Origin of the sequence: Bacteroides sp. Ga6A2 (assembly GCF_000702225.1) — a bacterium.
In the GTDB taxonomy this organism is placed as follows: domain Bacteria; phylum Bacteroidota; class Bacteroidia; order Bacteroidales; family Bacteroidaceae; genus Ga6A1.
Genome location: NZ_KL370872.1, coordinates 1 through 57,671, shown reverse-complemented (window position 1 = coordinate 57,671; position 57,671 = coordinate 1). Strand labels below are relative to the sequence as shown.

The following is a 57,671-nucleotide window of genomic DNA, read 5'->3' as shown; positions in this document are numbered from 1 at the left end:
TAGCCGCCAACAAGATGCGCTCGTTCCTCACGGCTCTGGGCATCATCATCGGCGTGGCTGCGGTAATCGCCATGCTCGCCATTGGTCAGGGCTCAAAGCGAAGCATCAAGGCGAACATCTCGGAGATGGGTTCAAACATGATTATGATTCAGCCGGGAGCAGACAACGGTCCGGGCGGTGTACGACAGGATGCCAGCGCGATGCAGTCGCTCAAAATAGCCGACTACGAGGCAATTGCCGAACAAGCCAAATACATTTCTGCCGTAAGCCCTACGGTAAACACATCAGGACAGTTTGTCTACGGCAACAACAATACACCTTCGAGCGTGTACGGAGTAAGTCCCGACTATCTCACAATCAGACAGTTGAAGATTGAGGACGGCGAGATGTTCACCGAGCAGGACATCAAGACATCTGCCAAGGTCTGCGTTCTCGGCAAGACCATCGTCGATTATCTCTTTCCCGACGGAAGTTCGCCAATCGGACGAATCATCAGAATAAAGAACATTCCGTTCAGGGTTGTGGGCGTTCTGAAATCGAAGGGAACAAACTCGATGGGAATGGACCAAGACAACCTCGCTCTTGCACCATACACCACCGTCATGAAGCGTGTGAATGCGCAGACATATCTGGGCGGAATAAACTGCTCGGCTCTTACCGAAGAGATTACGCAGCAGGCTATTTCCGACATCACCGACATTCTTCGCAGAACGCACAAACTTAAAGACGGAACTGAGGAAACCGAAGGCGACGACAACGACTTCACCATCCGCTCGCAAGAGGAGATTTCGAGAATGATGAGCACCACGATGGACAGCATAACGATGCTTCTCGGAATCGTGGCAGGCATCTCGCTTTTGGTCGGCGGCATCGGAATCATGAACATCATGTATGTATCGGTTACCGAGCGAACAAAGGAAATCGGTCTGCGAATGTCGGTCGGCGCTCGCGGCAAGGACATTCTGAATCAGTTCCTTATCGAGGCAGCAATGCTCAGTATTTCGGGCGGCGTGATAGGCATCTTGCTTGGCGTAGGAATAGCAACGCTCGTATGCAACGTTCTGCACATGCAAACCTACATCGAGCCGTGGAGCGTTATAATGAGCTTCGGAGTATGTACGTTCATCGGCATATTCTTCGGATTCCTTCCGGCGAAGAAAGCCGCCAACATGGACCCGATAGAGGCTATCAGATACGAATAAAAGGCAAAAGTGATACAATCTGTAACGAATTGTATCACTTTTTTCCATAAAAAACTAAGTTCGTCTAATCAAAAATCGGTTATTTCCATAAAAATAGCCAAATTAACATACAAAACAGGCAAGAAAATCTACAACATGTGCCATTCATCATTAAAACAATATAATTTGGCGAATTTCCACATACATTAGTAGATAATTCTTTGCCGACTGAATAAAAATTCTTTTCTTTGCTACATAAATTTCATTTTCCTGCAAAGAAAGAAAAGAGATTACAGAAAAAGCAATGAGCAAGATTGTAGAAAATACAAAAAGCCACAAGAGCGAAATCATCTACCACATCATTGGATGGGTGATAGTTTTTGGCAACCCTCTGTTCACTATCAATACCAATGAAGGTATCGACTGGGGCACATTGCTGAAGCAGTTCATTATGCCGATATGTCTCTTCGTCATTTTCTATTGCAATTACTTCTACCTCGTTCCAAGGTTGTACATAAGCGGCAAGCGCCACATTTTCTATGCCATAAACGTGGTTCTGATAACAAGTTGCACGCTCTTCAACGTAAACATGTTCAAGTACATGATGAGGCTTGAGCGCAGACAACAAATGCGCATCGAAAAGGCCGAGGCTGCACAAGGCAACAAAAACACAAAGCCAAAGAAACATTGGAAACCGATGCCGGCACTCTTCTTCCACGCGCGCGACGTGCTCACATTCTCGTTCCCTATCGGACTTACGGTTGCCATCTTTACAAACCGCCGACTGAAGAAATCGGAACAAGAGCGAAAAGAAGCCGAGCTGAGGCAGAAGGAAGCCGAACTGCGAAATCTGCGAAGCCAGATAAATCCACACTTCTTGCTGAATACACTGAACAACATCTACGCACTCATCGCATTCAACACGGGCAAGGCGCAGACATCGGTGCTCGAACTAAGCCGACTGCTAAGGCATGTCCTATACGACAACCAGCAGGAATATACCACTGTCAGCAAGGAGTTGGAGTTTCTTGAAAGCTACGTTGAACTGATGAAGATAAGGGTGGCATCGAACATATCGGTAAGTTTTAAAAGCGAAGTATCAGACAGTCAAAGACTTATCGCCCCGTTAATTTTCATCTCGCTGATAGAGAATGCTTTCAAGCACGGCATCAGCCCGATAGAAAGCAGTTTCATCAATATTCACATCACAGACAACAACAACTCGATAACGTGCTGCGTAACAAACACAAACTTCCCGAAGAATAACCACACCGACAAAAGTGGCAGCGGAATAGGTCTGGAACAAATCAGAAAAAGGCTCGAACTGACCTACCCCGGAAAATACACTTGGGAGAAGGGCGTTAGCGACGACAACAAAACATACTATTCAAGAATAACTATAAATACATTATAAATATGATACTCAATTGTGCAATTGTAGATGATGAGCCTTTGGCTCTGGAACTTTTGGAAGCGTATGTGCAGAAAACCGACTTTCTGAACCTTGTGGGAAAATACACAAGCGCGCTCGCAGCGATGAAGGATGTGGTAAGCAAGAACATCGACATCCTTTTCCTCGACATCCAAATGCCAGACCTCAACGGTCTTGATTTTGCCAATATGGTCGACTCGCACACGCGAATTGTCTTCACCTCTGCATTCAACCAGTATGCAGCCGATGCCTTCCGCGTAAATGCCCTCGACTACATCATGAAACCTATCAGCTACAAGGATTTCCTCGAAAGCGCAAACAAGGGCTTAAAGTGGTTCGAACTTGTGGCACGCGCCAACAACTCAGGCTCTGAAAGCACTCAACCAAGCATCGACGAGATTGACAGCGACGGACTCTTCATCAAGAGCGACTACAAACTGATGCATATAAAATACGACGACATCATCTACATCGAAGGACTGAAAGACTACATTAAGATATACACAGAAACAAGTCAGAAACCTATCCTGTCGCTCCGCAGCATGAAGGTTATGGAAGAGAAGCTTCCAACATCCAAGTTCATACGCATACACCGCTCTTACATCATTAACAAGAGTAAGATTACGGTGATTGACCGCGGCCGCGTTGCCTTTGGCGACAAGTTCCTGCCAATATCAGAGAGTTACAAGCCAATGCTTCAGAACTATTTCAGCAAGTATTCTATTTAAGAATAAAAATACAAATACAAAAACTATATACCTTCTACACGCAGAAAGTAAGCCGATTACTCGCGCTTACTTTCTGTTTTTTTATAAGATTATGCCTAAAACAAAAACAGCCCGATGAAATCTGAAATCCATCGAGCCGTACAAATATTAACCTTCAATTCTTAATTTACCAAATCCTTTACCGAGCCTTTTGCCTTGGCTGTACCCTTCTTCAAACCGTTTGACACACGCTTTGTCTTGCGGGTAATCTGCAACTTCTTGCAAGAGTCCTTATACATATTTATCTTGCGAACATCACTCTGTGTAAGGTGTGCCTTGTCGGCGATATCGTATTCTGCCACCAGCAGATTGTATTGCTTCTTGTAATGTACCCACTGGTCGCTCGTAGCAGTACTTACCTTTGCATTCATCGTATCAACCATAGCCTCGAAACGAGCCACCCAATCAACCTTGCCAGCCTTATTGTTAGCATCTTGTGCGCAAACTGAGATGCTCATCAGCATGCCCACAACTATCAGTTTTACTGTCTTCATATACTATATTTATTAAAATCATTGCAAATTTAAAACAACGTAGGCTAACAACCAAATACATATACATACTTTAAGATTTTTTTAGATAAATTAGGGTTTTTCCTATTCATTTTAGGACTAATCTCTTTGTTCTGTATAAAATCCCAACTATATTTGCAGCATAAACAACAAGTAATAACTTTTAAAATACAACAAGTATGAAAAGATTTACCTTATCAATAATTGCTATCCTGATGATTGCTTTACAGGCTAATGCAATGTCACTGAGTCAGGCAAGAAACGAGGCTCGGTTTCTAACAGACAAGATGTACTACGAACTCGATCTCACCGAAGCACAATACAATTATGTCTACGAAATAAACTTCGACTATTTCTACGACCTCAACCATTACCGCGATGCCTACGGCTATCTGTGGAATCGCCGAAACGAGGATTTGGGATACGTTCTTGACCGCTGGCAGTACAACCACTACATCGCCATAGAGTATTTCTACCGCCCTGTTGCATGGGTTGCAAATGCATGGAGTTTCGTAATATACAGACATTATCGCAATGATCTTTTCTTTTATGGCACTCCGCACCACTACACAACTTACATAGGCAGTCACGGTTGGAGAACAAACGGTGGCAGAAGTTACTTCCGCACTCATCGTTATCACATGCCTGTCAATCACCGCCACATTGCCGCTCCACGCCGTCCAGAGGCTGGTCACGCATCACGAGTTGTAGTCGGAGCAGGTCACGGAGGTCACCACAATATAGACCATCGCCGCGAGGAGGCTTTGAGACGTGAGAACAATAGGATTCGTGAAGAAGCACGTCGCCGTGAAGAGGCTCAGAGACGTGAAAACGAAAGAATCCGTGAAGAGGCACGTCGCCGTGAGGAGGCTCAGAGACGTGAAAATGAGAGAATCCGCGAAGAGGCACGCCGTCGAGAGGAGGCTCAGAGACGTGAAAATGAGAGAATCCGTGAAGAGAACCGCAGACGCGAAGAAGCGCAGAGACGAGAGAACGAAAGACGTCGCGAGGAAGCACAGCGTCAGGAAAACAGAAGACGTGAAGAGGCTCAGCGTCGCGAAGAAAACCGCCGTCGTGAGGAAGCACAAAGACGCGAGGAGAACAGACGCCGTGAAGAAGCACAGCGTCAGGAAAACAGAAGACGAGAGGAGGCTCAAAGACAGGAGAACCGTCGTCGCGAAGAGGTGCAGAGAAGAGAGAACGAAAGAAGACAGTCTGACAATAATCGCACAACTCGCAGTTCTCACACAGGAGGAAGAAGATAATCAGAACAATAATGACAGATATTAAGACAAACAGTTTTAGGGCGTGGATTCTTGCATCGCGCCCTAAAACTCTTACTGGCTGCATAACGCCAGTAATCATCGGTTCAACATTGGCATATTCATACATCACACAGCATCCGGAAAGCGGACAGGTTTTCAAAATTATACCTTTCGTTCTCTGTTTGCTGTTTGCCATGTTTATGCAGATTGATGCAAATCTTATAAACGACTACTACGACTTTGTGAAAGGCACAGACCGCGAAGACCGCCTCGGTCCAGAACGTGCCTGCGCTCAAGGATGGGTTACTCTGCCTGCCATGCGCATGGCGATAGGTATAACAACCGTGCTCAGTTGCATTGCCGGACTCCCACTAATCCTTTACGGAGTTTGGTGGAAACTGATTCTGGTTGGCGTGGCTTGCGTAATCTTCTGTTTTCTATACACTTACGGATTGTCGTACATCGGCATGGGCGATGTGCTTGTGCTTGTGTTCTTCGGACTTGTTCCGGTGTGCGTAACCTTCTATCTGCAAACCGGAACGTGCGATTTGACGACGATTCTTATTTCCGTAGCCACAGGTTTGGTTATCGACAATCTGCTGATGATTAACAACTTCCGCGACTATGAGCAGGACAAGATAAGCGGCAAGCGCACGCTTGTAGTAAAACTCGGCAAGCGCACAGGCGGTTATCTGTACCTCATCATCGGACTGGCGGCATACGCTACATGCGTCGTTGCGCTTGGCATCGAGCACATTGCCACCTTCCTCCTGCTGTCGTACATCTCGCTGCACTACAAGGCTTGGAAAAAGATGATGTCTATTTACGAGGGCAAACAGTTAAACGGAATATTGGGAATGACGGCGCGCAACATCTTCCTGTTCGGACTCATCCTATCGCTGAGCATCATTTTTCAGAAATACATCGAGAATATCGCCATTCTGCAATAACATGATGATAAAAAGTAAGTTATTCACCCCCATAATCGGAATAATTCTGCTGATACCCATCGGGCTGATTTCCAGACGCATCGGTTGGATTCCGACTGAAACGGGCGACGCTCTTTGGGCAATGATGGTTTTCTGTCTGTGGAGAATCGTGCTGCATAACAAGAAACTCCCGACTGTGGCAATAGTAAGTTTAGTACACTGCTACCTTGTGGAATTTTCGCAGATGATAACTTGGAAGTGGCTCGTTTCGTTCCGACAGACTTTCATTGGGCACATGATGCTTGGACAAGGGTTTCTGTGGATTGACTTGCTCGCCTACTCCATCGGGATTATCGTTATTTACATGATATTCAGCAAAATCGAGGAACAATGAACAAAAAAAAAGACATCGGAATCTTGAGAATTCGATGTCTTTTTTTTATTCTTCAGAAAAACTGACTGTTACTCAGTCATTTCGCCTTCGATATAAAGTCTGACCATGTCAGTTACAGCGTTTGTGCGAAGAGTTATCGTCTTTTTAAAAACTCCCGGGAACTTGCCTGCACCCTTGTAAGTAACCTTAATCTCGCCAGTTGCTCCCGGTGCTATAGGCTGCTTGGGATAAACAGGAGTAGTGCATCCGCAACTTGCAACCGCCTGTTCGATAACAAGGGGCGCATCGCCTGTATTTGTAAACTTGAACGTACAAGTAACATTTGAATCTGCTTCCTTGAATGTTCCAAAGTTATGTGTTGTCTTGTCAAACTTTATCTCGGCCTTGCCCTGTGCCAAAACAGGCATCGAAAAGGCAGCTACGGCCATAAACACCATTAACAAAAATCTTCTCATGCTTCTCTTAAATAAATATTTCGTAGGCAAAAATAAGAATTTTTTGAATCATAACAATAAAAAAGCGATAAATTATTAACTTTGCAGCAATTTTATAACAAAAAAATATGTTGGTATTCAATACAACTTTTCAGACTGATGTAAACGAGGCGCGCAATTTTGTGATATGGGCACACGAGGTGTACATTCCGCGCGCACTGAAATGCGAGGGAATTAAGAACGCACGACTAAACCGCATACTTAGCCACAAGGACGAAAAGACCGAATGTTTCTCGCTGCAATTCGATGTCGAGAGCATGGCTAACCTGCACAAATTCCATATAAGCGAAGGCAAATCACTGTCTAACGACCTTGAGAAGATTTTCAACGAGAAAGTTGTAGGATTCTCAACAATAATGGAAGTCATCGAAGAATGCTGAATCCGGTAAAGGAAAAGATAATTCTGGGCATAGACCCCGGCACAAACGTGATGGGCTACGGATTGCTGAGCGTAAAAGGCACGAAGCCCGAGATGATGTGCATGGGCATTATAGACCTGCGCAGATACAGCGATGCATACCTCAAACTCGGACATATATTCGAGCGAGTGGTTGGCATCATCGACAGCTATCACCCCGATGAACTTGCCATCGAGGCTCCGTTCTTCGGAAAGAACGTGCAGAGTATGCTAAAACTCGGAAGAGCGCAGGGAGTGGCAATAGCCGCCGCCCGACAGCGCGACCTTCCGATAACTGAATATGCGCCGCTGAAAATAAAGATGGCGATAACAGGCAACGGCTCGGCAAGCAAGGAACAGGTGGCAGCAATGCTTCAGCGGCTACTGCACATCGACAAAGAGGCTATGGGCAAGTTCATGGACTCTACCGATGCCCTCGGAGCAGCCTACTGCCATTACTTGCAGATGGGCAAGCCCGAAGTATCGAAAAGTTATCACGGCTGGAAAGATTTCATAGCCAAAAATCCCGACAAAGTTTCAAAATAATACAATAAAAATGCAAAAGGTAATAGAGATTGTCAACGGAGTGGCCCGCCACCCTCTTTACAGAATGAAAGAGGCAGTGAATATTGAAATGAACGACGGCGAGCAGATAGCCATCGTTGGTCCTAATGGTGCAGGAAAGTCGATGCTTGTAGACATCATAACAGCCAAGCATCCGCTTTTGCTAAACGAGCCTCACTACGACTTTGCGCCATCGCTGGCAAAACTGGCAAGCGACAACATAAAGTACATAACCTTCCGCGACTCGTATGGCGACACTGCCGACGGCAACTATTACTATCAGCAGCGTTGGAATCAGCACGACATCGACGAAGCGCCTATCGTACAAGACATTCTGAACGATGTGTGGAACATAACAACAAGGGATAACACACCCGAACAAATTGCTCAGAAAGAACAACTCCGCGACCAACTTTATTCGATGTTTCATCTTGATATTCTGCTCGACAAACAGATAATTCTTCTTTCAAGCGGAGAGTTGCGCAAATTTCAGTTAACCAAGACTTTGCTTACCAATCCGCGAGTCGTGATTATGGATAATCCGTTCATCGGACTCGATGCGCAAACTCGCGAGCAACTCACGGAACTGCTTACAAACTTGGCGGCAAACGTCAAGATAATGTTCATCCTTGTTCTGTCAAAGACCGACAACATTCCGCCGTTCATCACGCATGTCATTCCTGTTGAGCCGGGAAGAGACGTTCGCGAAAAGATAAGTCGCGACGAATATTATGCCACTTATAATCAGAAGTTTGAAAATCTTCTCTCTGACGAAAAGAAAGAGGCGATAAAGAACTATCCTTACAAGGACAGCACAAGCATCGCCCACCTCGACGAGGTTGTGAACTTCAACAACGTGTGCATAAAGTACGGCGAGCGCACCATTCTGAAAGACCTTAACTGGGTTGTAAAGCGCGGTGAGAAATGGGCTTTGAGCGGCGAGAACGGAGCAGGAAAAAGTACGCTTCTGTCGCTTGTATGCGCCGATAATCCGCAGAGCTACGCATGCAACATAACGCTTTTCGGTCATAAGAGAGGAACGGGCGAAAGCATCTGGGACATCAAGAAGTACATCGGATATGTTTCGCCGGAGATGCACCGCGCCTATCTGAAAGATGTGCCGGCAATCGAGATTGTGGCATCTGGCATGAGCGATTTCTCATCGCTTTACCGAAAGCCGAAAGCCGAAGACTTGCCAACGTGCGATTTCTGGATGGACATCTTCGGAATAAAGCATCTGAAAGATACAACATTCCTTAAACTGTCAAGCGGCGAACAGCGTCTTGTCCTTCTGGCACGCGCCTTTGTAAGAGACCCAGAACTTTTGATTCTGGACGAACCACTACATGGCTTGGATATGCGCAACCGTCGACTGGTAAAGGAGATTATAAACGAATTCTGCAAGCGTTCGGACAAGACGATGATAATGGTAACGCATTACAAGTCAGAATATCCCGAATGTATCACGAACGAAATTTTCTTACGCAAAAACAGATAGAAAGCGAAAAAAAAGAGAAGCCTTCCGACTTCTCTTTTTTTCGTTTATCTCTCAACAATTCCGACCTTAATCCATTCTTCGGCAATCTCCTCGGCATCTGCCTTTGCAACGCTTTCCTCAACCTCGTAGTTGTCGATAAGAACCTTTGCAAGGTCGTCTGCCGTAAACTCCTTGTCTACCACACTCTTCCAAAGCAGGGCAGCAGAAGAGTTCATGCTTATAATCTTGCTGAAATCTATATTCTCAACTCCCTGACCAACAATTACTTGTTCGCCACATAGTTCTCTCAATTCGAATCCTTTCTTTGTTCTCATATCATTAAATATTTTTGTTCTGTTTGTCAATCTCGTCCATGTATTTCACCGTGAGTTTTATTGAAGGAAGCCTTCGGTAGACGGCAAGAAACCATCTGCGCCAGCGAACCATTCTTACCCACATAGTATATCGGCGTATGTACTTTTTGTCCTCGTCGCAGAAAAGCGTTCTCGAATCGCTGAAATCGAGGCGATAGCGCACCTCGCCGCTGTCGAGCGTTACCTTGCATACTTTTCCGTACTTAAACTCTATTGCCTTGCCAAGCACATCTTGTGTTCTGCAATATTCCTTTCCGTACAGATTGCCGTCGCCCATTAGCACAAGGTTATTGCCATCCTTCACGATAACACGATGCAACACATATCTCAACGGCGCAATCTGCGCCAGAACCACATCTCCTACCTTCACGCTGTCAACCGCCTTTATCGTAACCATATCTCTTCGGTCTTCGAGAAAAGGACGCATGCTGTAGCCTTTGACCCTAATGGAGAAAGTCTTGCCCTTTGACAAGAGCTCTCTCTGCATAGACTCAAACAACTGTGCATTAGGCTTTTCGATAACCTTCAGGCTAAAATTGTCGACATTGCTATGTTCAACATTTTCGGGCCACAAGTTACTTACGAACCAGTTATACAGATTTCGGAGAACAGCCCTCATTTAGCAATTGTGTTGTAACTTAACTGAGCCGCAGCCTCGTCGGGAAGACAACCCATGAAATACATCTTGCTCGTTGTAAGCACTCTCGACACGATATCGCAAACGCCGTTGAACACAGGGCGATCCCACTTCATTGTTGAGCACGACGGCATAAGCACGGCAAAAGCCTCAAGTCCCTTTAACTGATGGATGTTGTTCGTCGGCTCCTGATTAAGACGGACGAATGCACCGACTTCAGCCTTCACTTTACGGTAGCAAGGTGTCTTGCCGCTCCAAGGCGAGCCGTAGACGTATGTCTTGCCGTCGATATAGCGCACAACGGGATTGTCGTCGTTCATCAAATCGGTATCGCTTATATACTTGAGCCACAACTGAGTATGTGTACTCTTGCCTGTTCCGCTCTTGCCAAGGAAAAGATAGCCCTTGCCGTCCTTGCGCACAACAGAGGAATGGAACATCAGCGTATTTACAGAAGAACCGGCGAAGGCGTAAAGCATCATCATGCAGTTATTCAGACCGAAGTTGCGATCGCTCCACTCGCCAGCCAAGGCTACGGTTGCCGACTTGAAATCGACGGCGCACTCCATCAGACTACACTGGAATCCGAGGTAGTTGCTCACCACAAACTGATAGCGACCATCCTCGCGGCGATACACTCCGTGATTGTTTCCGCCACAGTCGAACTGCCCCACTTCATTGCCCTTCGCTTCGGGAAAGAAATTATCGTCAACTGTTACCTGAAACAGAAGAGGGATATTCTTGCTCTCCTCCTCGCTTATCTCGAATACACGGAACGACGGAAGCAGTTCGTCGCTGTTCACTCCGTCGACAAAGTGTATCACAACAAGCCATTCGGCAATGTTATAATATTTTGTAGTCTTCTCCATATTGTGAATTAGATTTTTTAGTTCCACCATTTCACTCCGCCCCAAGCGGCCTTGTACCACTCGTTCTGTTCGTACCACTTGTTTAGCGTTGCGTGTATGTCTTTTGGGAAATACATGCTTACATATCCGCAGTTTTCCGTATCATTGATTTGTGCAATGCCACCAAAGCCAATAAAAGCCGAATACCACTGAGTTCCGCCGGTGTACACAACAGCCTTGTTGTATGCCGCAAGCCACTGCTGGTAGATATCCTCATCGGTACACCACGAACGTATTATCTCCCTAAAATCGTAGAATCGCGGATTTGTTGCAGACTCATTCTGGAAATTGTAATAATCAGCAACACCGCTGATGTCATTCTTGCCAAACTGCGATATGACCACAGCCGTTGCAGATGCCAGATTTTCAAGCTGAGAACAATCTACAACCGAAAGTATAACGCCATCGCGATAATATTCCTCAACCTCGTAATCGTAATAGTTATTATATGCTTTTGCAATATCTGCCGAACTGAACGAAGTAGAAAATATTACAGGAATAATCTTGTGATAAGGCGCACCAGTACCCGGAATCTCACCGGGACAGGCAATTATGTAATCTGCGCACTTACGCAAAGCATAATCGCACTCTATGCACTGCATCAGGCAGGCATCGAACATTATGAACTTGTTTTTAGGGAATGACTGCAAGACAGACGCCATCGTCTCGATACTCATCTGCGAATTTTCGGTACTTCTGCCATTAGACCTGTCGTTTCTGCCATTGTCGATGCCAAACGAACGCGTTTTTGACATGGCTGTAATTTCAGGAAGCCAGCCGTCGGCATGCGACCAGAACACTATTCCGTAGTTATCAGCCTTGTAGTTACTGTGAACAAAAGTCATGACATTGCTCAAAGCCTCGGCTGATGTAGACATCCAATCTGTGCTGTAAGTCTTTACTGGAGTAAGATATTTGTACTGAGTAGTATCGCGCAGCTCGTAGATTCGCGGACTATTGATGTCATCTACATACACAATAACGCGGTCGCGCTTGCTCATCTTCCTTGCGCCCACGCACATCTCGTAGATATCGCCATCGGCATAGCTGCACAGGCTGTTTTCGGCAGCCATGTAGACAAGCACAACGTTATCTACCTCGGCATAAGCATCCACCTCATGTTTCTTACAAGACGCAAACAAGATACATGCAAACACTAATGTCAGCATGTATCTTGTTGCTCTGTACACAGATTTTGTATGATTATTCATCTTCAGTCTTCACTGCATTAAAAACGAACTGTTCGGGAGTAAGTTCCTTAACCGTCTTTATTTCCTTGTCGAGTTGGTTTCTTCGTCTGATGCGAAGATAGATGCTCTTCAGCGTTGCGTGGTTCTTCGAGAAGAATACCGTGCATGTGCGGTCGGGAGCCGCAGGTTCGCCCTTTTCAAGGTATCTCTTCAACTGGTCGCTGTACATCTGTCTGTTTTCGAGAAACTTGGTCTTTTTCTGTAGCTTTGCCTCAGGAAGTTCCAAGATTTCGGTGAAGTAGACAGTAGAGTCTGTTATCGAAAAACTGTAGCCGAAGCCATATACCGGCTTTGTTTTGCCTTTCTTTTTTTCTTCTGCATTTCCGGCAAATACGTTTACGGCTGCAACCAAAAGTACGAGCAGGAAAGCGAATCTGTTTATTCTCATATAAAATTTAAATTATCAGAATGCAAAATTAGCAAATTGTAACGTTCTGCCCAAATAAATGTTCACAAAAAAACTTAAAAATTCTGCAATCGGGCAGTTTACGGCACATTCGGAGTGGAAGTCCGTCTGTGTCCAAAAGAAAGGCTCCGTACCAATCTTTGTTCAGAGAGAAGCACGGAGCCAGCACAATTTATTAAATATCCAATCAGTTTACCAATTACTCTTCAGACAAGTCTACGGCATAGTTGCCCTTCTTTCCGCTTGGGTAGATGCCCGAGATGAACATCACCTGATCGGCCGAGCGGCTTGCGCTCTTGAAGGCATTCTCCATATCCTCGTTTGAGTTTACTGCCTGACCGTTAACCTTGAGGATGATGAAGCCCTTTGTGATGCCGGCTTCCTTCATCTTGCCGCCAGTTACGCCAGATACCTGCAAGCCTCCGCTAAGGTTAAGCTGCTTTTTGAGGTCTGAACTCAAAGGACGGAATGCTGCGCCGAGAAGGTCCATATCAACATTCTTCATAACCTTGGTGTTGCCCTGAGAGTTCTTCAGAGTTACGGTAAACTCCTTCGGCTTCTTGTCGCGAATAACCTTTACTGTCAGTTTGTCGCCCGGCTTGTGCTTAGCGATTGTCTCCTGAAGTTCAGCCATGCTCTTAATCTTTCTGCCGTCGGCAGCCACGATGATATCGCCAGCCTTGATGCCTGCGCTGTGAGCCGCGCCAGTCTCAGGAACTTCATTTACATAAACACCGTCGTTGCAGCCCGAATCCTTAACCTTCTCTTTCAGTTTCTCGTCCTGAAGGAAGTTTGCAACATCACCGCCAACAACGCCGAGAAGCGCACGCTGAACAGTTCCGAATTCCTTAAGGTCTGAAACGACCTTCTTCATGATTGTTGTCGGAATAGCAAATCCGTAGCCGGCAAAAGAGCCTGTCGGAGAAGAAAGAACGGCGTTGATACCAACGAGTTCGCCCTTTACATTAACCAGCGCACCGCCCGAGTTGCCCGGGTTGATTGCCGCATCGGTCTGGATGAACGACTCGATTCCGTTGTTCTTGCCTGTGTTGTAAACACCGAGCGAACGAGCCTTTGCACTTACGATTCCGGCAGTTACTGTTGAGTTGAGGTTGAACGGATTACCAACTGCGAGAACCCACTCGCCCACCTTCAGCGCATCGCTGTCGCCAACCGGAATAGTTGGGAAGTTGTCGCCCTGAATCTTCAGAAGAGCAAGGTCGGTAGAAGCATCCGTACCAATCAGGCGAGCCTTGAACTCGCGGTTGTCGTTAAGAGTAACGTCGATTTCGTCTGCTCCCTCTACAACGTGGTTGTTTGTAACGATGTATCCGTCTTTCGAAAGAATCACTCCCGAACCGTAGCCTACGCGAGGCTGGCTCTGCATCTGCTGGCGACCTCTGTTGCCGCCCTGAGGGCCGAAGAAGTACTCAAAGATGTCGGGCATGTCGCCCTGACTCATCGTCTGCACCTTACTGTTCTGCGTACACTTGATGTGTACCACGGCGTGAAGCGAACTCTCAGCAGCCTGAGTGAAGTCAACAGGCTGAACACCTGCACCCGATGTGCGGACGGCAGGCTGTGATGTATTTTGCTTGAAAAGTGTTTCAAATGAACGACTCTCGCCTTCCAGCTGACGCTTGGAAATAGAATAGGTTGTTACTGCGGTCAGACCTGATGTCACCATTGAGATTGCAACCACACCCAGAAGTTTTTTAGTTGTCTGTCTCATAATCCAACATAGTTTAAGTTAAAGTATTTCTCTTTGTTAAAAATTATTTTTTTCATTTTCTAAAGTGATGACAAACGAAAGCATGGTTTTGTGACATCACATTTCCGTTTTTAACATTCGTTAACATTACAAATCCTTCAAAAGACAACCGCCCTTATCTGCTAACATCTTGGTTCTTACGTCATTAACCAAGAGCCAATATTTCTGAAAATTTTTCACGTCAATCTTAAAATTTTCACTTCCGTTCATGTCTATCTTGTTAAAAAGACTCTCCACGCTCAGCCTGTTCACACTAACGGCAGGCATATACGTCGGAGTCTCAGCTTTCTCGTCGCCGCTATTCTCAACCAGCACGCCGATGTCGACAAGCATGTACAGAATCTCGTTCACAAGGCGGATTGGTATCTTGTGTTCCGAAGCCAAATCTACCGAAGAGTAAGGCTTTCCACCCTCCTCGAACCTCTTGCATATAAGCGATGCGATGATGAGCGTAAGGAAATCGCGGTATCGGCGGCTGATGTGAACCGTCTCGTTCTCAAAATTATAATACTGAAGATTCTGCGCCGCATAGTTCATCTCTGCGCCGAAAAGACAGATTGTCCACGAGAACTGCGCCATGAGCATAAACAGCGGAATGGCGGCGAAACTTCCGTAGATGGCATTATAGCTGCTCACCCAAATCTGCGAGTCGATATAGATATACTGAAGAATCTGCAAGCCTGCCCCTGCCAAGAATCCCGGAATTACGGCGTAGCGCAACTTAACCTTGGTGTTTGGCATGAACATATAGAGAACCGAAACGATTGTGCCCGAAAGCAGGAACGGCATAGCCTCGAACGTGAAGCGCAACACCGGACCGAGCAAAAGAAAATCGGGAAGAGTCTTCATAACCGTGGTGGCGAAGATAGACAGACCGCCCATGACGATTACCAGCAACGGCATGAGCAAGAGCAGCGAACAATAATCGGTAAACGTGCGGAACATGCTTCGTTCCTTGTTTACCTGCCATATATTGTTGAACATGTGCTCTATGTTGTTGGTAAGGTTAAGTACCGTCCATAGCAGCAGAATGATACCGAAGCCGAGGAACATACCGTTGCGCGTATGTTCGAGATACGAGTTTACAAAGTCGATGAGGATATCGATGGTACTGTCGGAATTTCCGAAATACTTGCGAATCTGCATTTCGAGCATCTTGTTGTAGCCGAAACCGCGTCCGATGGCAAAGACAACGGCAAACACCGGAACGACAGCCATGATGGTGCTGTAAGTCAGGGCCGAAGCCTTGCTTGTTACGTTATCGCGCGAGAAGCGGCGTATTGTAAGAACCATCACCTTCAGGATGTCGTACCACATTCTTTGCAAACGTCCCAATTCATCATCGGTTGTTCTCCAAATCTCATCAGTCAGGAAAATGGTAATTCTGTTTATTCTCTCTCGTATATTCATAGTAGATAAAAATAAAAAAAAGAAACAGAGAATCTATAAGCCGGGTTCTGTAGTCTTTGCAGACCGTCTGCCATTTATCCACTGACGGTGTCGCCACCGCCCTCTAGCATTCTACCCTCCAGATTAGACGGGCCGCCCTCAAACTCTGGTATACATGAACTTGCAACTCCTGAGGCGCACAGCACAAGGTGTCGCCACCTGTCTGGTGGGCTCTTGCCCCACCTTCTCACCCTTACCACACCTCAGGCGTGGCGGTTATTTTCTTCTGCGCTACTTTACCCTCACGGATAACTTCCACATTAAGAAGCAGGATGCCCTGTGTTGCCCGGACTTTCCTCTCGCGCCCGAAAGCGCCAGCGGCAGACCGATTCTCTGTTTCTATTATATCTTTTTCTATGCCAACTTTACAAATCCGAACAGAACAGAAGTTCGTTGAACGTAAACTCGTCGGGGATTCTGTTCATGTCAACTGCACCGGCAATGCCCTTCACCCTTCCTTTCGAGGTGTACTGCCACAAAACGTACTGGCGGTCGTCTATCAGCGTAGGAGCCTCGAGATGATACCTTGCGATGAAGAGCTTGTAATCGTCGAAGCGGCCAGCCATATACTTATTGTAGAAATTGCTCGACGTGTAAATCATCGGCTTTGTTCCACAAGCCTTCGTAACCATCACGAGGAACGAATCGAGTTCGGCGCAGAACGTATCGTGGCTTTTCTTTCCCCTTACCTCAACATCGACAATAGGCACAAGGTCTTGGTCGTATTGCTTCAGGGCAGCCGAGAAGTTCTCTATCTGCTGAGAGATAGGAATAGTGGTGCTGTAGAAATGATAGCTACCAACCTTCAGTCCCACGCGCTTTGCCTCGGTGAAGTTGAAATCGTATGTGTTGTCTACCAGCGTTGCGCCCTCCGTTGCCTTCAGGTAGACGAAGCCGACCCGCTTGTCCTCAACGAGGTCGTCCCAGTTTATCTTTCCCTGATAGTGGCTCACGTCAATGCCGCATCTGTATCTTTCTTCCCAGTCGCGTCCGAGAAACGCCTCATCGACCTGTCTCTGAAACCTTTCGCAGCTTGTTTCCTTTGGCATCGGGTCTGGCTCAGTCTGGTCGAGTCCCCTTTCGTGCCTGTAGGTCGTTTTGCTTTTTTTTATCACCCTGTCTTTTTTCAAGCCGTCGTTGCTCGCGAAAGCCGACAGACAGAGCGTACTGATTATAGTTAGAATTACGTATTTGTTGGTTTTAAACATTTTTGCATTTTTGAGATTGCAAAATTAAAAATATTTGACGAAAATATCAAATAGTTTAAAATAAAATTCATACTTTTGCGCTGCAATTTTTTATACAACACTATAAATTATGACAAAAATAAGAGCAGCCATCGTTGGTTATGGCAATATTGGAAAGTACACTCTTGAGGCACTTCAGGAGAGTGAGGATTTTGAAATTGCAGGTGTAGTGCGCCGTAACGGTGCAGAGAACAAGCCTAAGGAGCTTGCCGACTATGCCGTTGTTAAGGACATCAAAGAACTTGGCAAAGTTGATGTTGCCATTCTTGCCACTCCAACCCGTAGCGTTGAGAAATATGCTAAGGAATTTTTGGCAATGGGTATCAACACAGTTGACAGTTTCGATATACACACACAGATTGTAGACCTTCGCCGTTCACTCGACAAGGCAGCAAAGGACGGCAATGCCGTTTCTATCATCTCAGCAGGATGGGATCCGGGTTCAGACTCAGTTGTTCGTACTCTGATGGAGAGCCTTGCACCAAAGGGCGTAAGTTACACTAACTTCGGTCCGGGCCGAAGCATGGGTCACTCTGTAGCTGTTCGCGCTATCGAGGGCGTTAGAGATGCTCTTTCTGTAACTATCCCACTCGGCACAGGCATTCACCGCCGCATGGTTTACGTTGAACTTGAGGACGGCGCAGACTTCAACAAGGTTGAGGCTGCTATCAAGGCTGACCCTTACTTTGTAAACGACGAGACTCACGTTAATCAGGTTAAGTGCGTTAAGGACCTGAACGATGTTGGTCATGGTGTGAACCTTGTACGCAAGGGTGTTTCAGGCAAGACTCACAACCAGTTGTTCGAGTACAACATGAAGATTAACAACCCTGCGCTTACTGCTCAGGTTCTTGTAAATGTTGCTCGCGCATCTATGAAGCAGAAGCCGGGTTGCTACACTATGATTGAGATTCCTGTCATCGACTATCTTCCGGGCGACAGAGAGGAACTTATCAGACACTTGGTATAATCCTGAATAGTCAGAAAAAAAACAGAACATACGGGCAGCCTTGAAAAACGGTTGCCCTTTTTTAAACCCTAAAAATCAATTCTTATATGCGCGAAACAATAGCTAAATCGGCATACACATACACCAGCGAGCTGTTCAAGATGATGGGGCTCGACGGAGAGAACGCAAGCACAACGCAGCGCATCATCATGGTTGCCGTGATGTTTGCATTGGCATACATCACTCAGCTGATATTCAGAAAGATAATATCTCCTATCACTCTGAAAATCGTGGCTAAGACAAAGGCTAAGTGGGACGACTACATCTTTAGCGACAAGATGCAGCAGAGCGTAAGCCGCACAATGCCTTCGCTCGTAATCTACGCCATGCTGCCGCTCGTGCTCTACGGCGAGGATATCCTGCTGATATTCTGTATGAAGGCGAGCAAGATTTACATCGTCATCTCGCTTCTGAGCATCTTCTCAACCTTCCTCGACGGCGTGAAGGATGCCACCGAGGAGCACAACAAGTACAAAGACCGCTCCATGTCGAGCGTATTCCAGTTGTTCAAGCTCGTGGCTTACTTCATAGGCGCAATAATCATCGTGAGCATAATCATAAACCGCTCTCCGCTATCGCTCATAGCCGGACTGGGTGCTGCTGCAACAATCCTGATGCTGGTATTCAAGGATACAATCGTGGGATTCGTGTCGGGCATTCAGCTTACAGCCAACGACATGCTGCGCAAGGGCGACTGGATTCAGATGGACAAGAACGGCGCAAACGGTATTGTTCAGGATGTGAACATCACAACCGTTAAGGTGAAGAACTGGGACAACACCATTACAACAATCTCGCCTTTCACGCTGATGAACGACAGTTTCCGCAACTGGCGCGGAATGCAGAACAGCGCAGGCCGTCTGGCTACTCCTACCCTGACCATCGACATGAACAGCATGGCTCTGGTATCCGACGAGCAGAAGGCTGAATATCTGGCAAACAACCTCATAAGCGAGAGCGAGATGCAGAAGCCGATTGTAAATCTGACTGTATATCAGCGCGCCATGCTGAAATATCTGCAAAGCGACGAGCGCATAAACACGCAATACAACCACATGGTAAGGCAGATTCCATCGCCAACACAGGGCATGGGTCTGACAATACAACTCTATTTCTTCCTGAAGGACAAGAAATGGGAGAACTATGAGCGCAACAAGGACGAGATTCTGTCGTACGCAATAGTGGCCCTGAAGCACTACGGTCTGGAGATTTACCAATTGCAGAAACTCGCTTAAAATGACAGAGATGAAGACAAGACTCGTAATTTTCGATTTCGACGGCACTCTGTGCGACACGCGCCGCTGCATCGTCACAACCATGCAGCAAACCCAGAAAGCATGCCGTCTGCCCGTGGCAAGCGAGGATGTGTGCGCCTCAACCATCGGGCTGCCGCTGAAGAACTGCTTCATGCACATCTACCCCGACCTTTCGGATGCCGAGGCAACGAAATGCGCCGACACCTACCACGTGATATTCGAGGCAAACAAAGAGAGGCTTCAGCCAACGCTCTTTCCCAACGTGCGCGAGACGCTGAAATGGCTGAAGGACAACGGTATAGTCATATCGATAGCCTCATCGCGCTCGTCAAAGTCTATACGCGATTTTCTTTCGGGCTTGGGCATAATAGGCGACATAGCCTATATTCTTGGGGCTGAAGATGTTACAAAGCCGAAGCCCGATGCCGAACCGGTTCTGAAAACGCTCGGCGCGCTGCACTACTCTGCCGACGAGGCTCTTGTGGTTGGCGACATGCCGTTCGATATAATGATGGGCAGGAACGCCGGCACTCGCACCTGCGGAGTAACATACGGCAACGCATCCCGAAGGCAACTCGAAGACTCAGGCACAAATTTCGTTATCGATGATATGTGGAAACTGACTGAGATTATACAGAATAACTAAAGAATTGCGGGCGAATCAAGGATGATGATTCGTCCGCTGTTTTTTACTACTAAGAAAAAACCGCAGAATGTAATAGTTTTTATATCTTTGTAACTCAAAGATTCATTCCTCATAAAAAGGCAAGCAATTATGGCTCAGTGGAAAAAAGACAAGATACAGCGAGAAAATGGCGAAACGGTCGACGCACAGTTTCCGGTTATTGTTTCGGCAAGCCGAAGCACGGACATCCCGGCATTCTATGCCGACTGGTTCTTCCACCGTCTGAAGATTGGCTATTCGGCATGGCGAAACCCGTTTAATGGCGTGAACAGTTATGTGGCTTACAAGGATACCCGATTTATTGTGTTTTGGTCTAAGTACCCGAAACCGCTGTTGCAGCATCTCGATTATCTGAAAGAGCAAGATATAAACTGTTACATCCAGTACACTCTTAACGACTATGTTGCCGAGGGACTGGAGCGTGGCGTGCCGAGCGTTGAGGAACGTATCGAGACATTCAAGACGCTGGTAGAAAGACTTGGAAAAGGTCGCGTGGTGTGGCGTTTCGACCCTCTTATCCTTACCGACAAGATTTCTATCGACGACCTTTTGCGAAAAATCGAAAATATTGGCAATCAATTGGTTGGCTACACTGAAAAACTTGTATTCAGTTTTGCCGACATCATTACATACAAGAAAGTAAAATCGAACTTAGAAAAGAATAAAATAAACTATTCTGATTGGACAAGCGAACAGATGACCGAGTTTGCCAGACGATTGGTTGAACTAAACAAAACCAAAGGCTGGAACTACGTCTTGGCAACATGCGGCGAGGCTGCCAACCTCGATGGCATAGAGCATAACCATTGCGTTGACGACACGCTGATGATACGCTTTGCCTACAAGGACAAGAAACTGATGGATTTTCTGGGCGTAGAGATTCACAATATCGAGAATTCACTATTTGGAGCAGAGCCGATACCTGCCGATGCCATTATGCTGAACGCACACCAATATGCCATAAAAAAGAAGAACAATGCCGACAAAGGGCAGCGCATTGCCTGCGGCTGCATGGTTAGCAAGGACATTGGCGAATACAATACATGTCCGCACCTATGCGAATATTGCTATGCCAACACAAGCAAGGAAGCCGCCGTGCGCAACTGGAAAAACCATAAGGAAAATGCCTTATCTGAGAATATAACGGGGAAATAAGACAAAAGAGGTTGTTTGCAAGAGAACTCTAAACAAACAACCTCTTTTATTTTGAGTTTTACCTATTACAAGTAAATCTAACAAACTGCCAATTCTAAAATGGGATTGATTTCTAAGCAGATACAGAACCAAAAAACTAAGGTAAATCAGAGGAATCAGATTCCTCAATATCAACAGCTTTTTTAAGATAATAAAGTTTATCCCACAAGCTATTTGGTAGCATTTTTTTAAATTGTTCAACGCTATTCTCTGGAATGATTATTGATTTCAATGAACTGCAACCAGAAAATGCAGACCACCCTATACTTGTAACCGAAGAAGGGATAGTGACTGTTTCCAATGAACTACAGCACTCAAAAGCATGTCCTCCTATGCCCGTAACGGAAGAAGGAATAGATATTGATTTCAATGAATTACACCCCTCAAAAGCACTTTTTCCTATACTCGTAACGGAAGAAGGAATGGTGATGGATTCCAATGAACTACAACCCCAAAAAGCACAATCCCCTATGCTCGTAACGGAAGAAGGAATGATGATGGATTCCAACGAACTACAACCAGAAAAAGCACTTTTTCCTATGCTCGTAACGGAAGAAGGGATAGTGGCATGACTTTTTGTACCAAAATATGCCAACAATTTTGCATTCATAAAGTCTATCAACATATCATTTTCAACAACAAAAAAAGGATTGTCTATTATTTTTATTTCACGCAATAACTTACAACCAGAAAAAGCACGATCCCCTATGCTCGTAACGGAAGAAGGAAGCACGATGGACTCCAATGAACTACAAAACCTAAAAGCATTATTTCCTATACTCGTAACGGAAGAAGAAAGCACGATGGACTCCAACGAACTGCAATGCTCAAAAGCACATTCCCCTATGCTCGTAACGGAAGAAGGAAGCACGATGGACTCCAATGAACTACAAAACCTAAAAGCATTATTTCCTATACTCGTAACGGAAGAAGAAAGCACGATGGACTCCAACGAACTGCAATAATAAAATGCACTATCTCCAATGCTCGTAACGGAAGAAGGAATTACTATTGATTTCAACGAATCGCAATGCTCAAAAGCACATTCCCCTATGCTCGTAACAGATGAAGGAATGGTGATGGATTTCAATGAAATACAATACCCAAAAGCATTATTTCCTAAACTCGTAACAGAAGAAGGAATACTGATGGATTCCAATGAAAAACAAGCACAAAAAGCACGATCTCCTATGCTCGTAACGGAAGAAGGAATTACTATTGATTTCAACGAATCGCAATGCTCAAAAGCACATTCCCCTATACTCGTAACGGAAGAAGGGATTACTATTGATTTCAATGAACTACAAGCATAAAAAGCACGATCCCCTATGCTCGTAACGGAAGAAGGAATGGTGACATCATTTTTTGTACCAAAATACGCCAATAGTTCCATATTCTTCTGGTCTATTAACATATCACTATCAACCACAAACAAAGGATTGTCTACTATTTTTATTTCACGCAATAACTTACAACGAGAAAAAACTCTATATCCTATACTCGTAACGGAAGAAGGAATGGTTATTGATTCCAATGATTTTTTACACCTTTCAAAAGCAGAATCGCAAATAACCTTTGTCCCTTTCTTTATTTCATAGTTCCATAAATACCAATTTTCACATTTAAGCAATCTTTTACCATCTCTGCTATATACAACTCCATATTCATCGGTTATGCCATTTTGTATTTCCTCATCCGTTACTTTAGTAGACAATTCTTCCTCCAACTCGCCAACAGAGAGAATAACAGTCTGGCAAGTCCAGTTTTTATCGGGATTAAGTTCGCCTTTTTCCAAAATCTTTGAGAATGATACGTTTCCGCCAATAAGGTTGGCAAACTTATTCATTCTTTGGTCTTTGTCGCTATAGCCGAAATACGGGTCAACACATACGAACTGGTTATAACCAACCAATTTGCTCTTTATCAACTCCGAGAACTTCTGCAAATCGAAATCCAAATCCAGCACATTAGACAGAATGTGCAAGGTTGGAGTATCCTCGCTGGTAGAAATATCGTTGCCGTCAAGTTCGTCGAATTTCTTGTTAATTGTTGTAATCTCAGCATCAGGGAAGAACACAGACGCATGTAGCGCAGCACGCTTCAAACAGATTTCAGACGGTTCTATAAGAGTTATACTCTTGATTTTCTGTTTATTGCCGCATGCTTTCAGATAATCGGCATAACACATTGTACCAATGGCTTGTCCGCAACCATAGTCGATGATGTTTATTTCTGACTGCTCCATAAATCCATCGGGGATTTTACTGAAAGCATAATTCAGCTTTGCTTGGTGCATTTTCCCGAACGAGAACAAATAAACAAGCATTGACGGCTCAGAATCGAGGAGGTCTGTTCCACGGTTAAGACTGTCGTAGAGTTCGTCTCTCAACTCACTTGGCAATTCGTTGATAAAAGTATTGGCAGAAGCACGAATTCTGTCGAACGTCGGATTTTCAAGATATTTTAGTTTATAAGCGTACGTTGTTGTCTGTTCCTTCAGCATAATAACAAGATTTTCGGCAAATTTAACATTTTTTTTTACATCGAACGCAAGCACAAATGGCAAAGATTATGCGAGTTCGGTATTAAAAACAATACATCTACTACCTTTGCGACGTATAACCCATTGATACACGAATTCGGGATAAATTATTCATTTTTACCTATGCAATGCAAAGTTTGTTGTTTCTGTAAGACATCACAGAGCTTATTATCTGTGCATTATCCTCATTACAGACGCTGAAGGCGTCTCCGCTTAGTAACCCGACCTGCGGGATAAAACGCCATCAACGACAATTACCCGCAGTTCAAATGTAACTGACAAAAAACTACCAAAAGAATAAATGATGTCGCATTTGTAAATATTTAATGTGAGAATTTGACAGAAGCAGAACATATTTATTATATTTGCAACTGAAATATTACGAAATACAGACATCATCATGTTAGTATCAGCCAAATTCGAAAATATATACTCGTTCAACGAGGAGACGCGCATCTTGTTTACAGCCAGCAAGAGTGACCAATTGCCGTTACAAGTATCACGTGCGGAGAAACGGGATGATATATCCGTGCTACGCATGGGCTTGATTTATGGTGCCAATGCTTCGGGTAAGTCAAACATCATAAAGTGCTTGGCTATCATCAAGGACTTTGCACTTGATGGTTGGAGTAATCGTAAGTACAATTACTTCAAGATGACAGACACTCCACAAGAACGTTCGAGCATTGAATTGGAGTTCAAGGTGGACGGCCAATTCTTTGCGTACGGCATCGCTTTCTCGAAGGGCGGCTTGTTGGAAGAATGGCTGTATAAGACTGGCAGTCGTACTGATGCTTTGATATTCGAGCGCAAGCGTAATGGTGACGTTTGGGAGAATACCATTGCACCACAGTTTATGAAGGGCGAAGACGGACAGTTCTTGAAGTTCTTGATTGATGGCACACCAACGAAAGGCACTTTCCTGAGTGAGTATATCAAGCGTAACGGAAAGGGAATCGATGCCATCAAGTCGGCGCGAAAGTGGTTTGAGAATTTGAATATCATCTTCCCCGATACGCATAGGACGGATTTTCCGTTCCGAGTAGTGAATGACTCCCAGTTCAAGAACGTGATGCGTGATTTGCTCAGCTACTTTGGCACAGGCATATCCGACCTTCGTCGCATTGAGTCGAAATCCGAAGAGTTGGGCATTCCCGATGAAATCCGACAGAAGATTGAGGAAAGCCTTGACGGCAAAGATGAAAAGACTGGTGTAGTGATTCACAATGAGAGCCGCTTCATCTTTGCTGAGAAAGACGAGTCGAAGAACCTAAAGTGGTACGAGTTGAAAACTATCCACAAGACAGAAGGTAACAACTCAGACTATATATTTGAAATGTTTGAGGAGTCTGACGGAACGTCTCGTTTGTTCGATTTCATTCCTATGCTCATTGATATGCGTGCCAATGATGCCGTCTATTTGATTGACGAGGTCGATAGGAGTCTGCATCCGATGCTGACATTGAAACTGTTGGAGATGTATAACAGCCTGCTCAGAAGCGACTCGCAAATGCAGTTGATATGCACCACACACGAGTCCAATCTGCTTTCCTCTGCACCTATCCGTCAGGATGAAGTATGGTTTGTAGAGAAAGACAAGAAGGGTGAAAGCCATTTGTCTTCACTTTGCGAGTACAAGCCGAGGGAAAATGTGCAGAAGGGTTATCTGAATGGCCGATACGGAGCGATTCCATTCTTTGGTGAACTGAATAATATTCATTGGGACGATGCGAAGCAGGAATAGTTTGATGCGAGAGCGTCAAGAGGCATTCCGTGACGCTCGTCTAATAGTCATAGCCTCTGAGGGCAAGGACACGGAACGGATATATTTCAAGGCATTGGCCAAAGAATATACCAATCCCCGTGTGCATGTGCATATCTTGGAACGAAGTGAAGCCGAGCAAAACAACTCCAGTCCAGAACACGTGTTGAAGCAACTGAACGACTACAAAGAACAGTATGCATTGGAAGCGGACGATGAACTTTGGCTTGTCGTTGATAAAGACCGCTGGACAGAGGCTATGCTGTCTCGTGTTGCTACGGAATGTGCACAGGATGACTATATGCACATGGCATTGAGTAATCCGTGTATCGAACTCTGGTTGCTATTACATCTGGTGGATGTTACATTGCTGACACCTGAAGAACAGCAGCAATGGCTGGAAAACCGTCGAAATTCGAGGAGGACAGACCCATATCTAAAGATACGATTGCGTCAAGAAATGGGTTCTTACCATGAAGCTGCATACGATGCTCAAATGCTGATAGCTCATGTCGAGAAGGCAATTGCACGAGCAAAGGTATTGGACAAGAATCCTGCTGACCGTTGGCCGCAGACACTCGGTACACGAGTGTATCTGTTGGCTGAAAGTGTGATGAATAGGAAGTAATCTATTGTTTAGCAACAAAAGATTACAGAGCCATAAGAGACGATTAAAACATAATGACAATATATGCGACCATAAATATTACCAACAAAAACAATATAAGTATGAAACATCTTTATATTATTGGCAATGGTTTTGACCGCCATCATGGGATGAAAACAAGCTATACTCAGTTTAGAGATTGGCTTGAAGAAAAGGAACCATCCATCCTCTATACAATTGATGATCTATTCGGTTACTGTGATGATGACTGGTGGCGAAATTTTGAAAGTAGCCTTGCCACTGCTGTTACATCAGAGATAGTACAAAACGAGGTTCAAGAGAATTATCCAGATTTTGGAAGTGATGATTTTCGTGATAGAGATTGGTATGCTGCAGAATATGCAGTTGAAAACAGACTATCTGAAGCATACGGTGAAATTCGAGAAGCCTTTCATCAATGGGTAGATGAGTTGGAAATGGGCGACGAGAGCAAAAAAATAGAGTTAATAAACGATGATGTTGCATTCCTCACATTCAATTATACCTCAACGTTAGAAGATCTTTACAACATAGATGAAAAGAAAATTCTTCATATTCACGGAAAGGCAGGAACAGACGACGAATTAGTATTAGGTCATGGCGTATCAGAAGATGTAATTGAAGAAATGCTTGAAGAATACTACCCCGTTGATGAAGAAGGGGATGATTACGTTACCCAAAGAGCCAAAGGTGCGGCAATTAGTGGTGTATATAGTCAACGCAAGAAAGTTGATGAGATAATAAAGAAACATGAAGAGTGGTTTGTTTCACTCAAAGACGTTACGTTTTTGTATTTCTATGGGCACTCATTTGGAGAAGTCGACCTTCCTTATTTTAGGAAGATACTCTCGATAGTAGATAAAAAAAATGTTCGAATTGAAGTGAATGACTTTAATGGTGAGAACAAAGACTCAATAGATGCGTTTATGCGAAATGAAGGTATTGCTGCTGAACAATACTCTATTATCAACCTTAACGACAAACTACTTAATAAGGCTTGAATATGAAAACATTGAATTCGAACAAGGCGAACCTGTTGCTACTTTTCACTAGAGATCCTTTTGTAAAACTTGTAAACAAGGAGTTAGAGTACTATTGCTCAGACGATAATGCATTGATAGGCTTTGTTTCTCTTGACAAAGAAGACGATACATTTCATGCGATGCTTTTCGATAGAGATTCGAGGAACAAGTATTGTTTAGTATCAATGAAATTGGATTATTGTTCAATAGAAGAAGCAAGATTAGGGCTTGAAAAACTAATGGATACATATACGAAAAACGAGGAAGCCTTAAGAAGGGAACAACCTGCGAACGATTTTTTCACACCTATTACTAAGTCTGAGCAACGACATCCGTTCTTTGAATTACTCTTGGATAAGAACGGATTCTTTTGTGCTGCTAAATCTGTCATTGAGGAATTGTCCTACCACTTTGAAGATAGGGATGGAAATTTTGTCAATCAGTTTCAATCTAAAAATGGCTTTGATGCTCGAATATGGGAATTGTATCTATGGTGTTATTTTAGAGAGGAAAACTTCCATTTCAATTATGATTATGATGCACCAGACTTCATAATTGAGAAAATGGGGTTTGAGGTAGCAATAGAAGCAGTTCATGTAAATCGAAAACAAAGTTTTGCAGACCCAGTTGTCTAAGTTTCTCCCCGAATTGCCATTTATGAATTTTGAATTATGAATTACCTATCATACCCGTACCTTCCCCCTTGCTATCCCCTTGCTATCCCCTTGCTACCCCCTTACTACCGGCTTGCTTCAAAGCCTCTGCCCATCATCTTCCTTCTATCTTCCCTCTTCCTTCCCTCTATCTTCCCTCTTCCGTCCCTCTTTCTACCTTCTTCCTACCTTCTTCCTACCTTCTTCCTACCCACTATTTTATATATACCAAAAGACAAATATGCCTACTTTTTCTGCATATTCGTATCATGGCTCTGTAAAAAAACAAATAAATCGTTTGCGATATAAGATATTTTTCGTAGTTTTGCATCGTAAACGATAGAATATATGTAAGATTATGAAGAAAATTTATGATTTCAAGGCACTGACAAGCAAGGGTAAAGAGCTTGACTTTGCACAGTTCGAAGGTAAGGTTCTGCTAATTGTAAACACAGCAAGCAAGTGCGGATTCACTCCGCAGTTTGCAGGACTTGAGGCACTTAACCAAAAGTACAAGGACAAGGGGCTGGTAGTTATCGGCTTCCCATGCAACCAGTTCAAGGAACAAGACCCGGGCACAGACAGCCAGATTGAGGAGTTCTGCCAAATAAACTATGGCGTAAGCTTCCAGATTATGAAGAAGATTGACGTGAACGGCTCTTCTGCCGACCCAATCTTTGAGTATCTGAAAGAACAAGCTCCTACCGAAGCATACAACGGTCTGAAGGCTAAGGCAGCAAAGGCTCTCTTCAAGACCATAAGCAACAGCGTGGAAAAGGACAGCGATATTAAGTGGAATTTCACTAAATTCCTAATCTCGAAAGATGGCAACACCATCAAGCGCTACTCTCCTACCACAGAGCCGGAGAAAATGGAGAACGACATCGAGACGATGCTTGCATAATCCGTAAAAACAAATTAAGATATGCCACACAATGAACTAAAACTCGAAAATCAGCTCTGCTTCAGACTGTACACGGCATCGCGCCTGATAATTCAGGCATACACGCCGCTACTGAGCAAGCTGGGCATAACCTATCCGCAATACTTGGTAATGATGGTGTTGTGGGAGAAAGAAACGCAGTTCGTAAACGAGATTGCAATGAAACTGCAGCTCGAGACAAACACCATCACACCACTTTTGCAACGAATGGAGAAGATGGGACTGATTGAGCGCAAGCGAAGCGTCATTGACCGCCGACAGACGAACGTGACGCTTACGCAGAAGGGCAAGGACTTGGAAGAAAAGGCATTCGGCATCGTTCCGTCGGGAATGATGGAACAACTTAACACCTGTCCGCTAAAGTTTGACGATTACGTTAATCTTGCCGCCGAATTGGACTCAATCATCGACACACTGAAGAATAAAGTCAACGAATAGGCATCTCGCGACCTAAATTTTTGTTTCAAACCCAGAAATATCCCTATTTATGAGGAGATAATATAACATTTTATCCTTATAATTAGGGATTGTTTCGTATAATAATACATGGTAATTTTGCAGTCGAAAAGAGGTTAGAAAAAAAGATGCGACAAGATATAATCAACAAATACAACATTCCAGTACCGCGATATACAAGCTATCCGCCGGCAAACTATTTCGGCTCTTTGGGACAGGCTGAGTATATCGATGCAGTAAGACTCTCGAACAAAGACGAAAACCGCAACCTGTCGTTCTATCTGCACATGCCGTTCTGCAAGCATATGTGCCACTACTGCGCGTGCAACTCGTATGCCATGGGCAACGGAGCGAAGGTTGAAAAATATATCGACGCACTTCACAAGGAAATAGACCTTCTGTTGCCGTATATCGACAAAGACCGTCGCATCTCGCAGATTCACTACGGCGGCGGAAGTCCGACGGCAATGCCTGCAAAGGCGATAAAGGAACTTAACGAACACCTTACAAGCACGTTCGGCACAATAGAGAAGCCCGAAATTGCCATAGAATGTCACCCCGGATACTTGACGCTTAACGACTGGAGCAATTTGGTTGATGCAGGATTCACACGGTTCAGCATCGGCGTGCAAGACTTTGACGAAAAGGTTCTGAAGACGGTGAACCGCCGTCCGTCGCTCGAACCGATGGAAGAGATATTCGCTTTGCTGCGCGATGCCAAGGCCAACATCAACCTTGATTTTCTGTACGGACTGCCCTACCAGACAGTCGAAAGTTTCGGACAAACAATAGAGCGCGCCATTGCCCTCCAACCCGACAGATTGGTGACATTCAGTTATGCTCATGTGCCATGGCTAAAGAAGCAGCAACTCATTCTGGAGAAGCACGGTCTGCCATCGGTTCAGACAAAAGAGACGATGTTCGAGACATCGGCACAACTTCTGCAAAAAGCCGGATATGTGAGAGTGGGAATGGACCATTTCGTACAGCCGCACGACGAACTGTACACCGCGCTGAACAAAGGTCAGCTGCACCGCAACTTTCAGGGCTACTGCACGCTGCGCACCACGGCTCAGGTGTATGCCTTCGGAGTTACAGGCATCAGTCAGCTTGCCATGGCATACGCACAGAATACAAAAGACATTGACGAATACATCCAGAGCATTTCCGACGGCATTCTGCCAATAAAGAAGGGCTACATTCTGACACCGCAACAGCAGTTGATACGCACGGCTATAGATAACCTGATGTGCAACTATGCCGTAACTCTCAGCCCCGAACAGAAAGAGGCGGTGAACTTCGACACAGAACGCCTTGCGGAGATGCAGAACGACGGGATAATAAACATAAAAGAAAACACGATAAAGATGACGGAGGCGAGTTCGCCGCTCGTGCGCAACGTGGCGGCGCTGCTCGACCCTCTGATGCAGAACACAGACAAAACATTCTCAAAACCAATATAAAAGACATGACAACCGACATAGTAGTAATCGGAGCAGGACTAACAGGACTAACGACAGCCTACACCCTTGCGCGCAAAGGCCGCGAGGTGACGGTGCTTGAGCGCATGGACAAGGCTGGCGGACAGATTCAGACACACGCTGAAAACGGATTCGTATTTGAGAGCGGACCGAACACCGGCGTTGTATCGGTGCCCGAAGTGGCAGAACTGATGCGCGACCTTCAGGAGACATCGGGCAGCAAATGCCAGTTGGAGATAGCCCCGGCATCGTCTAAACGCCGTCTGATATGGAAAGGATCTAAATTCCGCGCCCTTCCGTCGGGACTGTTCAGCGCAATTACTACACCACTCTTCACCACCGCCGACAAGCTAAGAATCCTTGGCGAGCCGTGGCGAAAGAAGGGCACAAATCCCGACGAGTCGGTTGGCTCGCTGGCAAGACGAAGACTCGGCAAATCGTTCGTAAACTATGCCGTAGACCCATTTCTCTCGGGTGTCTACGCCGGCAACCCCGATGCGCTCGTAACGCGCTTTGCCCTTCCGAAACTATATAATCTTGAGCATAACTACGGCAGTTTTGTACGCGGAGCAATAGCAAAGGCGCGCGAGCCTAAGACCGACCGCGACAAACTGGCAACAAAGAAAGTATTCTCTGCCGTGGGCGGTCTGGGAAAGATTACCGAAGCCATGGCAAACTATCTCGGCAACCGTATCCTGCTCGGACTGAAGGACATAAAAGTGATGCCCGAGGGCGACGGCTGGCACATCTCATTTAGCGATGCCGACGGAAATAAGCAGCAGATAACCTGCAACAAGGTCGTTACAACCTGCGGAGCATACTCTCTGCCCGAACTTCTGCCATTCGTCGATGACGAGACAATGAGCAAACTAAACAACCTCAACTACTCGCCTATCGTCGAGGTGAGCGTGGGCGTGAAAGACACCAAGGGAAAGAAGTTCCAGGCTTTCGGCGGACTCGTTCCATCGCGCGAGAACAAGAAGGTTCTCGGAATCCTGTTCCCGTCGGCTTGCTTCAAAGGCAGAGCACCCGAAGGCGGCGCGCTGTTCAGCTACTTTATCGGCGGAATGAAGCACGCCGAGATGCTCGACTATTCGGACGAGCAAATAACCGCTCTCGTCGAGGAGTATTTCCACACAATGCTGAAATTCCCGTCATCGGCAAAACCCGATTTCATCAGGATTTTCAGACATAAGAGAGCCATTCCGCAGTACGAGATAACATCGGGCGAACGGTTCGAGGCTATAGAAAAGGTTCAGAACCAATACAAAGGTCTGACGATTGCCGGAAACCTGCGCGACGGAATAGGCATGGCGCATCGAATAAAACAGGCAACCGACGTGGCAAACAAAATTCTATCAGATGACTAACATTTTTATCGATACCCTGAACGGAAAGGCGTGCAGCCGTCCGCCCGTGTGGCTCATGAGGCAGGCAGGACGAGTTCTGCCAAGTTACATGCAGATGCGCGCGGAGCACTCCTTCTACGAACTGATGTCTACGCCCGAATTGGCAGCCAAGGTAACATTTCTGCCCGTTGCCGACCTCGGAGTAGACGCAGCCATCTTGTTCAGCGACATTCTTACGATACCTGTGGCAATGGGCATGAACATAGACTGGACAGAGAAAGGTCCGGTGTTCTCATCGCCCCTGTACACATCCGACAAGCCATCGCAGTTGCTTGATGTTAAGCCAGATAAACTAAACTTCGTCTACCGCGCCATCGACATCTTCAAGGAGCAGCACCCCGACACACCGCTCATCGGCTTCTGCGGAGCACCGCTCACAACCATGTGCTACATGCTTCAGGGCGCAAGCACTCAGGCTTCATTTCCAAGAGTGAAGCACTTCTTCTATGCCAACCGCGAGGAGATGATGAGGCTTACGGATGCCGTGACATCGCTCACAATAGAATATGCCAAGAGGCAGGTTGAGCACGGAGTGGATGCCTTTCAGATTTTCGAGAGTCATGCCGGACTTCTGCCTGCCGATATTTATGTAGAATATTTCCTACCTGCAGTTTCACGAATAAGTATGGCGGTCAGAGAAATGGGCATTCCCGTAATCTTCTTCCCGAAAGGACTCGGCATAGGGCTTAAAAGCATAACGCCAGACATCTGCAACTTTGTAAGCATAGACTGGCAGATGCCGCTCGACGAGGCGCGACGGATTGTTCATCCCGAGGTGGGACTGCAGGGCAACATCGACCCTCACCTGCTGCTCGCACCGAAAAACGATATCGCGGCGACTATGGAGAGGTACAAGCCTTTCTTTGCAGAGCACCGAAACTGGATTATAAACCTTGGACACGGCGTATTGGCAGAAACGCCTTTCGAGAACGCTAAATTCCTGACAAACTGGATAAAAGAAACAAACTGGTAATGATACAATACGAGTCAATCAGCCACCACAACACAACGCTTGGCGAGCGCGAAGACTATTTCAAAAAGATTAACAAGGATGACAAGGGAGCATCGGTCTTTCTACAGACCTGCAACCGAATAGAACTGTACTACGGCAACGGCGACATTCCCGAGGATGTGGCACGACACTTGTTCCGCGTTGTGTGCGGACTCGAATCTGCCATCGTGGGCGAAAGAGCCGTTCAGGGACAGGTGAAGGAGGCTTATCTCACGGCGCGCAAGGAGCAGAAACTCCCTGCCGGAATGCACAAGCTGTTTGAGTGCGCCCTCCAGATTGGCAAGCGCGTGCGAACAGAAACTCAGATTTCGCACGGAGCGGTGAGCCACAGCCTCGCCACAATCGAGATTATAGAACAGCAGAACATCGACTTCCGCAACGCACAGATAACAATAATCGGCGTAAACAAACTGACCGAGGATATCATCAAGTTCCTGAAAAACAAGGGAGCACAGCATATTTTGCTTGCAAACCGAACGCTGCAAAAGGCGGCTGACATCGCCCAGCAGTACGACATAAAGGCGTGCTCGCTGTGCAATAAGCAGGAATTTCTGAAATTTACCGACATTCTGATTTGCGCTACTTCGGCTCCCGACGTGGTTGTAAGAAAGGAAGAGATGCCAGCTGACCGCGACATTGTGGCGTTCGACCTCGCCTTTCCGCGCGACATCGACCCTCGCATCGGTCAGATGAGCAACGTAACGCTCTACAACCTTCACAACGTTGAACGAAAGGTGCAGAGCAACATCTCGGTAAGAGAAGACGAGGTTAAGAAGGCTGAACAACTTATCGAAGAGGAAATAGATGAACTTCAGGAGATTATGGAACGCCGAAAGCAACATTGCAAGACGGTAAAGGTGATTGCGCGCGACAGCCGTCTGTCGCAGATTCAGGTTGAGGAGATAAAGAAGCGTTTCCCTGAAATTCAGTTCGAGACGGTTCTGTGCAAATCGTTCGGCGACAAGCACAAGAAGATTTCGCTTCTGAACGGCGAGGCTCCCGACGACATCTTCACACGCGAACTCGACGAGGCTCTGCTCAACGGCGAAGCCGACATCGCCATCCATTCGGCAAAGGACCTTCCGCAGCAACAGCCTGAAGGATTGGAGGTTATAGCCTTGTACGAAGCTACCGACAAGACCGACTCGCTGGTGAGCCGCGACCACACGCCGCTGCTCAGTCTGCCTGCCGGAAGCACCGTGGGCACAAGTTCGCCGCTGCGCAAGGCAGAGCTTCAGAAGCTGCGCCCCGACTTGAAAATCGTAGGCATTCGCGGCTGCATAGAGGAGCGCGTGGCTCAGGTTCGGAGCGGTAAGATTGATTCTGCCATTGTTGCCACCTGCGCCCTGAAAAGACTCGGTATGGAAGATGAAATAACCGAGATTCTGCCGTTCGAGACACACCCTATGCAAGGACGGCTCGCCATCACCGCCCGAAAAGGCAACGATGCGCTAAAAAAGATGTTTGCAAAAGACAACATTCTATGACAACGCTGTTTACAGGCCTCACGCCGCCCAACGATGAGTACATTCACACTCCGCTCATCGAGATTGTTCCGCCAGCCGATGGCGAGGCTCTGCGGTGCGCTATGGCCGATGCAGCTAAGTTCGACTATATTCTGTTTACGAGCAGATATGCCGTAAAATACTGGTTCGAAGCAGACTACGAGCCGCACATTCCCGACGGAGTGAAGGTTGTGGCGATTGGCAGCACAACGGCGACCGCCCTGAGGAAACACGGCATCGACGAGATAATTCAGCCAGATGTCGACGATTCTTACGGCGTAATCCGTCTGTTCGAGCAACTTGGCGGTGGCAGAAAAGTTCTGATTCCGCGTTCAAACATCGCGCTGCCCATCATACCCGAAGGTCTGCGGAATCTGGGCTACGAGGTTTCGACGGTCATCGCCTACATAAACCAGATGCCGAAAAATGTCAGGAAAATAGACCTCACAACCATCGACCGCATCGTTTTCACATCGCCCAGCACGATTGACAACTTCGTCAAGATATACGGCTATCTTCCACAAAATAAGGAACTTGTGACGCGCGGTGCAATAACACAGAAAAGATTGGAAGAACTTATGACTTGCAGAATCAGAAAAATAAAAGACAACGAAATCCCGCTTCTCGACGATTTTCTCTACGAAGCGATTTTTATACCCGAAGGCATTGAACCGCCATCCAGAGACATCATCAAAAAGCCTGATTTACAAGTATATGTAGAAGACTTCGGCAAACACAAAGGCGACTTCTGTCTGGTTGCCGAAACGGACGGGAAGATTGTCGGCGCAGTTTGGGTTCGCATAATGAACGACTACGGACACATTGACAACCAAACGCCGTCGCTCGCCATCGCGCTCTATCCGCAATATCGCAAGCAAGGCATCGGCACGCGCCTTATGCAGCAGATGTTCCAACTACTTAAAGACGAGGGCTATACGCAGGTATCGCTATCCGTTCAGAAAACAAATTACGCCTACAGAATGTACAAGCAACTTGGCTTCGAGGTCATTACAGAAAACGACGAGGAGTATCTGATGGTGTGCAAGGTGGACTAAGATGATAAAAAAGTATTTGCCACATCGCCTATTATTCATATCTTTGCATCGACAACAAAAAACATAAAAAAATGCAACAATTTAAACGTTTCAGAACCTACCGCACGTCGCAGGATGTGCGCGACCAATATGCCGACGTGAAAATCAGCGTCGACGACTTCATTTACCCTTACTTCGTAGTTGAGGGCAACGGCGTGAAAGATGAGATTTCATCTATGCCCGGAATCTTTCGTTTCTCTATCGACACACTCATCACCGACATAAAAGAGATTTACGCGCTCGGCATAAACAAAGTGCTGCTTTTCGGCGTAATCGAAGACAGCCAGAAGGACGAGAAAGGCACTCTTGCATACGCCGAGGATGCCTTGGTTTGCCGTGCCGTGAAGGCGATAAAGGCAGCCGTTCCGGAGATTATCGTTATTACCGACGTATGTCTGTGCGAGTACACAAGCCACGGCCACTGCGGACTGCTTCACAACCACGATGTGGAAAACGATTCTACTCTTCCACTTTTGGCGCAGATGGCGTATGTTCATGCCAAGGCAGGAGCTGACTTCGTAGCTCCATCGGCCATGATGGACGGACAAATTGAGGCTCTGCACAACAAACTCGTAGAGACAGGATTGCGCGACAAGTGTAAGATTCTGGCTTACTCTGCCAAGTACGCATCGGCTTTCTACGGTCCGTTCCGCGATGCTGCCGACTCCGCCCCATCGTTTGGCGACAGAAAGACTTATCAGATGGACTATCGCACTCACGACCAAGGACTTGACGAGATTGCAGCCGACATAGAAGAAGGTGCTGACTGGACTATGGTTAAGCCTGCCATGCCTTATCTCGACATCATAGCTCGCGGCGTTCAGAAATTCCCTAATATCCCGATGGTGGCATATCAGGTGAGCGGCGAATATTCAATGCTCAAGGCGGCTGCAAAGGCTGGCTATCTCGACGAGCAGCGCGTTGTTTACGAAAGCCTGATAGCTATCAAACGTGCCGGTGCGAAGTACATCATATCTTATTACGCTAAAGAATTCATGCAGAAATGGGCATAAACGAAAGAATAAAATCAGCAGAAGCCTTCAGACGTGCGCAGCAGGTCATTCCGGGAGGCGTAAACAGTCCGGTAAGAGCGCTTAAAAGCGTGGGCGCGACGCCGCTCTTCGTCAAAGAAGCGAAAGGTGCATATATTACCGACATCGACGATAACAAGATTATCGACTTCTGCATGTCGTGGGGCGTTTTCATCCTCGGACACTGCAACGATCGTGTTAATAGCGCGGCCATTAGAGCTATAAATACTGGTAGTAGTTATGGCATCCCTACCGAGAATGAGACAATACTTGCCGAGAAGGTGCGCGAGGCAATTCCCTCGATGGAGCGTCTGCGCTTTGTAAATAGCGGCACGGAGGCTACAATGTCGGCAATTCGCGTGGCTCGCGGATACACGGGACGCGACATTCTCGTAAAGTTCGAAGGTAACTACCACGGTCACGCCGACCATCTGCTTGTTTCGGCAGGCTCGGGCGTGGCAAATATCAGCAATGCATCGTCGGCCGGCGTTCCTGAAGGGTTTACTAAATACACAGCCGTACTTCCGTACAACGATATTGATGCCTTGCGCAACTATTTCAAAACTAACGGCGACAAGGTGGCTGCCGTAATTCTTGAGCCAGTGGCTTGCAATATGGGCGTTGTCTGCCCTTCGCTCGACTTCCTGAAGGCTGCGCGCGAAGTGACTGAGCAGCATGGCAGTCTGCTCATTTTCGATGAGGTGATAACCGGATTCCGTCTGTCGCGTGGTGGAGCTCAGCAACTCTTTGGTATCAAGCCAGATATGACCACCGTAGGCAAGATTGTTGGTGGCGGATTCCCAGCAGCGGCCTTTGGTGGACGTGCCGACATTATGAAGGTTCTTGCTCCCGACGGTCCTGTATATCAGGCCGGCACGCTCAGCGGAAATCCTGTAGCAATGGCAGCCGGAATAGAGACGCTCACGCAACTTTCTCATCCCGACTTCTACAAGAAACTCGATGAGAAGAGCGACCGCTTCATCAGCTGCCTGAAAGAGATTATCGCCGGAAAGGACATTCAGCTTAACCATTGCGGCTCTATGTTCACCCTGTTCTTCAACAGCAGCGAGGTGCGCAACTTCCAAGACACCAAGCGCAGCGACCAGGAGCGTTTTGCGCGCTACTTCAACAACATGCTTCAGCGCGGCATTTATGTCAGTCCGTCGCAGTTCGAGGGCAACTTTATCTCCGAGACTCACACGCCAGAAATTCTCGATTATGTGCTACAGTCGATAAGCGAGAGCATTTGATATACACAAACAACCAATTATATTTAGAGCAGTCGCAAACTTCCGCGCATAGTGCATAGGGAGTTTGCGATTTTTTCTTATTTTTGCAGAAATTAACCAACGGAATAATAACCATGAGATTAAAAGATTTACTTGTCATCATATTGATGTGCAGTCCTTTATCAGCAATAGCACAGAAAACCATAGGCGAGATTCCCGTTCCCGCCGGATACACAAGGGTGAAGTGCGACGGATACGGCAATTTCCTCAGAAAAATCAAACTGACGGGCGACAGAACGGTTCACACGTTCGATGGACTAATAATAAACTATCAGAATGCCTACGCCGTACTCGACATTGACGTGGGCGACAAGGACTTGCAGCAATGTGCCGATGCCGCCATGCGCCTGTGGGCCGAATATCTGTACAGCATAAAGGCTTACAACCGCATTTATTTCACAGCCCTCGGAAGCGGCAAACCGCTACGGTTCAGCACATGGGCGCAGAGACACAAGTCGTACTCGTATGCCACCTTCCGCAAATATCTCGACAACGTGTTTACTTACTGCAACAGCACGTCGATGGGCAAAGAGATGAAGCCTGTAGCCCCGAAAGACCTGAAGGTGGGCGACTGTCTGGTTTATGTGAACGAGAGGTTTTACGGCCACGTAGTAACAATAGTGGATATGGCTGTAAACCAGAAAGGCGAAAAGATTTTCATGGTGGCACAAAGTTGGATGCCTGCACAGCAGATTCACATAGTTACCGATGATGCCACCGGCTCGCCATGGTTCAAAATGACCGACGACGGCAGATACAGCATAAGCGGATATCCTTTCGGAAAGGAGCATCTGAAGCGGTTTCAGCAGTAAAAATATCGGTTTAAGATTTCAAAAAAATGACACTAAGAAAAAATCTTGTTGAAACAGCTTTACAATGGCAAAAGAACTTTGGAGTTGCTCCATCAATTACAAGTGCAATTTCCGAATATGATGCAGCTATGTTAATAGGAATGTCAGAAAGCGAATACTCTGAATATATGCAAGATAAAACAGCAGTAAGCAAAGGTTCTGATTTTGTGTTTAAGAATATAAGATACCAAGTTAAAGCCAATAGACCAAGTGGCAAAAAAGGTAGTTTTGTTACAAAGGTTCCCAAAGCATCGAATTATGATTGGGATAAATTGATTTGGATTCTATATGACAAAAACTATGTAATACAAGAAGCATGGGAATGGAATGTTGAAGACTACATATTAGCTTTTGCCGATATAAAGAGATTGTCTCCCCAACATTACAGACAAGGAAATTGCTTATATTTGAAGAAAAGCAACGAGACATAAGACTTTTACGTCTTCACACATCCCTTTTATTTATCAGGAAACGACAGTTTGGATAATTGGAACAGCCATAGAATTCGCCGTATTTACCGCGACGGAGCACCAAATCGCTTCCGCAACGGGGACACTTTCCGTTACGGACATCCCTAACCGACTGTCGCTCACGGTTTCTGACGTTTCTTATATGATGCCTCTCGGCCGAAGAGCCTGTGCGTGAATTACTTTCTATCACGTCTATTATCTTCTTCTGAGCTTCCGCACTCAGCACCTCGTTACGATAGCGTCGGATGGCTCTCTTCAGCCTCTTTCTGTTGACTACGATATGGTTTTCGAACTCGGTCTTTATAGTGGCGTCGTTGTTGAACACGACAATTGGAATGATTGGAATATTTCCAAAATCGCGCAACAGATAAGACAAGAAACGCACATGCCCTTCGTTCTGTATGATTGGGTTGTAGAAACGTGTCTTCTTTCCGTATATATTCTGAGTCCAGTATTCCACGTTCTCGCCGCCGTATATCCAGCCTTTGTAGCCCTTGGTTTCGATGACAAACACGCCGTATGGCGAAACCACGATATGGTCAATCTGCGTGGAACGGCCGTTATTCTCGAAGAGAGCGTTATATATCGAGAAGTATTCGTCGGGCAAGTTGTTCAGTTTGTTCTGAACCATCATTTCTGCCCTCTTTCCCTTATTCGGGAAATAAAAATAGACTGCAATTGCTAATACTACCAAGAAAACAACAAACATATCCTGAATTTCTTTTTTAGCCAAAAATAAAACAGCACAAAACAAGATATGCAAATATTGAATTGTGCTGCCTTTCTATTAAACGATAAATCAGCTACTTAACCACCGTCCTTGCCTATCAGAAATACACACATCTGTAGAATTGAATGAAGTCTACCCTTTTGTCAATTCTTACGCAAGAATCCATATAGTGTATAAGATTCTTGTTGCTTGTTATTTCAGTTGGCAGCGGGTCCCACTCTTTGTCAGCCGACTCAAACTTTCCATTCTTGTGATATCTTATTGCATAATGAAATGATTTTGCTTCCGGATTTCTTTTGTTAATCTGCAATATAACAGAATCGACGATTAAACGCATATCGTGATATGCGTTTCCATCGTTAAATACAGACTTTGGCAAATCGACAAAAAGAGAGTCTTTGCTGTACGCTCTTACGCACGTAAGTTTCATTATTGTGCTAAACGTTCCAGCATGAAAATCATCTTCAGTCTTTTTTCTAAAATAATAATCGTGCATCGCATTCCTGATATCATACGAATAGTATATACTGTCGGTATCTTCGATGTCTGCAAAAACTTTTCCGTCTTTGCAATATATGTCATTGTCGCGCTGATTTCTATAAAAACGAGGCCATGAGAAGTAAGGCACCCCTGCCCCTTGACAACATTTAATAACAACGGAAAAAACAGAGTCCATAAATTCATTATACTCCTCATAAGAGTTACACCTTACGTTTGGCTTGTTTGACCACCCACGGGCAAACCAGAAATTATTCAAACTGTCCTGCAAATAGATTCTCCTGCAATAATCCCTTGTCCCCCTTGGATATCTTAAATTGTCCAGAAAGAAAGCCTCCATCTCCACCCTAAGATCCCCTGACTCTCTATGCGAAATACTTTTAACTTCGTTTTTTGTCCGTTTTTCCGAACAAGATGCGCCAACAATGACAAGCAAGACAAGCAGATAGTATATTTTCTTCATTTTTATAGCCCTTTTTTTCTGATTCTTTGAAACCTATCACTTAACCACTTCATCAAGTTTCTTCTCCAAATCGGCGTAGAGGAGATTCATGGCGATAATCTTTCCGTCCTTGCCTATCAGAAAGTTAGACGGCAGATTGCTTACGACGAAATCCTTGACCATGCGGTTCTCGTAGTGTGCAAAGTCGCAACTCTCGTTCCATGTAAGCGAGTCGTAGCGAACGGCATTGCGCCACATCTGCTTGTCTACATCGAGGCTGACGCCTATAATCTGGAATTTTGCCGACGGATATTTTTTGTAGAGCTTACGGATGTTGCGCTCGAGTGTGCGGCTGTCGGCATCCCACGAAGCCCAGAAGGTTATGAGCGTAATCTTGTCTTTCAAGTCACTCTGTGTCAGAGTTTTGCCGTCTTTCGTCGTAATCTTGAACGACGGACATTTTCCGCCCACCTTTATCCGCTGCGCTTCCTTGGCGGTAGAGAGCATACGGTCTACCATCGCATTCTTCGGAAGTCCGCCCTTTATCACCTTCAGCAGACTTTCCACCTTGCCCCAGTCGGTCTTGGGCACTTCGATGAAGTATTTGTTTACCAGATAGATGCTCGCCATTGACGACGGATTGGCCTTGATGAACTCCTCGGCCTTTGCCGGAATCTGCGACTCGTCGATGCTGGCAACCGCCTTTCTGAAATCCGAGAAGCGTTCGTTCTCCTTGTCGCCCGAAATCTGCATATCCTTCAGGCTGCTGCCGTCGCCTTCGAGAGATACCCTCGCGCCCTTGTCGGCAAACACAACCTGCTGGTATTTGTTGGGGAACACAAGGATGTAGTAAGTAGGCTGTTCAATCTCGGCGCGATACTCGAACGAGCCGCCGTTTACCATTACCGTGTCGAGCCCCTTTCCAAGTCCCTCGGCGTTGTAGATGTAAACCTCGCCCTGCTCAATGCCCTTGATGCTTCCCTTCAGTCTGAAGCCCTTGCCGCCTCCGCACGAGCACAGAAAAGCCACCGCTGCGGCAGCCATCAATATTTTCTTCATCTGCTTTATATTCTGAAAGTTATAACTTCGCCATCGCGAGTGTTTCGCATGGCATAAATCTCGCCGTCTACAACGCCCAACTCGTAAGTGTCGAGCCCCGTGTCGGAGTAGAGGCTGTCGGTTTCTATTCCAATCGTACAGTTATCGTAGGTCGTAACTCTCTTTTCGGGAAAGAGAGTGTGCAGTTTGTCCAAGGCGGCGCGGTGGCACTCGTCAATCACGGCGCTGTCGTCATCAGCCATAAACTTGCGGAACTTGAACAAATCGTTTGCGTTCTCTTCGTACATAAACAGTTGTTAAAATTATTCGGATTGCAAACTTAGTGTTTTTTTTCTATATTGAGATAAAAATCTGCCGTAAGTTGGCAATAATCGGCAGAATAAGAGCCGTCGGCATCGCGTATGCTCATCTCTCGGGATTCGTTCGGGATTCGTTCGGGATTTTTTACAAATTCAAGAAGCGAGCGGTTGGCAGGTTTCCTCACACTGCCCCTGACATCGAGGCGGCGGCTCAGCCTTAGCCCTTCGGAAAGAGCCTCGCAGATGCAGTCGAGAGCATTTTCGACCGGCACGATGACACTCAATCTGCCACCGTCGGAAAGAAGTACGGCTGCTTTCTTGGCAAGTTGGCAGAACGGCAGAGAGTCGGCATTACGCGCCCTGTCGCGCAGAGGATCGGGACACGAAAGAGCGTTCTTGTAGAACGGCGGATTGCTTACGATGACATCGAATTTCTCATCTGTCGCGAAACAGATAAAATCGGCTTTCTCAATTCTAACGGAATTGCTCCAGATGCTCTGCCCCACGTTTATTTGCGCCTGTTCTACGGCCGTATCCTCGATATCGATGCCTACCACGCTTCGTGCGCCGCGTTGCATCATCATAAGCGCAATGAGTCCCGAGCCCGTGCCAACGTCGAGCACGCTCTCGCCGCCGTCAATCCGTGCCCATGCGCCAAGCAGAACGCCGTCGGTTCCAACCTTCATGGCGCACTTGTCGTGATGAACCGTAAACTTCTTGAATCTGAAAAAACTATTAGACATGCTGTTGCAAGACAATAAATTATGTGCAAAATTACTACTTTGGCTTAAATTCACGCACAAAAATATTATTATTTCTTCTGTTTTTACTACATTTGCACCGCATTTCTCAGCCCTTGTCGAGGGCAGAAATCAAAATTAAGTATTTTCTATACCAGAATTATGAAGAAATTGATTGACGATATTTTCCAGATGGAATCGGACTCTCATCCTGCAAGCATTTCCATCATATCAGACGGAGCAATAAATGTTGAAAGAACTACCAACTTTGACTTTGAAGGCGAGGTTCCAATCCTCCCTATGCGCAACATGGTGCTCTTTCCCGGCGTGGTGACACCGGTAACCGTGGGACGCCCTTCGACACTTAAACTTGTAAAGAAGGCTGAAAAGACAAACGAGTTCATCGCAACCTTCTGCCAGAAATCACCAGATACAGACGAACCGCAGTTTGACGATCTGTACACCATAGGAGTGCTCGCCAAGGTGCTTCGCATACTCGATATGCCCGACAACTCCACAACCGTAATCCTTCAGGCTTACAGCGCGGTTGAACTTCAGGAACTAACAGCCACAGAGCCATTCCTCAGAGGCAAGGTGGTGAACAAGAACGAAGAGCCTATCGAGGACGAGGACGAATACAAGGCGGTGTTCGACAGCTGCCGCGAACGCACCATCACATACATTCAGGAAACACAGAACAATCCTGAGATTGCCTTCGCCATCAGAAACTCGACCGACGACAGAAGCAAGACGATGATTAACTTCATCTGCACAAACCTTCTGTTCCCTATCGCCGACAAGATTACGCTGCTCAAAGAGCCTTCTCTGAAGAAGCGCGCTATCAGTCTGATGTCTATCCTGAGCCGCGAGATTCAGCTCGCCAGCATAAAGAACAAGATTCAGTCTAAGACACGCGAGGACATCAACCAGCAGCAGAAGGAGTACTTCCTGCACCAGCAGATGAAGAACATCCTAAACGAACTGGGAAACTCTGAGGACATAGAGCTTGAGAAACTCAGGGAGAAAATAGCCGAAAAGAAGTTCGACGACGAGGTTCGCGAGATTGTAGAGCGCGAGGCAAGCAAACTGGAACGCCTCAATCCGCAGTCGCCCGACTACAACATACAGTACACCTACCTCCAGACGGTTTTGAGTCTGCCGTGGAAGACATTCACCAAGGACAACACCAACCTGAAGAATGCCGAGAAGGTGCTCGACAAAGACCACTACGGCATGGAGAAGGTTAAGGAGAGAATAATAGAGCACTTGGCTGTTCTGAAACTGCGCGGCGACCTAAAATCGCCAATCATCTGCCTTTACGGCCCTCCGGGAGTTGGTAAGACATCGCTCGGACGCTCTGTTGCCGAGGCTCTGAAGCGCAAGTACGTCCGCATCTCGCTCGGCGGTTTGCACGACGAGTCTGAAATACGCGGACACCGCCGCACTTATCTGGGCGCGATGCCGGGACGAATAATCAAGGGCATACAGAAGGCTGGCTCGGACAATCCGGTCTTCATTCTCGACGAGATTGACAAGATTACGCAGAACACGGTGAACGGCGACCCTTCGTCGGCCCTTCTCGAAGTTCTCGACCCTGAGCAGAACAAGGCGTTCCACGATAACTATCTCGACATCGACTACGACCTGAGCAACGTGATGTTCATAGCCACGGCAAACAACATCAGCACAATTCCGAGTCCGCTGCTCGACCGAATGGAACTTATCGAGGTGAGCGGATACATAACCGAGGAGAAACTCGAGATTGCAAAGCGTCACCTCATCCCTAAGGCAAAAGAGGAACTCGGCCTTACGGAATACGAGAAACTGAAGATAGACAAGTCGGCACTCGAATACATCATCGAGAACTACACTCGCGAGAGCGGAGTGCGAAAACTCGACAAGATGATAAAGCAGGTATTCAGAAAGATTGCCGTGCAGATTGCCAAGGACGGCGACGAGGCTGTAAAGACCGTTAAGATTGCCGACCTGAAGGATTATCTGGGAAGCGACGAGATGAACCGCGACAAATATCAGGGCAACGAATATGCCGGCGTGGTTACGGGTCTGGCATGGACAAGCGTAGGCGGCGAGATTCTGTTTGTCGAGACATCGCTCAGCAAGGGCAAGCAGGGCAAGCTCACACTCACCGGAAACCTCGGCGACGTGATGAAGGAATCGGCCGTTCTGGCTCTCGAATACATCAAGGCTCACGCCGAGCAGATTGGCATAGACCAGCGCATCTTCGACAACTGGAACATTCACATTCACGTTCCAGAGGGCGCAACGCCAAAAGACGGTCCTTCTGCCGGAATAACCATCGCCACTTCTTTGGCATCGGCCCTTACACAGCGCAAGGTTCGCGCCAAGATTGCCATGACCGGCGAGATTACGCTCCGCGGAAAAGTACTCCCGGTAGGCGGAATAAAGGAGAAGATTCTGGCAGCCAAGCGAGCAGGCATCACCGACATCGTTATCTGCGAGGACAACCGCCGCAACATCGAGGCTATTCCAGAGATATACTTGAAGGGCGTTACATTCCACTACGTTACTAACGTAATGGAGGTTCTTGACATCGCACTTCTTAAAACCAAGGTAAACAATCCGCTCGACCTTTCGATAAAGGAAGAGACAAAAAAGGAGAATTAACTAAAAGATGACATTTCAACTTCAGCATACAGATTCTAAGTCAAATGCGAGAGCAGGACTCATAACAACCGACCACGGACAGATTGAGACTCCGATATTCATGCCGGTGGGCACATGCGGTTCGGTAAAAGGCGTTCACATGCACGAGGTTAAGGACGACGTGAAGGCGCAGATTATCCTCGGAAACACATATCACCTCTATCTCCGTCCGGGACTCGAGGTGCTCGAGAAGGCAGGCGGCCTGCACAAGTTCAACGGCTTCGACAAGCCTATGCTTACCGACAGCGGCGGCTTTCAGGTATTCTCGCTCAGCGGCATCAGAAAACTGAAGGAGGAAGGATGCGAATTCCGCTCGCATATTGACGGAAGCAAGCACTTCTTCAGCCCCGAGCGCGTAATGGATATTGAGCGCACCATCGGAGCCGACATCATGATGGCTCTCGACGAGTGTACGCCGGGAACAGCCGACTTCAACTACGCAAAGAAGTCGATGGAGATGACTCACCGCTGGCTCGACAGATGTATCAAGAGATTCAACGAGACTGAACCGAAGTATGGCTACAGTCAGGCTCTGTTCCCTATTGTTCAGGGCTGCACATATACCGACCTGCGCAAGCAGAGCGCGGAGTACATAGCATCGAAGAATGCCGAGGGTAACGCCATCGGCGGTCTTGCCGTGGGCGAACCAACCGAGGTTATGTACGAGATGATTGAGGTTGTGAACGAGATTCTGCCAAAGGACAAGCCACGCTACCTTATGGGCGTGGGCACTCCGATGAACATTCTCGAAGGCATTGAGCGCGGAGTTGATATGTTCGACTGCGTTATGCCTACCCGAAACGGACGAAACGGTATGCTCTTCACAAAAGACGGCATCATAAACATGAAGAACAAGAAGTGGGAGTTCGACTTCTCGCCTATCGAGGAGAACGGAGCATCTTACGTTGATACGGCCTACACAAAGGCTTATCTGCGCCACCTGTTCCACGCACAGGAACTCTTGGCCTTGCAGATTGCATCAATCCACAATCTTGCATTCTACCTGTGGCTTGTAGGCGAAGCTCGACAGCACATCATAGCAGGCGACTTCACTTCGTGGAAGGCAGCAACGATGAAACGCATCTCAACACGCCTGTAAAACGTATTTTTCAGGGATGATTTAGGAAAAGATGAAGAAAATCAAGCAATTTCTTGTAAAGATATTCATCGACAACCCCGTTGTCGGCAAGATAGACCGCTACATCATCAGGCAGTTCCTTGGCACTTATTTCGTGTCATTGGCACTCATCATATCCATTGCCGTGGTGTTCGACTTCAACGAGAACCTCGACAACTTCATGGCTAAGAACGCGCCGTGGAAGGCTATTATCTTCGACTACTATTTCAGTTTCATCCCCTTCTACTCCAACCTGTTCAGCCAGTTGTTCGTGTTCCTGGCGGTAATTCTGTTTACCACCAAGCTTGCCGACCGCTCCGAAATCATTGCCATGATGAGTACGGGAATGAGCTTCAAGCGTCTGCTCAGACCTTACATCATATCGGCCATCATCATCGGCGGACTGTCGTTCTATCTCGGCGCGTTCGTCATCCCGAAGGGAAACGTTACGCGAATAAAGTTCGAGAGTAAGTACAAGAGCAAGAAGCACATCATAACCGGTGCGAGCAACGTACAGCTTCAGGTTGACTCGGGCGTGATTGCCTATATTGAGAGTTACGACCTGCGCACGCGCACAGGATATCACTTCTGCCTCGACAAGATTGAGGGCAAGAAGGTTGTGTCGCACCTCACCGCCACGAGCATTGAGTACGATACGCTTTCAGAAACACGCTACCACTGGATTATCCGCGACTACAAGATTCGCGACATGAAGGGAATGCGCGAGAAGATAACCACTGGCTCGAAGATAGATTCAATCATCAAAATCGAGCCTAACGACCTTACGGTGGCAAAGGGTCAGCAAGAAACGCTCACCACTCCGGTGCTGAAGGAATATATCGACAATCAGCGAAAGCGCGGATTCTCAAACATCCAGCCGTTCGAGATTGAATATCACAAGCGTTTTGCCGCTCCTTTCGCAGCCATCATCATGGCAATAATGGGCGCATCGCTCTCTGCCGAGAAGCGCAAGGGCGGAATGGGTATGGCTCTGGGCATCGGCATCGCGCTGTGCGCCGCCTACATCATGCTCCAGACGGTTTCGTCGTCGTTTGCCCTTAATGCAGGCGCATCGCCAATCGTTGCCGTATGGATTCCGAACGTGGTGTTCAGCTTCATCGCCGTTTATCTCTACCGCAAAGCTCCGAAATAGAAAGCTCTTCATAATATGGCTAAACTAAATATGTCTGGCTGGATAAAAAATGTTATCAGTCAGAAGAAGACAATAGCAATACCAGTTCTCACCCACCCGGGCATCGAGAAGATTGGAAAGACGGTGAAAGAGGCTGTCTGCGACGGAAATGTGCACTACGAGGCAATAAAATATCTGTCGGACAACTATCCGTCGGCTGCCGCAACGGTGATAATGGACTTGACCGTCGAGGCTGAGGCTTTCGGCAGCGACATAATCTTTCCGGAGAACGAAGTGCCGAGCGTGAACGGCCGTCTTGTAAGCAACGAGCAAGAGATTGACAGTCTTGAAGTTCCGTCGCTCGAAGCAGGAAGAATACCCGAATATCTGCGCGCCAACATTCTGGCTGCCCGAAATATCTCGGACAAGCCGGTTCTTGCCGGCTGCATCGGTCCTTTCTCGCTTGCAGGAAGACTCTTCGACATGAGCGAGATTATGGTTCTGCCATACACAAACGAGAAGGCGGCACGAACGCTGCTCGAAAAGTGTACCGACCTTACTCTGCGCTACTGCGTGGCACTCAAGGCTACGGGCGTGAATGGCGTTCTGATGGCTGAGCCTGCCGCCGGACTTCTGAGCAACGACGACTGCTACAAACTGTCGTCGGTCTATGTAAAGAAGATTATCGACGCTGTTCAGGACGATAACTTTGCCGTAATTCTGCACAACTGCGGAAACAACGGACAGTGCACCGAGGCGATGATAAAGACCGGAGCCGCCGGATATCACTTCGGAAACAAGATTGACATGGTTCAGGCATGCCGCGACGTTCCGTCGGACTGCCTGGCAATGGGCAACCTCGACCCTGTTCAGGTCTTTAAGCAGCAGTCGGCTGCCGAGGTCAAGGCTGAGACGCTCAGACTCCTCAACCTTACGAAGGATTTTCCGAATTTCGTTATCTCATCGGGCTGCGACATTCCGCCACACACTCCAATAGAGAACATCGACGCCTTTTACGAGGCTGTCGAGGAATTCAACAGATAAATCATGGAGAGCATCGTTCCATTCTCAAAACTCAAAATATCGGCTGCCGAAATTTCAGAAAGCATGGGCTACGGCTCGTCCGTTCCCGACGATGAAGTTCTGGCGGAAATAGACGTTATGATGAGCGAGATTGAACGGATTTGCGTTCCGAGGTTCAGTTTCTTCGTCGTGAAGGGCGAGGTTGACAGAGAAAACAACTCGCTCGGCATAAACGGAAACCAGTTCGGCATTGGTAAGATTATTGCCCGACAACTTAATGGCAGCGAGGCTTTTGCGATATTCACCGCCACGGCAGGCAACGAATTCGAAGATTTTCAGCAGCGGTTGCAGAGCGAGGGCGATATGGTTAGGATTTTCATAACTAACTCGATAGGCAGCATCATTGCCGAGAAAGCCGCCGATGCGATGGAAGAGGCTCTGCAAGCCTTCATCGACAAGACGGGATGGAAGCACACAAACCGCTTCAGTCCGGGCTACTGCGGATGGCACGTAAGCGAGCAGCAAAGGCTTTTCTCGCTCTTCCCCACCGCCAATCCGTGTGGCATAAGGCTCACCGACTCATCGCTGATGATTCCGATAAAATCGGTGAGCGGCATCATAGGCATAGGAAAAAACGTAAGGCATCTCGACTATTCGTGCGGTCTGTGCGACTACTCGAAATGCTACAAAAAGAGAAGACGAAACAATGCTACAGAATAAAATCATCAAGGTTAAAAGCGAAAAAATGAAAAAAATTGTATTATTGCTAACTATGTTTGCTGCATCATTCTCACTTAGCGCAAAGGGCAATAAAACCGTCGAACTAAAGTTCGTAGAAACAAGCGATGTTCACGGAATGTTCTTCCCAAAAAACTATCTGAGCAAGGAAGATGCACACGGCTCTATGGCAAGAGTGAGCAGCTATGTCAGAGCCGAACGAAAAAAATACGGTAACAGACTAATTCTTCTCGACAACGGCGACATTCTGCAAGGACAGCCTGCAAACTATCTGTGGAACTATCTGCGCACCAACGAGACAAACATCGCGGCAAGTATCATCAACTATCTCAAATACGATGCCGAGACTTTCGGCAACCACGACATCGAGGCTTCGTACAAGGTGTACGACAAGTGGATTTCAGACCTTAAATGCCCGGTTCTGGGCGCAAACGTAATTTCTGACGCCACCGGAAAGCCTTACACATCGCCCTACATAATGATTGAGCGCGACGGCGTTAGAATCGCCGTAATAGGAATGCTAACATCTGCCATTCCAAGTTGGCTGAGCCACGATATCTGGCAGGGAATACACTTTGACGAGATGGTAAGTTCGGCAAAGAAATGGGTCGACATCGTTAAGAAGACCGAAAATCCCGACATCATCGTTGGCATCTTCCACTCTGGTCTTGAGGGCGGAATCGTTACCGACGAATACAAGGAGAACGTGACGAAAATCGTTGCCGAGCAGGTTCCGGGATTCGACTTCATCTTCTACGGACACGACCACAACGCCTACAAATCTACAATAACAAATTCCGACGGAAAAATCGTTCACATCGCCAATCCGGGAAACGATGCCAAAAACGTGGCTGAAATAACCGTAAAAGTGAGCATGAGCGGCAAGAAGGTTGTAGGCAAGCACATCGAAACAAAACTCGTCGATATGGCTGACTACGAGATTGACAGCGACTTTATGGAGCATTTTTCGGGCGAGGTTGCCACCCTTAACTCATACATCGACGAGAAAATAGCCGAGTTCGACTCAGATATGTATATGTACGAATATTACTTCGGCTCATCGGCTTTCGGCGACCTGATACACAACATGCAACTGAAGATAACAGGCGCAGACGTGTCGTTCAACGCTCCGCTCCGATTCAACGCAACAATAAAGAAAGGCATCGTTACAATGTGCGATATGTTTAATCTGTACAAGTACGAAAACAAACTGTATGTTGTAAGAATGAAGGGCGAAGAGATTCGCAACCATCTGGAAATGAGTTACTCGCTATGGACAAACCAGATGAAGACCTCTGACGACCATATTCTTCTGTTCAACGACAACCCGAACAACACGCGAGGCATGGGGCTGAAGAATCCGATGTTCAACTTCGACTCTGCCGCCGGAATAGACTACGAGGTTGACGTTACGAAGCCAAGAGGTCAGAAAATAAGAATCCTGCGAATGAGCAACGGCAAGCCTTTCGACCCTAACGCGTGGTACAAGGTTGCGATGAACTCGTATCGCGGCAACGGCGGCGGCGCGCTGATTACCGAGGGCGCTGGCATCCCTAAGGACAGCATCGACTCGCGCATCATCTTCCGCACCGATACCGACCAGCGTCTGTGCCTCATCAACGAACTGCGAAACATGAAGCACATCTCTCCGAAGGCTAACAACAACTGGCGTTTCGTTCCCGAGGATATTGTTGCCCCGGCCATCGAGCGCGACCGAAAGATTCTTTTCGGAAAATAATCATTCTGGCAAAATACTTAACAGTAACACAAAAATACATGAATAAGATTTTTTCACGACTAATCGTCCTTGCCATCTGCCTTCTTTCGGGCAGCATGGCCAAGGGCGATAATCTTTTCAAGACACTTCTTGGAAAGACCGACAGCGAGGTGCAGGAGCACATGAACAACTTGTGGGAGCATTTCTTCACACCGGGCGACCTGAGCCTTTACGAGACTGACGGACAGCGTAGCGTCTACTACGAAACCGCCGACGGTATGGCTTTCATCATGGACACGGGCAACAACGACGTGCGCACCGAGGGCATGTCGTACGGCATGATGATTAGCGTTCAGCTTAACCATCGCGAGCAGTTCGACAAGCTGTGGAACTGGAGCCGAAAGCACATGGCATACGGCGCCGACACGCCTTGGGACGGCTACTTCTGCTGGCAATGCGACACCAACGGCAAGCACATCGGCCAGAGCAACGCATCGGACGGCGAACTTTACTTCGTAACAGCCCTTCTGCTTGCCAGCGAGCGATGGAACGCGCCCGAATATGCCGAGCAAGCCAATGCCATCCTCGACAAGATAATGAACAAGGACGGCGAGAAAACGGGTGTTTACAATCTCTTTAACAAGGAAAACTATCTGATTACCTTCGTTCCCGACCGCGGCGGACATTACTTTACCGACCCGTCGTACATGCTTCCTGCCTTCCTTGACAAATGGGCAAAGAGCGTGAAGAACAACCGCGCCTTCTGGCAGAAGGCTGCAAAGGCTGCCCGACAGCACCTGATAGATTCGGCTCACCCAGAAACTGGCGTCTACCCTGATTACAGCGAGTACAGCGGAAAGCCTTACCGATGGCCTCACGCCGGCTACGACACTTCAATATACATGTGGGATGCCCTCCGCTGCCCTATGAACGTGGGCATGGACTACTATCTGTGCGGAAAGGACAAGAAGCGTCAGGAGCAGGTGATGCGCAACTGGCTCACATTCGTCAAGAAAGACGGATTCAAGCACTCGCACTTCGGCTGGGACGGCTCTAACGCTCACGGCGACTACAACCACGGAATGATGGGCGCAAACGCTGTTGGAGCGATAGCCTTGGCTAAGTCATCATCGGCTGCCGACCGCGAACTTGCACGCGAATATGTTCAGCAACTGTGGGATGCCGCTCCTCCAACAGGCAAGTACAGATATTACGAAGGCTTGGTCTTCTTCCTGTCGCAACTTCATGTTTCTGGCAATTTCTCTCTGAAATTCTGATAGATAGATACAAAAAAGGATGCTTTTTGCATCCTTTTTTTATTGAATTCGAGAGATTTTGAATTGTCAACTGTCTTAAAATTTTCAATTTTCAACTCCCCCACCAACCTTGAACGTTCCTTCCCACCATTTTGTATTTACAAAAAAGGTAACTACAGTGATTGAGAAGGGACACACCAACCTTCTCCGCCGCATTACAGAGACGCAAGCGAGTGTTGAAAGGGAGAAACGAAAGCCCCTAAAAGTCGAGTAGTAGAAACAAAAAAAAACGAAAGAGATGAAGATTGTTCTTTCATTCAGATTCGTAACTTTTACTTTTAAGTTCAATGTGAAGTTTCACTTCTAATTAGTTATTGAATCGACTGAGTTCGGGAATCGCGACTTCCCGAACTCTTAAAAAAATCATTCTCTTTCGTTTGTGACAAAGATAGCTATATATTCTGAAATGTTAAACAATTTAGAAGAAAACATGTCGCCAGAGGTTAAAAAAAACGGTCGTGGCGGTGCTCGTCCAAATGCAGGGCGAAAGAAAACAAGCGTAAAATATTACGGCTTCAAAGCTCCACAAGAAGTCTGTGATATTCTGGAGAACGTCAGACATAGCTCATGCCGGGCGTACTAAAAAAGGGAGTTCCCGAAGGAAGCTCCCTTAACCTCTCATCACTACTCATCACGACAGTCACATCCTAATCGCCGTTTTCAGCCTGTAAGTCGTCATCATCCGTTTTCTTCATCGAACTCGGATTAAGATATACCTCACTCTTGGTTATTCCGCCATAGGACTCGGCAGCATTCCTCATTGCCGCACTGCCCTGATACTTAGCCAATATGCCCGAATCGACATACAGGAACTGTGTTGAGACACGCACTCTGCCATCGCCATCCTCGCGCGAATGTACCCAGACGGCTGCCCCGTCCGAAATCTCACCGCTCATTGCCAAGTATCCGTCGGCTGACGAGAATCCCAGAGGAGACACAACATCCCAAAGCAGCGTTGAGTCCAACGGGTCGAGCATTACCTTAAATCCGCGAACCTTGGCACGCGGTACTCCCGTAACCGCGTCCGTCGTCTGCTGTCCGTAAAAGAATGTCAGCTGGTCGCCAGCCTCATAATCGTCGTTGCACGCTATCAACGCGTTTGTAAATTCAGCTACGGTTGTCGATTCCGAAACAACCAAGTCGCCAAGTGCAATATCGCTTGCCAGCACGTTGTCAGCCCCAACACTCATCGCTATCGAAGGCAGAGTGCCTCGCGTTATCTGATACGGAGCAAGTACGCTGCCGCCATTCAGCAGCACGTTCTTAGCGATATACACTTTTACTACGTTCATGTTTGTCTGTAAAAACGCATTGTAATCGCTCATTCTGCCGTTCACTCCCTCAAAGCCTTTCTTCAGCGTTTGGTTGAACTGTCGGAATACCGCTGCCAGATTACCCCACTGGGCACGCACCCTCATCTGTGCCTCCGAACGATTTGGAACAACGACCTTTGCCGGTGCTTCACACACTACCGTACCCGACTTGGTACGACGATAGATAAACTGTCCTACCTTGCCACTCAGCTGTGTGGCAATACCTGTTACTTTTGCCATAATTTAACCCTCCTAAAATTTAAGTGGCTGCGATTGTCCGCAACCGTTGTTCAACATTTATTAACCTTTATGCTTATTACAAAAACAATCAAGCCGACAACAACCAACAGAACCCATATCAGCGTGTTGCGCGGTCTTTCCTTAACCTCAACGGAATCGCGCCTCTCTATGTAGACAGTATCCGTCCTTACCGCCACGCGCTCCTGCACATCGTTGATACGGTTTCGTACCGATGTGCGTGTCCTCTCTGTAAGTTGTGCCATCTGCACCGTGTCGCCGGCTTCGTTCTCGCGTATGGTGATGGTTGTCACCTCTACTATTGTGTCATGCACGGCAACCGCCATCCGTTCCGTCCGCAGGCAGTCCTTCTGTTCTGTCCTCGCGGCTCTTACATGCTCACTCGTCGCCCGTCGGCTCGCCACGCAGCCTGCAAGCAGCAGCGACAGAGCCACGGCTGCCAGAGGCATCACGAGCCGGCGCAGACAGTTTTGTCCTGACAGGGCAGTCGCCGTTGAAAGGACAGTCGTTAATCTCCTGTACAGCATCGCGCAATAGTTTTACTTCGTTCCTCAACTCCCTCACCTCCAGTTGCAGCGGCTCTGCAATGTTCTTGCGGAACTCCTCTACATACTCCTTGGCAAGGTCCATATATTTCTGCCGGTTCTCAGCCTCGAGGCTCTTGACCTCCTGCCTGTACTTACGGCTGTTGGTAAGCCAGCCCCAGCCGCTCACCATGCTTATCAATGCGAGCACTATGCTCACCCACAATTCTGCATTCATCGTCCGTTCCTCCTATTTTAACTGGCTGATGTCTATCTGCCGATAGCCTCCTGCCGTCTTCCTTAGTATCTGACGGCGGTTGATGCCGTCACGCTTCCAACTTATGTGTATGAAAGTGGGATAGAGTATCATCTGATCCCACTTGCCGTTAGCCACCACTGTCCTTGCCAGCCGTTCGAGCGCGCCGTCATGCTGCTCCACAGGGCTTATGTCTGCCGCCTGACCGCTGACGTGCTGGCTCTGCGGCACTCCGCCTACGCTGGCATTATGCCGTGAACAGCGGTATCCGCAGGTTACGCATATTGCCTTGCCGTATGTACGGCGGACGGGGTCGAGCACCTGCTCCACCAGGGCTTCGATGTTCTCCTTTGCGGCGGCCGGCATCCTGCATCCGTCGCGACATTCAAACTCTTTCATTTCAAAATATATCATCGGCTTTCCTCCTTTCCTTAAACAGTCCAACATTCTTATAAATAGAAGCCCCCGCACCACTGGCATGAGGACTCAGGCAATGGATATGCAAATCCGCTGCCTATGCCTTTTCCTGAGCGTCGACGGCTTCCTTGGCACGAGCCATCAACTCGTCCCAGCGCACCATCATCCTGCTCACTTGTTCGTCAAGGCTTCTGTTCCAAACTCTCTCATATTCATCTTCTGTTACCGAATTTACCCTGACTTCATCTATCCTATCCATTAGGTTCTTTACGTGTTTCATTTTTACTATAATATTTACTTATCTGTTAATATTTTTCCAATAGACTCAGCAGCCGCTTTTCAAGCCTCATCACTTTTTTCACATCAATGCCCATCAGACTGGCAATGCCGTAATATGTGTCGTCACGGTACATCGCATCCAAATAAGCCAGCAGCTCAGGCTCGTTCACTGCAATGCTGCGTGCAATGTCGTAGCCCATATCGCGCATGTTGGCTTCGAACTTCCATTGCTCTGCAATATCCATCTCTACCTGCTGGCGGAAGCCTTGGTCGCTGGTGAGCGTAACCTCGGGCTGTCCCTGCTCGTAAAAGTCCTCGACAATGTGTCCCATCTTGCTTTTTGCAATCTGAATCAGCATCGAGCTCAGCTCGCGGGTTGGCTTCCAGTGCCACTCTCCGCAGAACAGTGCCTCGATGCACTCCTCTCCTATCACATCCACGGCATCGCCGCCCATCGCCCCACGGGAGAAAGGTCCACACTCGCGACTGAATCCGCAGTGTATTATCTGCCAGTGTATCCACCGCTGGAGTTTCTTCATGGCTCTTTCTCTTTCCTCGGGAGTGACAGCGGCTAATCGCCGCCACTCCTCTTTTGTCAATACAACGTCCTTCATAAGTTTTATTAGATTAAATATTATTGTTGTTTCTCCTCATCTGTATCTTATCCTGCTTTTCTTAAATCCGACGGGTAAAGCCGGAATTTTTTTCAGGCAGTAAAGAAGAGCAGCACCCCGTCAAGGCTCATGCCCCGACAGAGACGCTGCTCCAAGAACCGATAGATAAGAAGGAAGGCAACCGTGTCGAATGGCTGCCTTCACTTGTATCTTATCCTACTTTTTTCAATTATTCAGGTTTCGGAACAATTTTTTTCTTATTTTTTTGAAAATACAATCATTTACTGCACCAGTTCGGGATAAGAAACGCCATTCTCTTATTTCATGAAGTGACTATAACTGAATGACGCTGGAAGCGTCACCTCTCAGTAACCGCAGCATCCGCAGGATATGCGGACAGAAACACAACAAGTATCATCGACCCTGAAAGCGGTCGCCCATTGTGATAGCTGGGGCACTCATTCAGAGTGCTTTCCGTTGATGGTTCTTATTGAGGGTGTGTCAAAATAGGCACATCCTTTTTTTATATCAAAGCCCCGACTTTCTCAAGCCAGGGCTTCGTTATGTCGTAAAGTTTTCGTATCTTTACAACATGCAATATAAAATGCAACAAAGATACCACTTTCGTCCGTATTCTCCAAATCAGACGATACTTTTTCCTCAGAGAATCGACAAGGACATTGCCCAGGACGACCCAGTCCGTCTTGTGAGCAGCGTAGTTAACAGTTTGGACTTGAGCGGCCTTCGCAA

Annotated in this window: 58 protein-coding genes and 1 other RNA gene (1 of these 59 running past the window's edge); 36 read left to right on the top strand and 23 right to left on the bottom strand. The window is 47.0% G+C overall.

Translation table 11 applies throughout. The features are described 5' to 3' along the window. The 3 genes from T538_RS0114075 to T538_RS0114065 all read left to right on the top strand — a co-directional run. Window positions 1-1,202 carry the 3' portion of an ABC transporter permease gene (locus T538_RS0114075; protein WP_031534727.1) on the top strand. It extends 40 nt beyond the left edge of the window, so 1,202 of the gene's 1,242 nt are visible here — the last part of the coding sequence; its start codon lies beyond the left edge, outside the window; the stop codon is at window positions 1,200-1,202. A 283-nt stretch (window positions 1,203-1,485) separates the two neighbouring features. Beyond that, window positions 1,486-2,595, top strand: coding sequence for a sensor histidine kinase (locus T538_RS0114070; protein WP_051656137.1), 1,110 nt, complete (start codon window positions 1,486-1,488; stop codon window positions 2,593-2,595). A 2-nt stretch (window positions 2,596-2,597) separates the two neighbouring features. Further along, window positions 2,598-3,341, top strand: a complete 744-nt coding sequence (locus T538_RS0114065) for a LytR/AlgR family response regulator transcription factor (protein ID WP_031534723.1) — start codon at window positions 2,598-2,600, stop codon at window positions 3,339-3,341. Between the two features lie 161 nt (window positions 3,342-3,502). Here T538_RS0114065 and T538_RS0114060 read toward each other — a convergent pair whose 3' ends face one another. Then, window positions 3,503-3,874, bottom strand: a complete 372-nt coding sequence (locus T538_RS0114060; protein ID WP_031534721.1) for a hypothetical protein — start codon at window positions 3,872-3,874, stop codon at window positions 3,503-3,505. 197 nt (window positions 3,875-4,071) lie between these two features. On the opposite strand from T538_RS0114060, the gene T538_RS17870 reads away from it, so the two are divergent. The 3 genes from T538_RS17870 to T538_RS0114045 are packed head-to-tail and all read left to right on the top strand — an operon-like array spanning window position 4,072 to window position 6,480. Beyond that, window positions 4,072-5,157: a hypothetical protein gene (locus T538_RS17870; protein WP_155993250.1), complete on the top strand. Its 1,086-nt coding sequence runs from the start codon at window positions 4,072-4,074 to the stop codon at window positions 5,155-5,157. Window positions 5,158-5,168: 11 nt separating this feature from the next. Beyond that, window positions 5,169-6,107 (top strand): 1,4-dihydroxy-2-naphthoate octaprenyltransferase, encoded by a 939-nt coding sequence (gene menA / locus T538_RS0114050; RefSeq protein ID WP_051656135.1) that lies wholly within the window; start codon window positions 5,169-5,171, stop codon window positions 6,105-6,107. A gap of 1 nt (window position 6,108) precedes the next feature. Further along, window positions 6,109-6,480 carry a ribosomal maturation YjgA family protein gene (locus T538_RS0114045; RefSeq protein WP_081835012.1) on the top strand — a complete coding sequence of 124 codons (372 nt, stop codon included), beginning with the start codon at window positions 6,109-6,111 and terminating at the stop codon, window positions 6,478-6,480. Window positions 6,481-6,548: 68 nt separating this feature from the next. On the opposite strand, the gene T538_RS0114040 is transcribed toward T538_RS0114045, so the two are convergent. After that, on the bottom strand, window positions 6,549-6,917 hold the full coding sequence (locus T538_RS0114040) for a DUF1573 domain-containing protein (protein WP_369795011.1): 369 nt from the start codon (window positions 6,915-6,917) through the stop codon (window positions 6,549-6,551). A gap of 125 nt (window positions 6,918-7,042) precedes the next feature. On the opposite strand from T538_RS0114040, the gene T538_RS0114035 reads away from it, so the two are divergent. From T538_RS0114035 to T538_RS0114025, 3 genes are read left to right on the top strand one after another with little or no spacing between them, the layout of a single operon-like run. Beyond that, a complete protein-coding gene (locus T538_RS0114035; RefSeq protein ID WP_031534710.1) occupies window positions 7,043-7,354 on the top strand; it encodes a DUF4286 family protein in 312 nt (103 codons plus the stop codon). Further along, window positions 7,348-7,917: a crossover junction endodeoxyribonuclease RuvC gene (ruvC, locus tag T538_RS0114030; RefSeq protein WP_031534709.1), complete on the top strand. Its 570-nt coding sequence runs from the start codon at window positions 7,348-7,350 to the stop codon at window positions 7,915-7,917. The genes T538_RS0114035 and ruvC overlap by 7 nt, the downstream gene beginning before the upstream one ends. Window positions 7,918-7,927: 10 nt before the next feature. Further along, the gene (locus tag T538_RS0114025) at window positions 7,928-9,433 is read left to right on the top strand and encodes an ATP-binding cassette domain-containing protein (protein WP_031534708.1); all 1,506 of its coding nucleotides are present in this window, start codon (window positions 7,928-7,930) and stop codon (window positions 9,431-9,433) included. A 44-nt stretch (window positions 9,434-9,477) separates the two neighbouring features. Here the strand turns inward: T538_RS0114025 and T538_RS0114020 are convergent, their stop codons facing one another. From T538_RS0114020 to T538_RS0113985, 9 genes are all read right to left on the bottom strand, one after another. Next, window positions 9,478-9,747, bottom strand: coding sequence for a PqqD family protein (locus T538_RS0114020; RefSeq protein ID WP_031534707.1), 270 nt, complete (start codon window positions 9,745-9,747; stop codon window positions 9,478-9,480). 4 nt (window positions 9,748-9,751) lie between these two features. Beyond that, window positions 9,752-10,405, bottom strand: coding sequence for a S24/S26 family peptidase (locus T538_RS0114015; RefSeq protein WP_051656134.1), 654 nt, complete (start codon window positions 10,403-10,405; stop codon window positions 9,752-9,754). Further along, window positions 10,402-11,292: a hypothetical protein gene (locus T538_RS0114010; RefSeq protein ID WP_031534705.1), complete on the bottom strand. Its 891-nt coding sequence runs from the start codon at window positions 11,290-11,292 to the stop codon at window positions 10,402-10,404. The genes T538_RS0114015 and T538_RS0114010 overlap by 4 nt, the downstream gene beginning before the upstream one ends. Before the next feature lie 17 nt (window positions 11,293-11,309). Further along, window positions 11,310-12,542, bottom strand: a complete 1,233-nt coding sequence (locus T538_RS0114005) for a clostripain-related cysteine peptidase (RefSeq protein ID WP_031534704.1) — start codon at window positions 12,540-12,542, stop codon at window positions 11,310-11,312. Next, on the bottom strand, window positions 12,535-12,969 hold the full coding sequence (locus T538_RS17335; protein ID WP_051656133.1) for a hypothetical protein: 435 nt from the start codon (window positions 12,967-12,969) through the stop codon (window positions 12,535-12,537). Before T538_RS17335 ends, T538_RS0114005 begins: the two co-directional genes overlap by 8 nt. 217 nt (window positions 12,970-13,186) lie before the next feature. Then, entirely contained in the window at window positions 13,187-14,719 is a 1,533-nt protein-coding gene (locus tag T538_RS0113995) for a Do family serine endopeptidase (RefSeq protein WP_031534701.1), read from the bottom strand. 126 nt (window positions 14,720-14,845) lie between these two features. Next, window positions 14,846-16,168 (bottom strand): YihY/virulence factor BrkB family protein, encoded by a 1,323-nt coding sequence (locus tag T538_RS0113990; RefSeq protein ID WP_231497121.1) that lies wholly within the window; start codon window positions 16,166-16,168, stop codon window positions 14,846-14,848. A gap of 20 nt (window positions 16,169-16,188) precedes the next feature. After that, window positions 16,189-16,544: RNase P RNA component class A (gene rnpB, locus T538_RS17900), an RNA gene on the bottom strand. A gap of 28 nt (window positions 16,545-16,572) precedes the next feature. Beyond that, window positions 16,573-17,415, bottom strand: coding sequence for a glycoside hydrolase family 25 protein (locus T538_RS0113985; RefSeq protein ID WP_051656132.1), 843 nt, complete (start codon window positions 17,413-17,415; stop codon window positions 16,573-16,575). Between the two features lie 109 nt (window positions 17,416-17,524). Here T538_RS0113985 and T538_RS0113980 point away from each other — a divergent pair, with 109 nt between their 5' ends. From T538_RS0113980 to T538_RS0113965, 4 genes are all read left to right on the top strand, one after another. Then, window positions 17,525-18,424 carry a diaminopimelate dehydrogenase gene (locus T538_RS0113980; protein ID WP_031534698.1) on the top strand — a complete coding sequence of 300 codons (900 nt, stop codon included), beginning with the start codon at window positions 17,525-17,527 and terminating at the stop codon, window positions 18,422-18,424. Between the two features lie 86 nt (window positions 18,425-18,510). Continuing rightward, window positions 18,511-19,698, top strand: a complete 1,188-nt coding sequence (locus tag T538_RS0113975) for a mechanosensitive ion channel family protein (protein ID WP_051656131.1) — start codon at window positions 18,511-18,513, stop codon at window positions 19,696-19,698. Between the two features lie 10 nt (window positions 19,699-19,708). Then, a complete protein-coding gene (locus tag T538_RS0113970) occupies window positions 19,709-20,365 on the top strand; it encodes an HAD family hydrolase (RefSeq protein ID WP_034539308.1) in 657 nt (218 codons plus the stop codon). A gap of 129 nt (window positions 20,366-20,494) precedes the next feature. After that, window positions 20,495-21,559 (top strand): DUF1848 domain-containing protein, encoded by a 1,065-nt coding sequence (locus tag T538_RS0113965; protein WP_031534695.1) that lies wholly within the window; start codon window positions 20,495-20,497, stop codon window positions 21,557-21,559. Between the two features lie 136 nt (window positions 21,560-21,695). Here the strand turns inward: T538_RS0113965 and T538_RS17865 are convergent, their stop codons facing one another. After that, window positions 21,696-24,101, bottom strand: a complete 2,406-nt coding sequence (locus tag T538_RS17865; protein WP_155993248.1) for a leucine-rich repeat domain-containing protein — start codon at window positions 24,099-24,101, stop codon at window positions 21,696-21,698. Between the two features lie 439 nt (window positions 24,102-24,540). On the opposite strand from T538_RS17865, the gene T538_RS0113955 reads away from it, so the two are divergent. The 15 genes from T538_RS0113955 (at window position 24,541) to T538_RS0113885 (ending at window position 39,725) form a co-directional block, all read left to right on the top strand. Continuing rightward, a complete protein-coding gene (locus T538_RS0113955) occupies window positions 24,541-25,884 on the top strand; it encodes an AAA family ATPase (RefSeq protein WP_031534693.1) in 1,344 nt (447 codons plus the stop codon). Next, window positions 25,868-26,530 carry an RloB family protein gene (locus T538_RS0113950; RefSeq protein ID WP_031534692.1) on the top strand — a complete coding sequence of 221 codons (663 nt, stop codon included), beginning with the start codon at window positions 25,868-25,870 and terminating at the stop codon, window positions 26,528-26,530. The genes T538_RS0113955 and T538_RS0113950 overlap by 17 nt, the downstream gene beginning before the upstream one ends. Window positions 26,531-26,631: 101 nt before the next feature. Then, window positions 26,632-27,549, top strand: a complete 918-nt coding sequence (locus tag T538_RS0113945) for a bacteriophage abortive infection AbiH family protein (protein ID WP_197025797.1) — start codon at window positions 26,632-26,634, stop codon at window positions 27,547-27,549. A 2-nt stretch (window positions 27,550-27,551) separates the two neighbouring features. Next, window positions 27,552-28,205 (top strand): hypothetical protein, encoded by a 654-nt coding sequence (locus T538_RS0113940; protein WP_051656128.1) that lies wholly within the window; start codon window positions 27,552-27,554, stop codon window positions 28,203-28,205. A gap of 376 nt (window positions 28,206-28,581) precedes the next feature. Further along, window positions 28,582-29,127 (top strand): glutathione peroxidase, encoded by a 546-nt coding sequence (locus T538_RS0113935; protein ID WP_031534689.1) that lies wholly within the window; start codon window positions 28,582-28,584, stop codon window positions 29,125-29,127. 21 nt (window positions 29,128-29,148) lie between these two features. Then, window positions 29,149-29,604 carry a MarR family winged helix-turn-helix transcriptional regulator gene (locus T538_RS0113930; RefSeq protein ID WP_031534688.1) on the top strand — a complete coding sequence of 152 codons (456 nt, stop codon included), beginning with the start codon at window positions 29,149-29,151 and terminating at the stop codon, window positions 29,602-29,604. Window positions 29,605-29,750: 146 nt separating this feature from the next. Next, the gene (gene hemN, locus T538_RS0113925) at window positions 29,751-31,085 is read left to right on the top strand and encodes an oxygen-independent coproporphyrinogen III oxidase (RefSeq protein WP_031534687.1); all 1,335 of its coding nucleotides are present in this window, start codon (window positions 29,751-29,753) and stop codon (window positions 31,083-31,085) included. Beyond that, complete coding sequence (hemG, locus tag T538_RS0113920) at window positions 31,082-32,473, top strand: protoporphyrinogen oxidase (protein ID WP_034539306.1); 1,392 nt, start codon at window positions 31,082-31,084, stop codon at window positions 32,471-32,473. Before hemN ends, hemG begins: the two co-directional genes overlap by 4 nt. Then, a complete protein-coding gene (gene hemE, locus T538_RS0113915; protein ID WP_031534684.1) occupies window positions 32,466-33,485 on the top strand; it encodes a uroporphyrinogen decarboxylase in 1,020 nt (339 codons plus the stop codon). Before hemG ends, hemE begins: the two co-directional genes overlap by 8 nt. After that, entirely contained in the window at window positions 33,485-35,011 is a 1,527-nt protein-coding gene (gene hemA, locus T538_RS0113910) for a glutamyl-tRNA reductase (protein WP_031534683.1), read from the top strand. The genes hemE and hemA overlap by 1 nt, the downstream gene beginning before the upstream one ends. After that, window positions 35,008-36,084 (top strand): GNAT family N-acetyltransferase, encoded by a 1,077-nt coding sequence (locus tag T538_RS18230; protein WP_081835011.1) that lies wholly within the window; start codon window positions 35,008-35,010, stop codon window positions 36,082-36,084. Before hemA ends, T538_RS18230 begins: the two co-directional genes overlap by 4 nt. 71 nt (window positions 36,085-36,155) lie before the next feature. Beyond that, window positions 36,156-37,136, top strand: a complete 981-nt coding sequence (gene hemB, locus T538_RS0113900; RefSeq protein WP_031534679.1) for a porphobilinogen synthase — start codon at window positions 36,156-36,158, stop codon at window positions 37,134-37,136. After that, window positions 37,127-38,404 carry a glutamate-1-semialdehyde 2,1-aminomutase gene (hemL, locus tag T538_RS0113895; RefSeq protein ID WP_031534677.1) on the top strand — a complete coding sequence of 426 codons (1,278 nt, stop codon included), beginning with the start codon at window positions 37,127-37,129 and terminating at the stop codon, window positions 38,402-38,404. Before hemB ends, hemL begins: the two co-directional genes overlap by 10 nt. Window positions 38,405-38,517: 113 nt before the next feature. Beyond that, window positions 38,518-39,255, top strand: coding sequence for a DUF4846 domain-containing protein (locus T538_RS0113890; protein ID WP_081835010.1), 738 nt, complete (start codon window positions 38,518-38,520; stop codon window positions 39,253-39,255). Window positions 39,256-39,281: 26 nt separating this feature from the next. After that, window positions 39,282-39,725 carry a hypothetical protein gene (locus T538_RS0113885; protein WP_031534673.1) on the top strand — a complete coding sequence of 148 codons (444 nt, stop codon included), beginning with the start codon at window positions 39,282-39,284 and terminating at the stop codon, window positions 39,723-39,725. A 13-nt stretch (window positions 39,726-39,738) separates the two neighbouring features. Here the strand turns inward: T538_RS0113885 and T538_RS0113880 are convergent, their stop codons facing one another. The 5 genes from T538_RS0113880 to T538_RS0113860 all read right to left on the bottom strand — a co-directional run bounded on the left by T538_RS0113880 (window position 39,739) and on the right by T538_RS0113860 (window position 43,535). Further along, entirely contained in the window at window positions 39,739-40,473 is a 735-nt protein-coding gene (locus T538_RS0113880) for an NERD domain-containing protein (RefSeq protein WP_031534667.1), read from the bottom strand. Window positions 40,474-40,591: 118 nt separating this feature from the next. After that, window positions 40,592-41,455, bottom strand: coding sequence for a hypothetical protein (locus T538_RS18495; protein WP_031534665.1), 864 nt, complete (start codon window positions 41,453-41,455; stop codon window positions 40,592-40,594). 36 nt (window positions 41,456-41,491) lie between these two features. Then, window positions 41,492-42,493, bottom strand: coding sequence for a TlpA disulfide reductase family protein (locus tag T538_RS0113870; protein ID WP_031541444.1), 1,002 nt, complete (start codon window positions 42,491-42,493; stop codon window positions 41,492-41,494). A 5-nt stretch (window positions 42,494-42,498) separates the two neighbouring features. After that, window positions 42,499-42,780, bottom strand: a complete 282-nt coding sequence (locus T538_RS0113865; RefSeq protein WP_031534661.1) for a hypothetical protein — start codon at window positions 42,778-42,780, stop codon at window positions 42,499-42,501. Window positions 42,781-42,812: 32 nt separating this feature from the next. Further along, window positions 42,813-43,535, bottom strand: coding sequence for a tRNA1(Val) (adenine(37)-N6)-methyltransferase (locus tag T538_RS0113860; protein WP_031534659.1), 723 nt, complete (start codon window positions 43,533-43,535; stop codon window positions 42,813-42,815). A gap of 159 nt (window positions 43,536-43,694) precedes the next feature. Here T538_RS0113860 and lon point away from each other — a divergent pair, with 159 nt between their 5' ends. The 8 genes from lon (at window position 43,695) to T538_RS18490 (ending at window position 53,843) form a co-directional block, all read left to right on the top strand. Next, window positions 43,695-46,178, top strand: coding sequence for an endopeptidase La (gene lon / locus T538_RS0113855; protein WP_031534657.1), 2,484 nt, complete (start codon window positions 43,695-43,697; stop codon window positions 46,176-46,178). 7 nt (window positions 46,179-46,185) lie between these two features. Next, complete coding sequence (gene tgt, locus T538_RS0113850) at window positions 46,186-47,316, top strand: tRNA guanosine(34) transglycosylase Tgt (RefSeq protein WP_031534655.1); 1,131 nt, start codon at window positions 46,186-46,188, stop codon at window positions 47,314-47,316. 31 nt (window positions 47,317-47,347) lie between these two features. Further along, the gene (locus T538_RS0113845) at window positions 47,348-48,487 is read left to right on the top strand and encodes an LptF/LptG family permease (protein WP_031534648.1); all 1,140 of its coding nucleotides are present in this window, start codon (window positions 47,348-47,350) and stop codon (window positions 48,485-48,487) included. 15 nt (window positions 48,488-48,502) lie between these two features. Then, the gene (locus T538_RS0113840) at window positions 48,503-49,510 is read left to right on the top strand and encodes a methylcobamide--CoM methyltransferase (RefSeq protein ID WP_031534642.1); all 1,008 of its coding nucleotides are present in this window, start codon (window positions 48,503-48,505) and stop codon (window positions 49,508-49,510) included. After that, window positions 49,511-50,209, top strand: coding sequence for a vitamin B12 dependent-methionine synthase activation domain-containing protein (locus T538_RS0113835; RefSeq protein ID WP_031534640.1), 699 nt, complete (start codon window positions 49,511-49,513; stop codon window positions 50,207-50,209). A gap of 25 nt (window positions 50,210-50,234) precedes the next feature. Continuing rightward, on the top strand, window positions 50,235-51,965 hold the full coding sequence (locus tag T538_RS0113830) for a bifunctional metallophosphatase/5'-nucleotidase (RefSeq protein ID WP_031534638.1): 1,731 nt from the start codon (window positions 50,235-50,237) through the stop codon (window positions 51,963-51,965). Between the two features lie 38 nt (window positions 51,966-52,003). Further along, on the top strand, window positions 52,004-53,221 hold the full coding sequence (locus tag T538_RS0113825) for a glycosyl hydrolase family 8 (protein WP_081835009.1): 1,218 nt from the start codon (window positions 52,004-52,006) through the stop codon (window positions 53,219-53,221). 445 nt (window positions 53,222-53,666) lie between these two features. Continuing rightward, the gene (locus tag T538_RS18490; protein ID WP_155993246.1) at window positions 53,667-53,843 is read left to right on the top strand and encodes a hypothetical protein; all 177 of its coding nucleotides are present in this window, start codon (window positions 53,667-53,669) and stop codon (window positions 53,841-53,843) included. Between the two features lie 64 nt (window positions 53,844-53,907). Here the strand turns inward: T538_RS18490 and T538_RS0113820 are convergent, their stop codons facing one another. From T538_RS0113820 to T538_RS0113795, 6 genes are all read right to left on the bottom strand, one after another. Next, entirely contained in the window at window positions 53,908-54,813 is a 906-nt protein-coding gene (locus T538_RS0113820; protein WP_031534633.1) for a hypothetical protein, read from the bottom strand. Window positions 54,814-54,863: 50 nt separating this feature from the next. After that, window positions 54,864-55,283, bottom strand: coding sequence for a hypothetical protein (locus tag T538_RS0113815; protein ID WP_155993244.1), 420 nt, complete (start codon window positions 55,281-55,283; stop codon window positions 54,864-54,866). Continuing rightward, on the bottom strand, window positions 55,210-55,593 hold the full coding sequence (locus tag T538_RS0113810; protein ID WP_031534629.1) for a hypothetical protein: 384 nt from the start codon (window positions 55,591-55,593) through the stop codon (window positions 55,210-55,212). The genes T538_RS0113815 and T538_RS0113810 overlap by 74 nt, the downstream gene beginning before the upstream one ends. 12 nt (window positions 55,594-55,605) lie before the next feature. Then, complete coding sequence (locus T538_RS0113805) at window positions 55,606-56,025, bottom strand: D-Ala-D-Ala carboxypeptidase family metallohydrolase (RefSeq protein ID WP_155993242.1); 420 nt, start codon at window positions 56,023-56,025, stop codon at window positions 55,606-55,608. Window positions 56,026-56,125: 100 nt separating this feature from the next. Then, window positions 56,126-56,308, bottom strand: coding sequence for a hypothetical protein (locus T538_RS0113800; RefSeq protein ID WP_031534626.1), 183 nt, complete (start codon window positions 56,306-56,308; stop codon window positions 56,126-56,128). Between the two features lie 25 nt (window positions 56,309-56,333). Beyond that, window positions 56,334-56,921 (bottom strand): hypothetical protein, encoded by a 588-nt coding sequence (locus T538_RS0113795; protein ID WP_155993240.1) that lies wholly within the window; start codon window positions 56,919-56,921, stop codon window positions 56,334-56,336. Window positions 56,922-57,671 lie beyond the last annotated feature (750 nt).

Excerpts from the sequence above, each read along its gene's own strand:
- T538_RS0113845 (WP_031534648.1), top strand. The coding sequence starts at position 47,348 with ATGAAGAAAATCAAGCAATTTCTTGTAAAGATATTCATCGACAACCCC.
- menA (WP_051656135.1), top strand. The coding sequence starts at position 5,169 with ATGACAGATATTAAGACAAACAGTTTTAGGGCGTGGATTCTTGCATCG.
- T538_RS0113820 (WP_031534633.1), bottom strand. The coding sequence starts at position 54,813 with ATGGCAAAAGTAACAGGTATTGCCACACAGCTGAGTGGCAAGGTAGGA.
- T538_RS0113945 (WP_197025797.1), top strand. The coding sequence starts at position 26,632 with ATGAAACATCTTTATATTATTGGCAATGGTTTTGACCGCCATCATGGG.
- T538_RS17865 (WP_155993248.1), bottom strand. The coding sequence starts at position 24,101 with ATGCTGAAGGAACAGACAACAACGTACGCTTATAAACTAAAATATCTT.
- T538_RS0113955 (WP_031534693.1), top strand. The coding sequence starts at position 24,541 with ATGTTAGTATCAGCCAAATTCGAAAATATATACTCGTTCAACGAGGAG.
- T538_RS0114070 (WP_051656137.1), top strand. The coding sequence starts at position 1,486 with ATGAGCAAGATTGTAGAAAATACAAAAAGCCACAAGAGCGAAATCATC.
- T538_RS0113880 (WP_031534667.1), bottom strand. The coding sequence starts at position 40,473 with ATGTTTGTTGTTTTCTTGGTAGTATTAGCAATTGCAGTCTATTTTTAT.
- T538_RS0113840 (WP_031534642.1), top strand. The coding sequence starts at position 48,503 with ATGGCTAAACTAAATATGTCTGGCTGGATAAAAAATGTTATCAGTCAG.
- T538_RS0113965 (WP_031534695.1), top strand. The coding sequence starts at position 20,495 with ATGGCTCAGTGGAAAAAAGACAAGATACAGCGAGAAAATGGCGAAACG.
- hemL (WP_031534677.1), top strand. The coding sequence starts at position 37,127 with ATGGGCATAAACGAAAGAATAAAATCAGCAGAAGCCTTCAGACGTGCG.
- T538_RS0113795 (WP_155993240.1), bottom strand. The coding sequence starts at position 56,921 with ATGAAGGACGTTGTATTGACAAAAGAGGAGTGGCGGCGATTAGCCGCT.
- T538_RS0113825 (WP_081835009.1), top strand. The coding sequence starts at position 52,004 with ATGAATAAGATTTTTTCACGACTAATCGTCCTTGCCATCTGCCTTCTT.
- T538_RS0114025 (WP_031534708.1), top strand. The coding sequence starts at position 7,928 with ATGCAAAAGGTAATAGAGATTGTCAACGGAGTGGCCCGCCACCCTCTT.
- T538_RS0113930 (WP_031534688.1), top strand. The coding sequence starts at position 29,149 with ATGCCACACAATGAACTAAAACTCGAAAATCAGCTCTGCTTCAGACTG.
- T538_RS0113885 (WP_031534673.1), top strand. The coding sequence starts at position 39,282 with ATGACACTAAGAAAAAATCTTGTTGAAACAGCTTTACAATGGCAAAAG.
- tgt (WP_031534655.1), top strand. The coding sequence starts at position 46,186 with ATGACATTTCAACTTCAGCATACAGATTCTAAGTCAAATGCGAGAGCA.
- T538_RS0113935 (WP_031534689.1), top strand. The coding sequence starts at position 28,582 with ATGAAGAAAATTTATGATTTCAAGGCACTGACAAGCAAGGGTAAAGAG.
- T538_RS0113985 (WP_051656132.1), bottom strand. The coding sequence starts at position 17,415 with ATGTTTAAAACCAACAAATACGTAATTCTAACTATAATCAGTACGCTC.
- T538_RS0113865 (WP_031534661.1), bottom strand. The coding sequence starts at position 42,780 with ATGTACGAAGAGAACGCAAACGATTTGTTCAAGTTCCGCAAGTTTATG.
- T538_RS0113810 (WP_031534629.1), bottom strand. The coding sequence starts at position 55,593 with ATGAATGCAGAATTGTGGGTGAGCATAGTGCTCGCATTGATAAGCATG.
- T538_RS0114035 (WP_031534710.1), top strand. The coding sequence starts at position 7,043 with ATGTTGGTATTCAATACAACTTTTCAGACTGATGTAAACGAGGCGCGC.
- T538_RS0114065 (WP_031534723.1), top strand. The coding sequence starts at position 2,598 with ATGATACTCAATTGTGCAATTGTAGATGATGAGCCTTTGGCTCTGGAA.
- T538_RS0114060 (WP_031534721.1), bottom strand. The coding sequence starts at position 3,874 with ATGAAGACAGTAAAACTGATAGTTGTGGGCATGCTGATGAGCATCTCA.
- T538_RS0113995 (WP_031534701.1), bottom strand. The coding sequence starts at position 14,719 with ATGAGACAGACAACTAAAAAACTTCTGGGTGTGGTTGCAATCTCAATG.
- T538_RS0113950 (WP_031534692.1), top strand. The coding sequence starts at position 25,868 with ATGCGAAGCAGGAATAGTTTGATGCGAGAGCGTCAAGAGGCATTCCGT.
- T538_RS0114020 (WP_031534707.1), bottom strand. The coding sequence starts at position 9,747 with ATGAGAACAAAGAAAGGATTCGAATTGAGAGAACTATGTGGCGAACAA.
- T538_RS17335 (WP_051656133.1), bottom strand. The coding sequence starts at position 12,969 with ATGAGAATAAACAGATTCGCTTTCCTGCTCGTACTTTTGGTTGCAGCC.
- T538_RS0114045 (WP_081835012.1), top strand. The coding sequence starts at position 6,109 with ATGATGATAAAAAGTAAGTTATTCACCCCCATAATCGGAATAATTCTG.
- T538_RS0113940 (WP_051656128.1), top strand. The coding sequence starts at position 27,552 with ATGAAAACATTGAATTCGAACAAGGCGAACCTGTTGCTACTTTTCACT.
- hemN (WP_031534687.1), top strand. The coding sequence starts at position 29,751 with ATGCGACAAGATATAATCAACAAATACAACATTCCAGTACCGCGATAT.
- T538_RS0114010 (WP_031534705.1), bottom strand. The coding sequence starts at position 11,292 with ATGGAGAAGACTACAAAATATTATAACATTGCCGAATGGCTTGTTGTG.
- T538_RS0113990 (WP_231497121.1), bottom strand. The coding sequence starts at position 16,168 with ATGAATATACGAGAGAGAATAAACAGAATTACCATTTTCCTGACTGAT.
- T538_RS18490 (WP_155993246.1), top strand. The coding sequence starts at position 53,667 with ATGTTAAACAATTTAGAAGAAAACATGTCGCCAGAGGTTAAAAAAAAC.
- hemE (WP_031534684.1), top strand. The coding sequence starts at position 32,466 with ATGACTAACATTTTTATCGATACCCTGAACGGAAAGGCGTGCAGCCGT.
- T538_RS0114005 (WP_031534704.1), bottom strand. The coding sequence starts at position 12,542 with ATGAATAATCATACAAAATCTGTGTACAGAGCAACAAGATACATGCTG.
- T538_RS0114015 (WP_051656134.1), bottom strand. The coding sequence starts at position 10,405 with ATGAGGGCTGTTCTCCGAAATCTGTATAACTGGTTCGTAAGTAACTTG.
- T538_RS0113805 (WP_155993242.1), bottom strand. The coding sequence starts at position 56,025 with ATGATATATTTTGAAATGAAAGAGTTTGAATGTCGCGACGGATGCAGG.
- T538_RS18230 (WP_081835011.1), top strand. The coding sequence starts at position 35,008 with ATGACAACGCTGTTTACAGGCCTCACGCCGCCCAACGATGAGTACATT.
- T538_RS0114040 (WP_369795011.1), bottom strand. The coding sequence starts at position 6,917 with ATGGTGTTTATGGCCGTAGCTGCCTTTTCGATGCCTGTTTTGGCACAG.
- hemA (WP_031534683.1), top strand. The coding sequence starts at position 33,485 with ATGATACAATACGAGTCAATCAGCCACCACAACACAACGCTTGGCGAG.
- T538_RS0113970 (WP_034539308.1), top strand. The coding sequence starts at position 19,709 with ATGAAGACAAGACTCGTAATTTTCGATTTCGACGGCACTCTGTGCGAC.
- T538_RS0113870 (WP_031541444.1), bottom strand. The coding sequence starts at position 42,493 with ATGAAGAAAATATTGATGGCTGCCGCAGCGGTGGCTTTTCTGTGCTCG.
- T538_RS18495 (WP_031534665.1), bottom strand. The coding sequence starts at position 41,455 with ATGAAGAAAATATACTATCTGCTTGTCTTGCTTGTCATTGTTGGCGCA.
- T538_RS0113980 (WP_031534698.1), top strand. The coding sequence starts at position 17,525 with ATGACAAAAATAAGAGCAGCCATCGTTGGTTATGGCAATATTGGAAAG.
- T538_RS0113890 (WP_081835010.1), top strand. The coding sequence starts at position 38,518 with ATGAGATTAAAAGATTTACTTGTCATCATATTGATGTGCAGTCCTTTA.
- ruvC (WP_031534709.1), top strand. The coding sequence starts at position 7,348 with ATGCTGAATCCGGTAAAGGAAAAGATAATTCTGGGCATAGACCCCGGC.
- hemB (WP_031534679.1), top strand. The coding sequence starts at position 36,156 with ATGCAACAATTTAAACGTTTCAGAACCTACCGCACGTCGCAGGATGTG.
- T538_RS17870 (WP_155993250.1), top strand. The coding sequence starts at position 4,072 with ATGAAAAGATTTACCTTATCAATAATTGCTATCCTGATGATTGCTTTA.
- T538_RS0113830 (WP_031534638.1), top strand. The coding sequence starts at position 50,235 with ATGAAAAAAATTGTATTATTGCTAACTATGTTTGCTGCATCATTCTCA.
- T538_RS0113860 (WP_031534659.1), bottom strand. The coding sequence starts at position 43,535 with ATGTCTAATAGTTTTTTCAGATTCAAGAAGTTTACGGTTCATCACGAC.
- T538_RS0113975 (WP_051656131.1), top strand. The coding sequence starts at position 18,511 with ATGCGCGAAACAATAGCTAAATCGGCATACACATACACCAGCGAGCTG.
- lon (WP_031534657.1), top strand. The coding sequence starts at position 43,695 with ATGAAGAAATTGATTGACGATATTTTCCAGATGGAATCGGACTCTCAT.
- T538_RS0113800 (WP_031534626.1), bottom strand. The coding sequence starts at position 56,308 with ATGAAACACGTAAAGAACCTAATGGATAGGATAGATGAAGTCAGGGTA.